The following is a 57,671-nucleotide window of genomic DNA, read 5'->3' as shown; positions in this document are numbered from 1 at the left end:
AACCTTCATGCCGTTTTCCGCCAGGGTCTGGTTGTAGCCTGCAGTCACGTCTGCAACCGCGTCCCAGACGTCCGCTTCGGCCTTGGCGGCGGCGGCTTCGACAACGGCCTGGGTTTCCGGGCTCAGCGCGTCCCAGGCGTCCTTGTTGACGATGGCGGCGGATTTCGGGATCCAGGCGTTCACCAGGTAGAAGTTGTCGACGTAATCCCACAGTTTCTGGAACACCCCGATGGCGCCGGAGCCGATCATCGAATCCGCAACGCCGGTCGAGAAGGCCTGGCTGATCTCAGTGGCTTCGGTGGTGGTCGGCACTGCCCCCATCAGCCCCGCCAGGCGCGAAGTGGTGGCGTCATAGGCGCGGAACTTTGTGCCTGCCATATCCGCCATCGAGTTGATTTCATTGCGGTGGAACAGGCCCTGCGGCGGCCAGGGCGCCATGAACAGCAGTTTCATGCCTCGCTCTTCCAAGGCGGCCTCGATGGCCGGACGGGAAGCGTCGTAGAGCTTTTGCGCGTCGCCGAAATTGGTGGCCAGGAAGGGCACGGTATCAAGGCCGAAGATGCTGTCTTCCTTGGCATGCGCCCCCATGTAGCGGCCGCCGGCCTGCACCTGCCCCGAGCGCACCGCGCGCAGGATTTCGGCACCGGCATAAAGCGAGCCGCCCGGATGCACCACGATCTCCAGATCGCCGCCGGAGTTTTTGGTGACCTCTTCGGCAAAGGCGATGTAGGACTTGGTCACATGGTTGCCGGCGCCATAGGCCGCGGGCATGTCCCATATTTCGGCAGTGGCTGCAGTCCCGGCAAGGGCCAGCGCTGCGGCGGCTGCGAGTGTTTTGGTTTGGTCAAGCATAGTATCCTCCCATTACGTTGCTTTCAGTCCACGACAACCAGGTCGCGGGGATAGCGGGTCAGCACTTCACACCCGGATTCCGTCACGCACACGCTATCGCTGATGGCCATGCCAAAGCCCTCGCGGAACATTGTCGGAATGATGTGAAAGGTCATGTTCGGCTGGATCACCAGCGGGTCGTCCGGCCGGATGCTGTAGATGTGGCCCTCGGCCCAGTTCGGCGGGAAGCCGATGCCGATGCCGTAGGCGGTGCGGCTTTTGAAGTATTTGCCCAGCCCCTTGGCCTCGACGCGGGCGCGGCAAAGGTGGTCGATCTCACCGGCGGTCAGGCCGGGCTTGATGTTGTCCACCGCGGTTTCCAGGATTTCATTCAGCGCCTCGGCGGTTGCCTTGTGTTCGTCGGTTGGTTTCCCCACCACCGCTGAACGCGACATCAGCGCGTGATAACGGTCGACCACGCCGGCACCTTCCAGCAGCACTACGTCGCCTTTCTGGATGGTGTTGCGGCGCCAAAGCGCAAAGCACAGTTCGCTGCGCGGGCCGGCCACCACCATCGGCGGATGGCCAAAATACTCGCTGCCCGCCCGGGTCGAGCCGCCGATCAGCGCCGCGGCGAGGTCGTTGTCGGTCTTGCCCGGCGCGATCTCCTTCAAGGCCGCATCAATGCCCGCCTCCACCGCCCGTGCGGCGGCCCGCATCCGATCCAGCTGCGCCGGGCTCTTGATCATGCGGAACTGCTCGATGGTTCCGTTCCAGTCGGTGAAAGGCACCTCTGCCGCGGCTTCCAGGCGGCGGTGGTCGGAGACATTCAGGTAGCGGCTGACGGTTTCCAACCCGAGCCGGCGCGCACCGGTCTGGTTCAGGAATTCCGCAAGAACGGCGATGTGGTCTTGGGTGTCGAACACCGGCACTGCGGCGGCAATGGTCGGCAGCGCCAGCGCCATGTCGCGGTTCACCACACGGGTGATCACCACCGGCTTGCCTGCCGCGGGCACATACATGGCCTGAAAAGTGAAATAGCCGATGGTTTGATAACCGGTCAGCCAGAACATGTTTTCGGGATCAAACAGCAGCGCGCCGTCCAGATCCTTGCTGTGCAGGTCCTGCTGAACCCGCGCCAGCCGGGCGGCAAAATCCTCTTCGGGAAAGCTCAGCTCCTGCGGCCAGATCTGCCGCTGGGCGTTCATGATCTCCTGCTGGCTTTGCGTCAGTGCATGCATGTGTCTCAATCCATCCCTGCCGCCGGGCAGGCTCTGCTTGTTGTGTTCTGGATCAAGACTGCGGTAAGACGGAGATAGCTTCTAATACATTTTTTGCACTCCAGTTTTAAAAAAAGGAATGCCACGATGAACATCCGCCAGATCGAAATCTTCAAAGCCATCATGGATTACGGCTCTGTTACAGAAGCCGCCGAGCGGCTGAATGTCACCCAGCCATCAGTGTCCAAGCATCTGAAACTGCTGGAATACGATCTGGGCCTGAAGCTGTTTGCCCGTACCGGAAACCGGCTGATCGCAACTCGCGAGGGGCAGGCACTCTATGATCAGATCGGGCGGGTTTACACCGGCCTGGGTCAGTTGCGCAGCTTTGCCGAGGATTTGAAGCACAACCGCCACGGGGAGGTGACAATCGCCGCGATGCCGCTGCTGGCACAGTTCTGGCTGCCGGAGAAACTGGCGCCGTTCATGACCGAGCATGAAGGGGTGTCTTTTTCCCTGCCGGTGCGCAGTTCGCGCTGGATTTCGCAATCTGTTGCCGCAAGGCGGGCGGATTTCGGCTTGGGGCTAACGACAGGAGAAGACATTCCCGGCATCGAAACCCGCCCGCTGATGTCGCTGCCGCTGGTCTGTGTCATGCGCAGCGACCACCGGCTGGCAGAGTTCTGGAGCGTTGAGGCGGCGGATCTGGAAAACGAGGATGTGGTGACGCTGAAGAACTTCGACCGCTGGCGGCTGGCACTGGAAGGGGTGCTGGAAGACCGGAAATTCAAGCCGAAACGCTACATCGACACGTTTTCCACTCATGTGGCCTGCCAGCTGGTGAAGAACGGGGTAGGGGTGGCCCTGGTGGACATGCTGTCCGCGTCATACCACCTGGACTCCGGTCTGGTTGCCCGCGCGTTTGAGCCGGAGTTTTCTTTTGAAACCAGCGTGATGACGCCGGAGCACTGGCAGCAGTCGAAACTGTCCGCCCATTTAATCGCGCATTTGCAGGACCAGGCCCGGGCCACCGAAAAGGACATGCAAAAGCGACTGCAAGCATAGCCTGGCGTTATGCTGAGCCAAAAAAACGCAATTTGACGGAATGGTGGCGCTGCTCCTAGCCTCCCGCCAAACCGGCCGTCTTGCGGCCTTCCTCAATCAGGAGCCGGCTCAATGTCCTACCCGTCCAATGCTGCAACCAATTCCGCCCGCGATGTGGACTATCACCTGCATCCGCAAACCAATCCCACCGCACATGAGGACCAGGGCCCGCTGATCCTGTCGCAGGGAGAGGGCGCCTATGTCACCGATGAGGACGGCAAGCGCTATATCGAGGCGGCGTCCGGCCTGTGGTGCGCGTCGCTGGGTTTCTCCGAAGAGCGGCTGGCCGAAGCTGCTGCCCACCAGATGCGGTCCTTGCCCTACTACCAGGCCTTCCACCACAAGGTTGCCTCACCGGTTCCGGAACTGGCCGAGCGGCTGATCGCGATGGCGCCGGTGCCGATGTCCAAGGTGATGTTCCAATGCTCCGGCTCGGAATCCAACGACACTGCGGTCAAGATCATCTGGTATTACCACAACGCTATCGGCAAGCCGCAGAAGAAGAAGATCATTACCCGGCTCAAGAGCTACCACGGCACCGGGGTGATCGGCGCCAGCCTCACCGGCCTGCCGAACTTTTACAAAGGGTTCGACCTGCCGTTGCCCGGGTTCCTGCATACGGACACCGCGCCGCAGTACACCGGCAACCATCTGGAAGGCGAAAGCGAAGAGGAATTCTCGCAGCGCCAGGCGGATGAACTGGAGCAGATGATCCTGGCCGAAGGGCCGGACACGGTGGCGGCCTTCTTTGCCGAGCCGCTGATCGGCGCGGGCGGGGTGATCCTGCCGCCCAAGGGCTATTTCGCGGCAATCCAGAAAGTGTTGCGCAAATACGATATCCTGCTGGTCGCCGACGAGGTGATCTGCGGCTTCGGGCGCACCGGGGAGATGTGGGGCTCAACCACCTTTGGCATGGAGCCCGATATCATCTCCTGCGCCAAACAGCTGACCTCGGGCTACATTCCGATGTCGGCCACGATGATTAATGAAAAGGTCTATGGCGCGATCAAATCGCAGGCGGCGGGTTTTGGCATGTTTGCCCATGGCTACACCTATGGCGCGCACCCGGTGGCGGCTGCAGTTGCCCTGGAAACGCTGAACATCATGGAAGAGCGCAACGTTCTGGACAACGTCCGCAAGGTTGGCGCGCGGTTCCAGGAGGGGCTGCAGGCGCTGGCGGACCACTCGATGGTGGCCGAGGTGCGCGGTGTCGGCCTGGTTGCCGGCATGGACTTCATCCTGAACAAGGAAACCGGCGCCCGGTTCCAGCCCGAACACGGGCTGCCCGCGATGCTGAACGCCAAGGCGGCCGAGAACGGCATCCTCTTGCGGGCGTTGCGCGAAACCATCTGCCTGTCGCCGCCGCTGATCATAACTGAGGCCGAGTGCGACGAGATCATCGCCAAGGTCCGCGCCACTATTGACGCGGCTTATGCCGAATACCAGGCCCAGGGCCTGACCGGCTGATTGGGAGGGGTGACATGGAACTGTTCAAGAACCTGATCGGCGGCGAGTGGGTTGCTGGGGCTGCAGAAAACATCAACATCAACCCGTCGGATGTCTCGGACACCGTGGGCATTTATGCCAATGGCGGCGAAGCCCAGATGGAAGACGCAATCGAGGCAGCCAGCCAGGCGTTCCCGGCCTGGCGGGTCACCAATGTCGCACGGCGCGCTGAGATCCTCTATGCGGTGTCGGCCGAGCTGTTTGCCCGCAAGGAGGAACTGGGAGAGCTGCTGGCCCGCGAAGAGGGCAAGACGCGCGCTGATGCCACTGGCGAAGTCATCCGCGCGGCGCAGCTGTTCCGGTTTTACGCCGGCGAGTGCCTGCGCGACCGCGGCGACAAGCTGGACTCGATCCGCGATGGCGCCGAGGTCGAGGTGATCCGCGAGCCGCTGGGCGTGGTGGGCATCATCACCCCCTGGAACTTCCCGATCGCCATCCCGGCCTGGAAAATCGCGCCGGCCCTGGCCTACGGCAACACGGTGGTGTTTAAGCCGGCCTCGCTGGTGCCGGCCAGCGCCTGGGCGCTGGTGGATATCCTGCACCGCTGCGGCGTGCCGCACGGGGTGGTCAACCTGGTGATGTCGCCGGGCCGGGTGGCCAATGCCTTGGTGACCGACAAGCGGGTCAAGGGGATCTCCTTCACCGGCTCAACCGGAGTGGGGCGCCGCCTTGCCAGCCAGGCTGTTGAACATTTTGCCAAGATCCAGCTGGAGCTGGGCGGCAAGAGCCCGATGGTGGTGCTGGATGACGCCGATATGGAGGCGGCCATCGCCGGGGCCTTTGCCGGGCTTTACACCGGCACCGGGCAGAAATGCACAGCTTCCAGCCGCTTTATCGTGACCAGGGGCGTTTATGATGAATTCGTGAGCCGCCTGACCGCCAAAGTGCAATCGGCGCGCGTCGGCCATGCCTTGGCGGCGGATACGGTGATCGGGCCGGTGGTGGATGAAAGCCAGCTGCGCACTAATGAGCATTACATCAGCCAGGGCAGGGCGGCCGGTGCCACTTTGACCACCGGCGGCGAACGGCTGCAGCGGGAGCACGACGGTTTCTACTTTTCGCCCGCGGTTTTTGCTGATGCGGACAACAGCATGAGCATCGCGCAGGAGGAGATCTTCGGCCCCATCGGCTGTGTGATCCCGGCGGATGATTACGATCACGCGCTGGCGCTCGCCAATGACACCGAATTCGGCCTCGTCGCCGCGATCTATACCCAGTCCCTGAAACACGCGCAGCATTTCAAACGCCACTCGGACACCGGCATGGTGACCGTCAACCTGCCGACCTCGGGCGGCGACTACCGGGCCGCCTTTGGCGGACGCAAGGCCTCGGGCTATGGTCCCAAGGAACAGGGACCTTATGTCCAGGAGTTTTATACGCAGATCAAATGCGCCCATGTGCTGGGGTAAATCATGACGGATCCTTTCAACCCGCCTTTCACCACCCGCCCCGACGTGCGCGGCCACTTCGGCGCCGCGGGTTCCACCCATTGGCTGGCGGCGCAGACTGCAATGCGGATGCTGGAGCTGGGAGGCAATGCCTTTGACGGCGCGGTGGCAGCCGGGCTGGTGCTGCAGGTGGCGGAACCGCATCTGAACGGTCCCTTGGGTGAAGTGCCGATCATGCTGCATGATGCGGCCAAGGGGCGGACCCGGGTGATCTGCGGCCAGGCCCCGGCACCGGCCGCCGCGACGATACAGAAGTTTGAAGATTTGGGCATCAGCACAATCCCGGGCACCGGGCTTTTGGCGGCCGCCATCCCCGGGGCGTTTGATGCCTGGATGCTGCTGTTGCGCGACTGTGGCTCGCTGCCGCTGGACACCATCATGGAGCCTGCGATCGGTTACGCCTTGCAGGGGGTGCCTTGCGTGCCGCGGCTGGCCAAGGCGATCCGCCTGATGGAAGGCCTGTTCCGCAGTGAATGGCACAGCAATGCCGCGGTTTACCTGCCCGGCGGCGCTTTGCCGGAGGTCGGGTCTTTCCTGAAAAACCCCGCCTTGGGCGCCACCTGGCAGCGGGTTCTGGCCGAGGCCCAGGCTGCCGGGCCGGACCGGCAAGCGCAGATCGAAGCGGCGCGCACCTGCTGGAAAGCGGGGTTTGTGGCGGAGGCCATCAGCGAATTCTGCGCCACGCAGTCCTTCCTCGACATCACCGGCCAACGCAATGGCGGGCTGATCACGGCAGAGGACTTGGCCGGCTGGTCGGCCGCCTATGAGGAACCGGTCTCAGCCGGGCTTGGCGAGTACCAGATCCAGAAGTGCGGACCCTGGAGCCAGGGCCCGGCGATGCTTCAGGCGGTCCAGATCCTCAAGGCAAAGGGCCTGGAGCAGCTGCGGGACGGCGCCGGATTTTATCACTTGCTGACTGAAGCGATGAAGCTAGCCTATGCCGACAGAGAGTGTTTCTACGGCGATCCGGATTTTGTGAAAGTGCCGCTGGAGCAACTCCTGAGTGACGGTTACGCCGCCCAGCGGGCGGAGTTGATCAATGAGACAGCAAACAATGCCTGGAACCCAGGGCAGATCCCTGGTTTTGGCTGCCCTGTCGATTATGACGCTGCCTGCCGCATCAAGATGGATGCCGCAACACTGGCGGCGGCCGGGATCGGCGAGCCGACGGTGGCCAAGGATGACCTGCCGGCGGAAGGCCGCAACGGGGTTGTCCGCGGCGACACTTGCCATATCAACGTGGCCGATCGCTGGGGCAACCTGGTGTCGGCAACACCGTCAGGCGGATGGATGAAATCCTCGCCGGTGATCCCAGAGCTTGGGGTCTGCCTGGGAACACGGCTGCAGATGATGCGCCTGGACCCCAAGGCGCCGGACGCCCTGGCACCGGGAAAACGCCCGCGCACCACGCTGACGCCCACAATCGTCACCCGCGCGGACGGATCCGGCTACATGGCCTGCGGAACCCCTGGGGGCGACAAGCAGGATCAATGGCAGCTTGCCTTTCTGATCCGGCATTTGGTTCTGGGCCAGACGCCGCAGCAGGCCATCGACGCGCCGGGCTTCCACTCTCTGCACTGGCCGAACTCCTTCTTTCCGCGCCAGGCCCATCCCGGCAGGCTGAACATCGAGGACCGGGTTGATCCGGCAATTGCGGAGGCCTTGCGCAGCAAAGGCCATGACCTGGGGTTTTCCGGAGCCTGGAGCGAGGGCTACCTCTCCGCCAGCTATGTCAATTCTGACAGTTCCCTTGGCGGGGCCTCCAGCGCGCGGGGCATGCAGGGCCTTGCTGTGGCCAGGTAAGCGGGACCAAGTGAACATGCGGCCATAAAGGAACCAAAAGCACACATAGTGCCCGGGGCCTTCCACAAAGCGCAGCCCTGCAGAAACGATAACTTCATTGATCCTGGCGATTGCTTTGGAAGCGAACGCTTTTCGAACACCGCAGGGGGACAAGCACTCTCTGCGGATGTTCAGTTTTATTTTCTTTTATCGCCCCCGAAAATCCCATTTTAAGAGTGGCCGCCCGATTGTGCCTGCATGTTGGGACAAAAAGCAAAATACTTGCGGTTGCCGGTCAAACGATTCAAGCACGCCTTCCCTGGGGGCAGGTTTCTAGTGCCAGTGTTTTTTCTCGTCGCTCTGACCGGTGCGCTCCTTTACGGCGTGCATCTGTTTCTCAATGACGCAATCGGGAAGGCTCTTGAAAATCATGCGCGCATGGATGCCATGGCTTGGGCCGAAGGGTTCCAGGCGTCCCTGCCCGCCAATGCAGACAGCCTGTTAACCGGCAATGCCCTGAGCGCGCAGCAAAGCGAAGTCATCAACGCGGCTATTTCTTTCGCCAACGCCTATGCCTTCAATGTCTATGACGCTGAAGGGCGGATCCAGTACACTGCCGATGACGGCGTCTTGGAAAACAGCGAGAATTACCCTGTTAACGAAACTGCGGCACAAGTCGCAGCATCAGACAGCCCCCAGGTCGTGGTGATTGAGCGCAGCAACCGCAGGGGCGGGGTGGATGTCTTTGTTGATGCCTATGTCCCCGCAAAACATGCCAGCGGAGAGACACTGGGAGTCATTCACCTGTATCTGGATAAGTCGGACATTGCCGCACCGTACAAAGAACTGCTGGAGTGGGTTGGGTCCATCCTGCCGATCGTTTTTGCGCTGGTGTACGCGCTGCCTACGCTTGCCTACGTCTGGAAGCGAGAAGAGACCTTTTCCCAGAAGGAGCATCTGCGCAAGGCCAGCAGGCAGGATGCGTTGACCGGCGCCTTGAACCGCCAAACGCTGAATGCTGAAATCCATGCGAGGTTCTCCGACAGAACACAGTACAATGAGATCGGCATCTTCTTCCTGGATGTCGATAAGTTCAAGTATATCAACGATCTGCACGGCCATGAATTTGGCGACGCCTTTCTTTCGCATATCGCATCGTTACTTGTTTCCCAAACCCGAAGCGGCGATCTTGTCGGGCGCATGGGCGGGGACGAGTTCGTGATTGCGATGCCGAATGCCAGCGAGGCGGACCTCGCGCAGATCGGAGACAGGATCCTGGCTGGCGCACGGCAGCCTTTCACCTATAGAGGCACGACAATTCAGGCCAGCGTCAGTATCGGCCAGTACCTGGCCGGCGCCCAATCCGACACACAGCAATCGCTGCATGCAGCCGACCTTGCGCTTTACCACGCGAAAAGCCTTGGCCGGAACAACAGGCAGCCCTACTTCCGGGAGCTGGATGTCGCCATGCTCCGCCGCCGCGAGGTCGAACGCCGCATCCGGGAAGTGGTCAGCAAGTCGGAATTTGACATTCACTATCAGCCCTTGGTCGCACAACACTCCCGCGCCATCGTCGGTTTTGAAGCGCTGCTGCGCATCAACGACAATTGCGGCAAGCGGATTTCACCCAGCGAGTTTATTCCCGTCGCTGAGGAGGCAGGCCTCATTCAGGATTTGGGGCGGCAAATGTTCTCCAAGGCGATAACCGCGGCAAAGCAATGGCCGGAAGACATCGGCCTCTCCATCAACTTGTCACCCGCACAGTTTAAATCCGGCGATATGGACGAGATGGTTGAGCATATGCTGACGGAACATGATTTCCCGGCAAGCCGCCTGGAGCTGGAAATCACCGAAAGCCTTCTGATCTCAGATGAGGAATGCGTGTCAAACCAGCTTGTAGCCCTGAAACGGTTGGGGATTTCCATTGCAATGGATGACTTTGGAACCGGTTATTCCAGTCTTGGCTACCTTTGGAAGTATGATTTTGACAAGCTGAAAATTGACCGGGTTTTCCTGGAAGGGTTTGACTTTGATAACGCCCGCTACAGGGAAATTATCGAAACAATTGTTACACTTGGAGGGAAGCTTGGGCTGAAGGTAACGGTCGAAGGCGTCGAAAGCCAGCGCCATGCCGAGCTGCTTGATCAGCTTGCCTGCGATCAGTACCAGGGCTATTTTTTCGGCCGCCCCGTGCCAGCGGACGGTGCACTGCAAATGCTCCTGCAGGAAAGGAAAGGGCAGCGGGCATAAAACTGACGCTATTGGCGCGGCCGGCCCGAAGCCGTCCTGACCTGAGCTGTTCCGGGGAGGTGGCACCAATCTTGCCGCCAATCCCTTTGATGCAACCGCGGCCTTTGCAAAATTGCGCCCGCGCATGAAGCCTCGATCATCCGGCCATTTCCGGCATCGCTGTCCCAGACGCGGCTCTATATGACGTTTCCACGAAGCGGTAACAGCTGCAATCGGTTTCCAAGGGCTTCTTGTCCGGACCCGGTTCAATGTGTGCCAAGGAAAACTGGCAAGCGCCGGACGTTCAAGGCTGGAAAATCCTCACCGTCTATTGAGCGGACAGGCGGTTTCGCGTCAGATGGCTTCCCATGACACATCTGAAAAAGAAACTGCCTCCGCTGACTTCGCTGGTGGCCTTCGAAGCGGCGGCCCGGCTGGGCTCATTTACTGCCGCAGCAGAAGAACTGAATGTCTCGCGTGAGGCTGTGAGCCGCCAAATCCGGGCTCTAGAGGCGCATCTTGGAGTTACACTTTTCGCACGTGATGCCAACCGGGCTGCGATGGGCCTGCTGGGGGAGCAGTTTTTCAGTACGGTATCCCCCAATCTTTGGGCCATCGCCGCTTTGGCACAGGAACTGGCCGGTGAAGCCGCAAGCCGGCCAGCCGGTGCGGCAGATCTGGTGCCGCCGCCTGACAGCGAAGACCTTCCGTCTCTTCTGGTTGTCGATGACACGCCCCAGAACATCCACCATCTGCATGGCCTGCTGTGCGGCAGCTATCGGGTGATTGCCCAAACCTCGGGGCAGAAGGCGTTGTCCTATCTGTCAGGCAACACCGTGGATCTGATTTTGCTGGATATCCGCATGCCGGGTATGGACGGATATGAAACCTGCCGCCAGATCAAGGCCACCGCCAGTCTCGCCGACATCCCGGTAATTTTCGTGACAAGCCTGGATGACCCCGATGACGAAACCCGCGGCCTTGAGCTGGGAGCCTGCGATTTCATTTCCCGTCCGGTTGTGCCGGCTGTGCTGCGTGCCCGGATCCGTACCCACATCGAGCTGCGCCAATCCACCGCGGCCTTGTCAGATCTGTTGTCACGCCGGGCCGACCGCTTGGAACGGGCTGAGGGAATTCTGGCCCGTCTTGCGGGCGAGATCGATCAGTTCCGGTCGTCCTGAAGCCCATGCGCAAGGATCTCCAGCGCGGCACGGGCTGACGGAAAATCCAATCGTTCTAATGCACTGAGAAGATCGTTGCACTGAGCTTCGGGCACGTTGCCGTTTTGAGCCCGCAGCAACTCCCTAGCTACGCCCAACGCCGCGACATCGTTGTTTTCAATCAATTGGGCCAGTTGGACGGCCGGTACCGCGGCAGGCCCGGCGCTGTCGGGCTTTGCCCCGATGTTTGTCAGCTCCAGCGAAAGGGCGCGCATAACCGGCAGCAAATCCTCTGCCTCTGCCTGCCCGGATTCTGCCTGCGCTGCCAAACGGGCCAAACCGCTGGCTCCAACCGTTCCGGCAGCGCCGCGGATCACATGCAGGAGTTCTGCAATGCCTGCCGCACTGCGTGTTTGTTCCGGCTGGGACAAGTGCAACGTCCAATCCTTGAGCCGTTCACGAAACCTCATCAGGTTCTGCTGGTAAAGCGCCTCATCGCCCCCCGCAAACAAACGGCCCTTGGCTTGGTTGAGACCCGTTGGCCGCCGGTCTTCTGCCAAAAGCTGCACCAGCGCTTCCTCCAGCCGCGCCGGGTCTACCGGTTTGGAAAGGAAGCCGGCAAAACCCGCTTCGGTGCAGCGCCGATGCTCCTCCGAGGTTGCGTTGGCCGAAGCCGCAACAACTGGCGGCAACTGCTCTCCGTGTTCAGTTTTGAGAACCTGAAAGGCCTGGTGCCCGTCCATCAAGGGCATATGCAGATCCATCACGATCAGATCCGGCAGGGCGCAGGCGGCTTGCTCCACAGCCTCAAGCCCGTTGCGGGCGGTACGGACCTTAGCGCCCAGGCCCTCGGTCAGGGAGACGAAGACAGAGAGGTTGATGCGGTCGTCCTCGACCACAAGCAGCTCGCGCCCGGCCAAAGGGGCCGGCCGGCCGGAGGATTGCCAACCGCTGTGGTCGAGTCCTTGCATGGCGGTCAGAAACTCGCTGTGGGTGACCGGCAGCGCGATGCGGCTGGCGGGGGTGTCCTGAGGTGCGGGCGCGAAGGTGAGGGCGTCTTCGGCAATCGTGACCCGGGGCGCGGCGGGATTATCTGCCAGCGCGTAGCCTGCGCGCGCGGCCATGGTGCGGATCTGCTGCAGTGGCCCGGTGGTGCCCAGGAGGCGCAGCTGCCCTGCGCGCGCGCGCGGGGGGGGCGGCATCCGGGCGGGCACTTGCAGATGCAGGGTGAAACAAGAGCCTACGCCCTTGGTGCTGTCAACCTCCAGCCGGCCGCCCATCTGCTGTACCAGACGCTGGGCAATCGACAGGCCAAGGCCGGTACCTCCGTATTGCCGGGTGGTGGAATTGTCAGCCTGGCCGAAAGGTTTGAAAATCTCCTCCAGTTCGGCAGGGGAGATGCCGATGCCGGTGTCGCGGACCCGCAGCGACAGGCGGGTTGTGCCATCCGGCCCCGCGGTGCAACCGGCCTCAAGCCGGATTTCACCCTGGCTGGTGAATTTCACCGCGTTGGACGCGAAGTTCATCATCACCTGCCGCAGCCGCAGAGGGTCGGCGCAGATGCTGCTTGGCAAGGCCGGGTCGTAATCCCAACTGAGGCGGACCGGCTTGTCCTGCATCAGCGCGCGGGTCTGGATCATCACCGTGTCGAGGAACTCGTCCAGCGGGAACCAGACCTGTTCCAGCTTCAGCTCCCCCGCCTCGATCTTGGAGAGGTCCAGCACCGAGTCGATATTCTGCGACAGATGCGCCGCGGCGGCACGCATGTCGGTCAGGTGGCGGTGGGTCTGGTCGGTGTAGCCGTCACGCTGGAGGATTTCCGACAGGCCGATGATGGCGTTCATCGGGGTTCTGAGTTCGTGGCTCATATTTGCCAGGAAGGTGGATTTGGCCTGCGAAGCCTCGACTGCCTCGTTGCGGGCAGTGACCAGCTCGCGAGTGCGCTCATCAACTAGACCTTGCAGGTTGTCGCGGCTTTCCTCCAGTTCGCCCACGGTGCGGTGGAAAGCGCGGGCAAGGCGGGAGATCTCGTCGCGGCGGCTGACGTCGAACAGCTTCCGGTCGCGGCCCTTGAGCTCGAACCGGTGGCCGTCGCGCACCCGCAGTGCGGCGGATTGCAGCCGGGCGATGGGGCGGATCACGGTCTGCTGCATGGCCAGGAAGATGACGGCGGTCACCAGCAGCGTCTGCAGGATGCTGGAGCCCAGCACCACAAAGCCGCGGGCTACCATTTCCACCTGCACGCCGTGGAAGGAGAAGGTGACGTTCAGGCGGCCGATTTCGGAGCCGTCGCGCGGGCTGAGGAGCGGGTAGCTGTGGGTTTCGGCTTCGTTGCCGGGCATGCCAAGGAGGCGGGCGATCAGCGGCGGGCCTGCAGGCGGCGGGTCTGCGGCCGAGAGGTCGCCCAGGCCGGTGCTTTTGCGCAGCGCGTCCGTGAGCAGAGGGTCTTCGATCCAGACCCTTGTGATCACTGGGTCCGCTAGCAGACCGGTAAGGATGGCGCCGACGTCCGGCACGTCGACCTCCCAATAGGCGACCTCGGCCCGGGGCAGGGTGGCGCGCACCACCCGGTCGGCGTTGAGCCGCGCGGTCTCAACCCGCTGGCTGCTTTCCAGAACCAGGGTGAAAACGCCGAGGACCAGCCCCGAGAGCACCCCGAGCGCTGCCGCGGCAAGGGCGATCTTAGGAGTGATGCCCATTTTCTGAAAGGAGAGGCGCCGCATCGGTTAAGGCTCAGCGGTTCAGGGCGGAGCGCATGATCTCCTGAATGCGGCCGCTTGCGTGCATTTGGTCCAGCGCCTGTTGCAGGCGCTGTGCATTGGCGGCGCCCTCGGCGGTGCGCGGGAAGGCGGCGTAGCGGCCAAGTTCGACCAGTGGGGTCGGCAGTACCCGCAGCTTGTCCCAGGCGTTCAGTTGCCGGGCGGTATAGGCGAGGGTGGCGTGGCCGCCAACGATCACGTCCGAGCGGCCCAGAAGCAGCTTGCGGATGTTGTTGAAATCGTCCTGCGACATCTCGCGCCGGATTGCCGGATTGCTGTCAAAGCCTTCCTCGTAGGTGAAGCCTGCAACCAGGCCGACCACCAGCCCGTCCAGTTCCGCGGGCGAGCGGATGTCCTGCAGCGGGCTGTCGTCCCGGGTCACATAGACCGAGCGGGTGGTGCGCAAGGGGCCGGCCAGGTGCCATTTCTCAAACCGGGCTGCGGTCGGGGTCAGCTGAAACACCCCATCGAACTTGCCGCCTTCAAAATCCAGCAGCATCCGTTTCCAGGGCACCGGGCGGTGATCCAGCGTAACACCGATCAGCGCGGCGGCCTCGTCCATGATCTGCACGTCGATGCCGGTGAAGGTGCCGTTGTCCATGTAGTTAAAGGGGGCGAAATCCTCCATCGCGCCCATCACCCAGGTTTCCGCGGCTAGGGCGGGCCGCAGGGCGGCTAGCGCCAGGGCGCATGTCAGCAGGAGGGTGCGAAACAGCCGGGTCATCGTCCTGGGCAGCCTTTCAATCCGTGTTGCGCCGCAACTTTACGCCCGGCCCTTCCGGTGCGGCAAGGCGCAGGGGGCGGCAGAAAAATTACGCTGGCAGCGGAACTTTTTCGTCTCTCACGCTCATCGCCGCGGCGCTGTTACCCCAATGCGGCCTGCAGACCGGGGGCTGCGGCGCCTGTGCGGAGTGCCTCACCCGGCCGGTTGGATCAAGCAAACACGGAGGAAAACATGTCGAAAACCACGAAATTCATTGGCGCCGCCTTTGCCCTGGCGCTGAGCGGCGGCTCGGCTGCGGCGGCGGAGCAGCAGTTTGTCACCATCGGCACCGGCGGTGTGACCGGCGTCTACTACCCCACCGGCGGCGCGATCTGCCGCTTGGTCAACAAGAGCCGCAAGGAACACGGCATCCGCTGCTCGGTCGAGTCGACCGGCGGCTCTGTCTACAACGCACGCACCATCCGCGCGGGCGAGCTGGACTTTGGCGTGATCCAGTCCGACGTGCAGGTGAAATCGATCAACGGCACCGACCAGTTTGCTGAAGACGGCCCTTACGCTGGCCTGCGTTCGCTGTTCTCGGTGCATCCGGAGCCGATGCATGTGATGGCGCGTGCCGATGCCGGGATTGCCTCGACTGCCGATCTGAAGGGCAAGAAAGTCAACATCGCCAACCCCGGCTCGGGCACCCGCGTGCTGGCGGAAACCCTGATGAAATACGAAGGCCTGTCGGTTGACGATTTCACCCTGGCGGCGGAGCTGAAGTCCTCCGAACAGGCGGCGGCGCTGTGCGATGGCAAGATCGACGCGACCATCTGGGCGGCGGGCCTGCCGAACGGTTCGAGCCAGGAAGCAACCTCGACCTGCGATGTGAAGATCATCCCGCTGGCCGGTGCCGGCATCGAGAAGCTCTTGAACGAGAACACCGCCTATGCCGCGGCCACCATTCCCGGCGGCATGTATCCGGGCAACCCGGACGACCTGCCGTCCTGGGGCCCCAAGGCAACCATCGTGACCTCGGCTGAAGCCTCGGACGAGGTGGTCTATGAGGTGGTGAAGGCGATCTTCGAGAACTTCGATGCCTTCAAAAAGCTGCACCCGGCGTTTGCCAATCTGAATGAGTCCGAAATGGTCTCTGACGGGCTGACCGCGGAAATCCACCCGGGCGCCCTGAAATACTACCAGGAGCGCGGTTGGAAATAACACCTGCGCCTTTGACGGCCCCCGCCCTGGATGCGGGGGCCGTTTGTTTCACCCCGGAAGACGAAGAAGAGGGAGAGACCCGCCGTGACCGATGCAGCAACCCCGTCAAAGACATCGCCCCGGACCGGTGACGCCGGGCTGGAGGACATTGTGGCCGAGGCCGACACCGGTGCGCGCGCGCCGAAGGGCCGGTTCTCGGCCAATATGCTGTGGTCGGTGCCGCTGGTGTGGTCGATCTACCAGCTGTGGATCGCCTCGCCGCTGCCGTTTATTCTGGGGATCGGGGTCTGGAACGACACCCAGACCCGCGCCATCCATCTGGGGTTTGCAGTGTTCCTGGCCTTTGTGGCCTTTCCCGCCTTCCGTTCCAGCCCGCGAGACCGGATCCCGGCGCTGACCTGGCTGCTGGCCATTGCCGGTGCCGTAAGTGCCTCGTACCTAGCGTGGGATTACGCCGGGGTATCGTCGCGCACAGGTATTCCCAGCACTGCGGACCTGGTGATGGCGGGTATCGGTATCCTGCTGCTGATGGAAGCCGCGCGCCGGTCGCTGGGCTTTCCGCTGATGGGGGTGGCAATATTCTTTCTGGCCTATGTGTTCTTCGGCTCCTGGGACGGGCTGCCGGAGATGGTGCAGTGGAAGGGTGCCTCGGTCAACAAGGCGATGAGCCACCTGATGCTGACCACCGAAGGGGTGTTTGGTGTTGCTCTTGGGGTGTCCTCTGGTTTCGTGTTCCTGTTTGTGCTGTTTGGCGCGCTGCTGAACCAGGCGGGGGCCGGCAACTACTTTCTGCAGCTGGCGTTCTCTGCTCTTGGCCATCTGCGCGGTGGGCCGGCCAAGGCTGCGGTGATCGCTTCGGCAGCGACGGGGCTGATTTCGGGGTCTGCAATTGCCAATGTGGTGACCACCGGCACCTTCACCATTCCACTGATGAAGCGGGTGGGGTTCAGCCCGGCTAAGGCCGGCGCGGTGGAGGTCTCCTCTTCCATCAACGGTGTGCTGACGCCGCCGGTGATGGGCGCGGTGGCCTTTTTGATGACCGAATATGTCGGCATTTCTTATGTGGAGGTGGTGAAAACCGCCATCGTGCCGGCTGCGATCTCTTACATGGCGCTGGTCTATATCGTGCATCTGGAAGCGCTGAAGATGGGCATGACCGGCACCTCGCGGATGCATCCGGTGAAGTTCATGCTGGGCGCGGTTTTCATCATTGCCTCCTCGATCGTGATCGGCGGCGGCACACTGTGGCTGACGGGGCTGCTGGTGGATCTGACCGAGGGGCTGATCGGGCCGGTATCAACCCCGGTGCTAGTGGCGGTGCTGCTGGCGGCCTATGTCGCCGCGGTGCGCTATGCCGCGGCGCGGCCGGATCTGGAGACCAGCATTGACTCGATGCTGCATCTGCCGCCGGCGCGGGTGATCCTGAAGACCGGACTGCATTACCTGCTGCCGATCTTCCTGCTGATGTATCTGTTGATGATTGAGCGCAAGTCGCCGGGCCTGTCAGCCTTCTGGTCCTCGGTCTTCATGCTGTTGATCCTGCTGACGCAGGACCCGCTGAAGGCGTTCTTCCGCAGCACCGGCAGCCTGCGCGCGGCCTTTGATCATGGGTTTGCCCAGACGCTGGAAGGCATGGTCACCGGTGCCCGCAACATGGTCGGGCTGGCTGCGGCGATGGGGCTGGCGGGCATCATCGTCGGCGCCGTGACGCTGACCGGGATCGGTCAGGTGATGGCTGAGTTTGTCGAATTCCTGTCGGGCGGCAACCTGCTGGCGATGCTGTTCTTCGTGGCGCTGATTTCGATCGTGCTGGGCATGGGGCTGCCGACCACCGCGAATTACATCGTGGTCAGCTCTCTGATGGCCGGGGTGGTGGTTGAGCTGGGGGCACAGAACGGGCTGATCGTGCCGCTGGTGGCGGTGCATATGTTCTGCTTCTACTTCGGGATCATGGCGGATGTGACGCCGCCGGTGGGGCTGGCCTCCTTTGCGGCGGCGGCGATTTCCAAGGGGGATCCGCTGCGCACCGGGTTCCAGGCGTTCTTCTATTCGATCCGCACCGCGCTGTTGCCGTTTCTGTTTATCTTCAACACCGACCTTCTGCTGATCGACGTGGGCCCGGTGCAGGCGGTCGTAGTCTTCATCACCGCACTGATTGCCATGCTGCTGTTTGCGGCCGGCACCATGGGCTACTTCCAGACCCGCTCCAAACTGTGGGAAAGCGCGGTTCTGATCCTCTGTGCCTTCATCCTGTTCCGGCCGGACTTCTTCCTGAACCAGATGGCGGATGAGTTTGTGGTGCGCCCGGCCTCGGAGATCTATGCGCTTGCCGAAAGCGCACCGGACAACACCAGCCTGCGGGTGCGGCTGGCGGGCGAAAGCCTGGAGGGCGATATGATCGATGCGCGCTACCTGCTGCCGCTTGGCGCTGCGGGGGGCGCTGGGGAGGTCCGACTGGCCAATGGTGCCGGGATCGAATTCCGTGCCGAGGAAGGCAGGTATCTTGTTGAGAACCTGACCTTCGGAGGACCGGCGGAGCAGTTGAAAATCGACTTCGACTGGGAGGTTGTGGAAATCGAAGTCAAGGCGGACCGCCCGCCGCAGGAGATCTTCTACCTGCCTGCGCTGCTATTGCTGGGTGCCATTTATGTGCTGCAACGCCGCCGCAAGCTGAAATCCGGCTCGCAAACTGCTGCCGCTTAGACCGCAAGGCGGATGAGCTCAGCTGCTGCCACAATCTTCAGACAGCAGGGCGTTTACCATATGAACTCGCTGCCCTTCGTAGGAAATTGCGGCATGGATGAAGGCTGGTGGAGGATCAGTATCCGTTTCCGGGTGCGTGGATTGGCCGTCACCTGTGCCGGGCATTAGCGCTTTGGCAGCCATCGAATTCCGGCAGACAAGGGTACGGGGCGAATTTTCTGCGATCTCCAGACAGACGGGCGAACGATGACTACTGATCTCGACCGCAATACTGCTTAACGGCACTTTTGCATTCACCACGCCCTTGATTGCGGGTCTGTTACGCAAGTCCAGCACGATAGGGGCCATGTCCGCCTACTGGCTGTTCAGGAGGGTAGAGAATTTTTCGCAACCCCGTTTAGAATGCTCCCCCCTTGAGGTGCGCGATTCTTGTAATTTTGATTATGTAAAAAGAAAAACAGCTTCTTCTCTTTGTTCCATCTTGTTTTGAGCATCATCAGTCTTCGCCGCCTAAACCCCAAAAGACTGATCCGGGATCATCTATCGAACGGGGTCGCGGAGCGGTCTTTTTCATTTCAGAAACACGACGGTCTCTTTGAGCAACTGTCGACTGCATTTTCAATGCGGGCTCTCTCACCGAAAAACGGTAACCGTCTGTCACAGAAAGGAAACTCCCGCTTAAACGAATGCAGTTCCTTTGAAGAACGTATCCAATACTATCATTGGGTTGAAACTGTTGTGGGGGGCTCTGTACCATCCGGCAAGACGGTTTCATTCAGCGCAAACATTTCTGACGCTTGCGGCGTGAGCACAAATGTATGTACCGGCTGCTGTCCGCAACTAGCGGCCGGATCGAGCCCAATTTTCTATGCTGCACGAGCTTCGAATGTCTGAAAACGCGCAGCCGGAGTCAGCTAAGGCTTGGCTCTCCTTGAAACTTTCCCTTGAACTTAACTCTGTCACGAAAAGTTACCGCTCCTTGACACGATTTTGCGCAACATCCGGTGCATCGTGAAAACGGGCCGCGGCAGATGCAGTGGGCGGCACAGCCAAAGCCCCTCCAAGATCCAGTTTTCGCCTTGAAAAGTTTCCATCAGGTGCCAAATGCATTGCGAAGGCGCGTTGTGCAAATGTAAATGTATTGCATGACAAATTGGCTTCCTGACCCTTCCGCCCTTAGCTCCCCTTTGCATACCAGCCTTGCCATTGCCATTGCGAAGGCGATCTCGGAGGGGAAACTGCCAAAAGGCACGCAGCTGCCCACTCACCGGAAGCTGGCCGAGGAACTTGGCCTGAGTGTTCACACGGTCAGCAAGGCCTATGAAAACCTGCGGCGGCAGCGGTTGATCGACGGCCAGGTCGGGCGTGGCAGTTATGTACTGGATCCGGATACTCCGGATGACCAGCCATTTCAGCTCAGTTCCGAGCGCGGCCGCAATTTCGATCTGTCGATTTCAAGGCCCGCCTTCTCCCAGCACCATGCAGATCTGTTTCAACAAACGCTGACGGAGCTGCCTCAGGGGCTGGACCCCAGCTATTTTCTGGCCTGCCGTCCGAATGTCGGGCATGACGCCCATCGGGCTGCCGGGGAGAAGTGGCTGCGGATTTGCGGGCTGGATGCGCCTCCGGAACGGATCATCATGACCAATGGCGTCAGCCATGGCATGTCCGCAGCGCTATCTGCGCTTACCCGGCCAGGCGACACGGTCGTGTCCAGCCGGATCACGCATCACCTTCTGGTTTCCGGCTGTTCCTACCTTGGGCTTAACCTCGCCGGAATTGACTGCGACGAGGATGGGATCCTGCCTGAAGCATTAGACAGGCACTGTTCTGAAAGCAATGCCAAGGTCTTGTTCCTGCTGCCATCTTTAGCCAACACAACAGCAGAGATGATGCCGGAAGACCGCCGTCTGGCATTGGTGAAAATTGCCCGTAAACATGACCTGCACATTATCGAAAACGATGCTTTCGGCCCCGTTGCCGAAGACCGCCCCATACCGGTTGCAGCCTTGGCGCCTGAGCGTACGATCTATCTGACAACCTTTACCAAATGCACCGTTTCAGGCTTGCGTGCAGGCTACATGGCGGCGCCCGAACACCTTCTGCCGGCATTAACGGGGCGGATTGTCGTATTCGGCTGGATGGCGACGCCGCTGATGTGCGAAATCGCCACCCGCTGGGTCCAGGACGGCACCGCGCTGGAGCTGGCCCGCTGGCAACGGCGCGCCTTGGCGGAGAGATATGAAATCGCGTCGCAAGCGCTGCAAGGATGCCAATGGAGGGGGCATCCGTCAGGACTGCACCTTTGGCTGCCCTTGGACTCCGGCTGGACCACGGCCAGTTTTGTGTCTTACGCCCGCGAACTCAAAGTTGCTGTTGCTCCGGATTCACCGTTTCTGACCCCCAAAACCCCGCCTCAGAACGCGGTGCGGATTTCATTAGGGAGCGTCCAGGACATAAGCCGCTTCAAGCAGGCGATGGAACTGCTTGGCGGTATGCTGAACCGCCCGCCGGAGGGAGTGGCGCCGTTTGCCTACTAGTATTGTCATGCGACAATAAAATAATTGACATGCAGTACAATTCCTAACAAGTCTGGCGCAGCGGTGCGCAGGCACCCATGAGACTTGGGAGGAAATCATGGCTCAATCCATCACATTCACCTTTGGGGCCGTTGCGGCCGCGGGGATTGCACTGGCGGCCGGCACGGCGGCTCAGGCAGACACCTGGCGTTATGCTTTTGAGGAGGCGATGACCGACGTTCAGGGCGTCTATGCTCAAAAATTCAAAGAGCAAGTCGAGGCAAACTCGGATCACGAGATCCAGCTGTTCCCCTATGGCACCCTGGGTGAATCCGCCGATATCATGGAGCAGACCCAAGACGGCATCCTGCAGTTCGTGGACCAGTCGCCGGGCTTCACCGGATCGCTGATTCCCGAGGCGCAGGTGTTCTTTGTGCCCTACCTGCTGCCCACCGATCAGGAGCACTTGGCGCGCTTCTACAAGGAGAGCAAAGCCATCAACGGCATGTTCAAGCCGCTGTATGCCGCACAGGGGCTGGAGCTTTTGAACATGTTCCCCGAGGGCGAAGTGGCGATGACCACCAAAACCCCGGTCACCACCTGCGCCGATCTGGATGAGGTGAAGTTCCGGGTCATGACCAACCCGCTGCTGGTTGAAAGCTACAAGGCCTTTGGCGCGACCCCGACGCCGCTGCCCTGGGGCGAGGTGTACGGCGGGCTGCAGACCAATGTGATCCAGGGGCAGGAAAACCCGACGTTCTTCCTTTATTCGACCAAAATTTACGAGGTGACCGACTACATCACCTATGCAGGCCACAACAATTTCACCACCGCAGTGATGGCCAACAAGGACTTCTATGACGGCCTCAGCGCCGAAGATCAGCAAGTTGTCCAGAACGCGGCGCAGGCCGCTTATGACCACACGGTGGTCTATCAGCAGCAGGCGGCGGAAACCGAGCTTGCCAAGATCATGGAAGCCAAACCGGAGATGAAAGTCACCGTTCTGTCCGCTGAACAGCGCAGCTGCTTCAAGGATGCGGCAGCTGAAGTCGAAGCGAAGTTCATCGAGATGACCGGCGACAGCGGCGCCGCGATCCTGGAGCAGATGAAAGCAGATCTAGCGGCAACCGCAAACTGACGCCTGCCCTGCAAACGCCGCTGAGCAGGTTCTGCCTGCCCAGCGGTCCGTGGATTTTCGGAGGAAGCCATGCTCACACATGAGTCAGCGCTGCCCGGTTTTCTGGGCGTGATCGACAGTGCCATCAGCCGCACGGAGTCATTCCTGCTGGCAGCTGGCGTGCTGCTGATGGCCGCCAACACCGTGGCCAATGTGGTGGGCCGTTTTGCGCTGGGACACTCGATCTTTTTCTCCGAGGAACTGAACCGGATTCTGATCATCCTGATTACCTTTGCGGGCATCAGCTATGCGGCACGGAACGCACGCCACATCCGCATGTCCGCCATCTATGACCTGCTGCCGCCGCATCTGCGCAAGGTGATGGTCGTGGTGATCTCGGTGGTCACCGCGGGCTTCATGTTCCTGCTGTGCTTTTACGCAGTGAAATACATCGGCGCGCAGGCTTCTCGCGGACGGGTGCTGCCCGCCTTGCAGATCCCGGTGTGGACCATTCTGGTCTGGGTGCCTGCGGGTTTCTTTATGACCGGCATCCAATACCTGCTGACCGCGGTGCGCAATCTGACCTCGCCCGGCATCTACCTCTCGACCCATGTGCAGGAAGGGTACGAGGACGCAGAAGAAATCGAAATCTGAGGACCGGCCCATGGCTGCTACCATCTTCCTGACCATGATTGTCCTGCTGCTGCTGGGCTTTCCGATGATGATCCCACTGATTGCCGGCGCCTTCATCGGCTTTCTGATGCTGTTCGGCGACCTGGCCCGGACTGAAACTATGGTGCAGCAGATGATGGCAGGCATCCGGCCCGCGTCGCTCATCGCGGTGCCGATGTTCATCTTTGCCGCCGATATCATGACCCGCGGCCAGTCGGCCGGGCGGCTGATAAATGTTGTGATGGCCTATATCGGGCATATCCGTGGCGGGCTTGCAATCTCCACTGCTGCGGCCTGCACCATGTTCGGTGCGGTCTCGGGCTCGACCCAGGCGACAGTCGTTGCGATCGGCTCCCCGCTGCGGCCGCGGATGCTGCAGGCGGGCTACAAAGACAGCTTTGTACTGGCGCTGATCGTGAATGCCAGCGACATCGCCTTTCTGATCCCGCCCTCGATTGGCATGATCATCTACGGCGTGGTGTCCAGTACATCAATTGCAGAGCTTTTCATTGCCGGAATCGGGCCGGGTCTGCTGATCCTGGTGCTGTTTTCCCTCTATGCCTACATCTATGCGGTGCGCAACAACGTGCCGACAGAGCCGAAAGCCACCTGGGCCGAGCGTCTGCAGACGATGCGGCAGGCGCTGTGGCCAATGGGGTTCCCGGTGATCATCATCGGCGGCATCTATGGCGGCGTGTTCAGCCCGACCGAGGCCGCGGCCGCCTGCGTGCTCTATGCCTTGATCCTTGAAGTTGGCGTGTTCCGGTCGATGACCCTGGCCAATGTCTATGACACCGCCAAGTCCACCGGGCTGATCACGGCCATCGTGTTCATTCTGGTGGGTGCAGGTGCGGCGTTTTCCTGGGTGATATCCTTTGCGCAGGTGCCGCAGCAGATCTTGGGTGCCATTGGCATTGCCGAGATGGGGGCCATCGGCGTGCTGTTCGTGATCTCCATCGCCTTCTTCATCGGCTGCATGTTTGTCGACCCCATCGTGGTGATCCTGGTGCTGGTGCCTGTTTTTGCTCCGGTTGTGAAGTCAGTTGGCCTTGATCCGGTGCTGGTCGGCACCATCATCACGCTGCAGGTCGCCATCGGCTCCGCCACGCCCCCCTTCGGCTGCGATATTTTCACGGCCATCGCGGTCTTCAAACGCCCCTATGCCGAGATCGTGCGCGGCACGCCGCCGTTCATCCTTATGCTGCTGGGCGTGTCGGTGGCGCTGATCTTCTTCCCGCAGATTGCGCTGTTCCTGCGCGACCTGGCTTTTGCCAAGTAAGGATGTCCGGATGTTCACATCCATTCTGGTTCCGTTTGACAGCTCGCAGGGGGCTGAGGCTGCATTGGCCAAAGCGTCAGAGCTGGCGCAGCTGTGCGATGCCGGTCTGACATTGCTTACGGTCTACCGCCACCATTCGCTGCTGGAGGCCTCCATGCATATGGTGCGTTCCGATCAACCGGATGATCTGGATGACATCATGCGCAGCCATGCCACCGAAGTAGCCGAGCGGGGCAAGGCACTGGCGGCGGCCAGCGGCATTGCCGCCCCCCGTGCCTTTGTCAAAGCCGGCCCGGTTGCCCGCACCATCACCTGCTTTGCCAAGGAACATGGCAATGATCTGATCGTGATCGGCAGCCGGGGTCTCGGATCGCTTGAAGGCGTGCTGTTGGGCAGTGTCTCGCACAAGGTGACCAGCCTGGCAGAAACTCCGGTTCTTATAGTTTAGGAATGAACATGGCTCTTGATATCCACTCCACACCGCCGCGCCTTCCCGTCCGGCTGGACACCCGCCCGGTAAAAAAGCGGATTGCTCTGGTGGCACTGGCAACCGATCATACGTCTGAGCGCGACTTCGCCCGGATCTGTGATCCGGATCAGATTGGCGTCTATGTGAACCGCATCGAATTCGAAAACCCGACCACCAAGGAAACGCTTCTGAAGACCGGGCCGCGTCTGACCGAGGCCGCAGCGCAGATCCTGCCGGATGAAGAGGTGGATGTGGTCGCCTATGGTTGTACCGCAGCCTCGATCGTGCTGGGCAATGATACCGTGACGCGGCATTTGAACGCCGCCAAGCCGGACACGCCCTGTGTCACGCCAAGCTCTGCTGCCTTTGACGCTTTTGCAGCGCTTGGCGCAAAACGGGTGTCTTTGCTGACCCCCTACAGCCCGGATGTAACCGATGAAATGGCTCAATATTTTGCGGCGCACGGTCCCGAAGTTGTCAATGCCACATGCTTTGGACTGACCGACGACCGGCAAATGGCGCGGATTTCCGAGGACAGCATCATCGAGGGCGCGATTGCGGCCTGCGACCCACAGGCCGACGCGCTGTTTCTCTCCTGCACCGCCCTGCGGGCAGCCACTTGCGTGCAGCGGATTGAAGACCGTCTCGGCAAGCCCGTGGTCTCCTCGAACCAAGCGATGATCTGGCGCTGCCTGCGTCTGGCCGGAGTTACCGGCCCTGTGCAGGGGTACGGCAGGCTATTTGAACTTTAATCAGGCGGAACAGGCCCTATGACAACGAACATCACTCTTCAGGACAGTGTCCGGGCCCGGGCCCGGATTGCTGGCCGTATACGACAAACGGCGTTGCTTGACTCGCCCTCCCTCAGCAGACTGAGCAGCAGGAAGGTGTCGCTGAAGCTGGAAAGCACTCAGATCACCGGCAGTTTCAAGCTTCGCGGCGCCACCAATGCCGTGCTGTCGCTGACGGATGAACAGCGCGCGGCAGGTGTGGTTGGCGTCTCGACCGGCAACCACGGGCGCGGGCTGGCCTATGCCGCGGCGCAGGCCGGAGTGCGCTGTATCATCTGCATGTCCGAACTGGTGCCGCAGAACAAGGTCGAAGGCATCAAATCCCATGGCGCCGAGGTACGCATCCTGGGCCGCTCGCAGGATGATGCGCAGGTTGAGGTCGACCGGCTGGTGGCAGAGGGCATGACCATGCTGCCGCCCTTTGACCACCCTGACATCATTGCTGGCCAGGGCACCGTTGCGCTGGAGATGCTCGAACAGGCGCCGGATCTGGATACGGTTCTGGTGCCCTTGTCCGGCGGCGGGCTGATTTCCGGCGTGGGCATGGTGCTGAAGGCGGCCAATCCCGGTATCCGGGTGATCGGCATCAGCATGGAGCGCGGCGCGGCGATGCATGAATGCCTGAAGGCGGGCAAGCCCATACTGGTTGAGGAAAAGGCCACCCTGGCCGACTCTCTAGGCGGCGGCATCGGGCTGGACAATGCCTATACCTTTGAAATGACCAAAGCCTTCGTTGATGAGGTGGTGCTGGTCACCGAGGCTGAAATCGCCGCCGCCATCCGCCATGCCTATTTTGAAGAACGCCAGGTGATCGAGGGCTCCGGCAGTGTCGGCATCGCAGCGCTGCTGGCGGGCAAGATCGAAAATCCGGGGCGCTGTGTGGCGCTGGTGAGCGGCCAGAACATCGCCATGGACCTGCACAAACGGATCATCGACGGTGAAGACGTGGATGTGGAAGCGGAGACAAAGGGAGGCGCAGATGCCTGACATCAGGATCCTGACCGAAGCAGAGTTGCGCGATCTGGTGCCGCTGGACCTGGACGCGGTGGATTGTGTCGAGCAGGGCTTTACAACGCTCGCCGGGGGCAAAGTGGTGATGCCGCCGATCATGACCCTGCCGGTACCGGACCACAACGGGGAGGTCTGTGTGAAGACGGCCTATGTGCCGGGCATTGACAGCTTTGCTATGAAGATGAGCCCCGGGTTCTTCGACAACCCCAAGATCGGCCTGCCCAGCACCACCGGGCTGATGGTGGTGTTTTCCAGCAAGACCGGCCTCTTGGAGGCGCTGCTTCTGGACAATGGCTACCTCACCGATGTGCGCACGGCAGCGGCCGGGGCTGTTGCAGCGCGCCATCTTGCGCGTGCGGATGCATCGCATGTTTGCATCATCGGTGCGGGGGTTCAGTCGAAAATGCAACTGAAGGCGATGACCCTGGTCCGCGAGATCAAAAGCGCGGTGATCTGGGCGCGGGATGGAGCCAAGGCTGAGGCCGCCGCCGCCAGCCTGCGCGGGGAGCTGGGGATCGCAATCACCGTCAGCACGGATATCGCCCAGTCAGTTGCATCGGCGGATATCGTGATCACCACAACGCCCGCCGCGGATCCTGTGATCCGGGCTGACTGGCTGCAGCCGGGACAGCTGGTTGTCGCCATGGGCTCGGACCAGGAACACAAATGCGAGCTGGAGCCGGCCTGTTTGGCCAAGGCAGACCTTTATGTGCCGGACAGCCAGTCCCAATGCGCCGTCAAGGGCGAGCTGCGCAGTGCCATCGGGGCCGGGCTGATTGCCCCCGAGCAAAGCTTTGTCGAGCTCGGCAGCATCACGTCGGGGCAGGCCGCCGGGCGCAGGTCAGACAGTGACCTGATCATTGCCGACCTTACCGGCACCGGCGTTCAGGACACCGCCATCGCAACTCTTGCCGGCCACCGCGCTGATACAGCGGGGGCCGGTGCCTCTTTCACCAGCTGATCAATCAGGAGCCACGCATATGGCAGACCCCAAGCTGTATTTCTCCCGCGCGGAATATCAGGCGCGCCTCGACAAGACCCGGGCCGAAATGTCCCGCCGCGGGCTTGATCTTCTGATCGTCACGGACCCCTCGAACATGAACTGGCTGACCGGCTATGACGGCTGGTCCTTCTATGTGCATCAATGCGTTGTGCTGGGCCTGGAGGGTGAGCCGCTCTGGTACGGGCGCGGCCAGGACGCCAACGGCGCGCTGCGCACCTGCTTCATGGATCCCGCCAATATCATCGGCTACCCGGACCTTTACGTGCAGTCGACCGAACGCCACCCGATGGATTACCTGTCGGCACAGCTGAAGGACCGCGGTCTGGACGATGGCAATATCGGCGTCGAGATGGACAATTACTATTTCACCGCGGCGGCCTATGCCTCGCTGCAGGCGCATCTTCCGAACGCACGCTTTGCCAATACCAATTCCCTGGTCAATTGGCAGCGGGCGGTGAAATCCGAGGCCGAGCTGACTTATATGCGCCAGGCCGGCAAGATCGTCGAGCGCATGCACCAGCGCATCTTCGAACGTGTTGAGCCGGGAATGCGCAAATGCGATCTGGTGGCGGATATCTATGATGCCGCCCTGCGCTATGACGCGGATCTGGGCTTTGGCGGCGACTACCCGGCCATTGTGCCGCTGCTGCCGTCCGGGCCGGATGCCGCCGCGCCGCATCTGACCTGGGACGATCTGCCGATGAAATCCGGCGAAGGCACCTTCTTTGAAATTGCCGGTGTCGTTCACCGCTACCATTGCCCGCTGTCCCGCACCGTGTTCCTGGGCAAGCCAACGCAGACCTTCCTGGACGCGGAAAAGGCGGTGCTGGAGGGCATGGAGGCAGGGCTGGAAATGGCCAAGGCCGGCAACACCTGCGAGGATATCGCCAAGGCGTTTTTCAAGGTGCTGAAAAAATACGGCATCGAAAAGGACAACCGCACCGGATACCCGATCGGTGTCAGCTACCCGCCGGACTGGGGCGAGCGCACCATGTCGCTGCGCCCGGGCGACACCACCGTTTTGGAAGAAAACATGACGTTCCATTTCATGACCGGCCTCTGGATGGAGGATTGGGGTTTTGAAATCACCGAAAGCATCCGTATTGGCGCAAACGGGCCGGAGTGCCTCTCAGACGTGCCGCGCAAAATGTTCGTAAAGGACTGACCGATGAAGGCAAATCCGATCTCCCCCACCATCCCGCTGGACCAGGACGGCGTCCATCACGGCTTCCTGAGGCTGCCCTACAGCCGCGATGACAGTGCCTGGGGCAATCTGATGATCCCGCTGACGGTGATCAAAAACGGCGAGGGCAAGACCGCCCTGCTGACCGGCGCCAATCACGGCGATGAATACGAAGGCCCGATTGCTCTGCAGGAGCTGGCCGTGACGACCAAGGCCGAGGATGTGACCGGCCGCCTGATCATCGTGCCCGCCTTCAATTACCCGGCCTACCGCGCCGGAACCCGCACCTCGCCGATTGACAAGGGCAACATGAACCGCTCCTTCCCCGGGCGGCCGGATGGCACCGTGACCGAGAAGATCGCCGACTATTTCCAGCGCACCCTGCTGCCGATGGCGGATGTGGCGGTGGATTTCCACTCAGGCGGCAGGACACTCGATTTCGTGCCCTTTGCCGCCGCCCATATCCTCGACGACAAGGACACCGAAGAGGCCTGCTTTTCGGCCATGAAGGCCTTCAACGCGCCGTACTCGGTTCAGCTCTTGGAGATTGACAGCGCCGGTCTCTACGACTCGGCGGTGGAGGACATGGGCAAGGTGCTGGTCACCACCGAGCTTGGCGGCGGCGGCTCCTCTTCTGCCCGCAGCAATGCGATTGCCAAGAAGGGCCTGCGCAACGTTCTGATTCACTTCGGCATTCTGCAGGGGCAAAAGCAGATCGACCCCACCGTTTCCCTCAGCATGCCGGATGATGACTGCTTCATCTTCAGCCAGGGCGACGGGCTGTTCGAGATCATGAAGGACCTTGGCGACCCCGTGGCCAAAGGCGACCTGGTCGCCCGCGTCTGGCCGGTCGACCGCACCGGGCAGCCCCCGGTGGACTACCGCGCCCGCCGCGGCGGCCTGCTGATCAGCCGCCACTTTCCTGGGTTGATCCAGGCCGGCGATTGTGCTGCCGTCATTGGTGTAACCAAAGATTGACCTGCCCCATGCATCTGGACCAGCGCGACCTCGACATCCTGCGCGTGCTCTCGACCGAGGGCCGTATCACCAAGGCCGCGCTGGCCGGCCGGATCGGCCTGTCCCCGACCCCCTGCTGGGACCGGCTGAAGAAGCTGGAGCAGGCCGGGCTTATCGAGGGTTACGGCGCCCGCATCAATCTCAAGAAACTGGCACCGCATGTGACGGTGTTCGTGGCGGCGGAGATCGCCGACCACACCGCCGCCAGCTTCCACGCGTTTGAGGCGGCGATGCAGCGCTATGAGGAGGTCACTGCCTGCTGGGCGCTTGGGGGCGGGTTCGACTACCTGTTGCAGATCGTCACCCGAGATATCGACGCCTATCAGCGGCTGATCGACGAAATGCTGGACGCCCGCATCGGCCTCTCACGCTATTTTACTTATGTGGTGACCAAGCCAGTGAAGGGCGCAGGCGCGCCTCCCTTGGATATTCTTCTGGGGACTGCGTGATCTCGCGCAAAAGCATTCGCCTGGCAGCTGTTTCTTCTGCAAGCCCGGTAAACTTCAGTCACTTCCTCTGTACCTAACAGGCAGAATCCTCTGCAAGACATGAGGAGGACATCATGACAGAGACCGCTCTCTCTGCCCGCGCGGACATTGCTGATAAGGCCCTGGTGCGCTCATTTTCCTATATCGGCGGCAAATGGTGCGCCTCTGCCAATGGCGAGACCTTCCCGGTCACCGACCCAGCGGACGGGGTGGAGCTAGGCCATGTGGCTAGCCTGTCGGCAGAAGAATCCTCTGCCGCGGTGGATGCGGCACAGGCGGCCTTCCCGGCTTGGGCCGGACTGCTGCCGCAACAGCGCGCCGCGATCCTGCGCCGCTGGTTTGAACTGCAGCTGGCTCACAAGGAAGACCTCGCCCGCATCATGGTGCTGGAGCAGGGCAAGCCGCTGTCCGAAGCGCGCGGCGAGATCGACTATGGCGCAGCCTTTGTGGAGTTCTATGCCGAAGAAGCCAAGCGCCCCAATATCGAGGGTGTGACCAGCCATCTCCCGGATGCCGAGGTAGAGCTATGGCGCGAGCCAGTGGGCGTGGCGGCGCTGATCACCCCCTGGAACTTCCCCTCTGCCATGCTGACCCGAAAGGCAGCTGCTGCATTGGCGGCGGGCTGCACCGTGGTGGCGCATCCCTCGGCCGAGACCCCCTTCAGCGCGCTTGCGCTGGCGGAACTGGCAGAGCGCGCAGGCTTTCCCCCCGGCGTGTTCAACGTGCTCACAGGCAACGCGGCAACGGTGGTGAAACCCTGGACAAGCGACACCAGAGTGCGGGCGCTGTCCTTCACCGGCTCCACTAATATTGGCAAGCTCTTGTACCGGCAGTCTGCGGACACTGTGAAGCATTTGGTGATGGAACTGGGTGGACACGCGCCGGTGATCGTCTTCAAGGGCTGCGATCTGGACAAGGCGGTGGCAGAGGCCATCAAGGCGAAATTCGCCACTTCCGGCCAGGACTGCCTAGGCGCCAACCGGATCTTTGTGGAGCGGCCGGTTTATGCAGAGTTCTGCACCCGCTTCACCGCTGCCGCCCTGGAGCTGACCATTGGCCCTGGCATGGAGGACTGCGACCTCGGCCCCTTGATGAATGAAAAAGCGGTGCAGAAGCAGGAGGAACACGTCGCCGACGCGCTGGCCAAGGGCGCAACGCTGGCCTGCGGCGGCAAACGGCATCCTTTGGGCCCGCTGTTTTTTGAACCAACCGTGCTGACCGATGTGCCCGCAGACGCGCAGATCATGCACGAAGAAACCTTCGGCCCGGTCGCGCCGATCACCCCCTTTGACTCCGAGGATGAGGTGGTCGCCCGTGCCAATGACAGCGAATACGGGCTGGTCGCCTACGTCCACAGTCAGGACCCGCGCCGTATCTACCGCCTCAGCCGGGCGCTGCAATACGGCATGGTGGCGGTGAACCGCACCAAGGTGACAGGTGCGCCGATTCCCTTTGGCGGCACCAAGCAGTCCGGTCTGGGCCGCGAAGGCGCACGGCTTGGCATGGAAGCCTTTACCGAGGTCAAGTACGTCTGCCGCGACTGGGCGTGACGGACAAAAATCTTCGAAGATTTTTGCCAGGAACTCTCAAACATTCCTGGCCGCAGAACGCAAATGGAAGGAAAATCCGATGCTGAAAAACGACCAGCTTGACCAGTGGGACCGCGAGAACTTTTTTCACCCTTCAACCCACCTTGCCCAGCACGCCCGCGGCGAAAGCCCGAACCGGGTGATCAAGACCGCCTCCGGCGTGTTCATCGAAGACCGCGACGGCAACAAGCTGCTGGATGCCTTTGCCGGGCTTTACTGCGTGAACGTGGGCTATGGCCGTCAGGAGATTGCAGAGGCCATAGCTGATCAGGCGCGGGAGCTGGCCTATTACCATTCCTACGTTGGCCACGGCACCGAGGCCTCGATCACGCTTGCCAAGATGATCCTGGACCGGGCGCCTGCGAATATGTCCAAGGTCTATTTCGGCCTTGGCGGCTCTGACGCCAATGAAACCAACGTCAAGCTGATCTGGTACTACAACAACATCCAGGGCCGCCCGGAGAAGAAAAAGATCATCTCCCGCTGGCGCGGTTATCATGGCTCGGGTCTGGTGACCGGTTCGCTGACCGGGCTGGAGCTGTTCCACAAGAAATTCGATCTGCCGGTGGAGCAGGTGATCCACACCGAGGCGCCGTACTACTACCGCCGCGCCAATCTGGATCAGAGCGAAGAGCAGTTTGTGGCCCATTGCGCGGCTGAGCTGGAAGCGCTGATCGAGCGCGAGGGTGCCGACACCATCGCCGCCTTCATCGGCGAGCCGGTGCTTGGCACCGGCGGCATCGTGCCGCCACCCGCGGGCTACTGGCAGGCCATTCAGGCGGTGCTGAAGAAGCACGACATTCTGCTGGTGGCGGATGAGGTGGTGACCGGCTTTGGCCGCCTTGGGTCGATGTTTGGGTCTGATCACTACGGGATCGAAGCTGACATCATCACCATCGCCAAGGGCCTCACCTCGGCCTATGCACCGCTTTCCGGCTCCATTGTTTCGGACAAGGTTTGGAAGGTGCTGGAGCAGGGCACAGACGAAAACGGCCCGATCGGCCACGGCTGGACGTATTCCGCACACCCGATTGGCGCGGCGGCGGGGGTTGCGAACCTCAAGCTGATCGATGAGCTGAATCTTGTCGGCAACGCCGGCGAGGTTGGCGCTTATCTGAACGCCACGATGGCAGAAGCGCTTTCCGGCCATGCACATGTTGGCGAAGTCCGCGGCGAGGGGATGCTCTGCGCGGTGGAATTTGTGAAAGACAAGGACAGCCGCACCTTCTTTGACGCCGCAGACAAGATCGGTCCGCAGATCTCTGCCAAGCTCTTGGAGCAGGACAAGGTGATTGCCCGGGCCATGCCGCAGGGTGATATCCTGGGTTTCGCGCCACCTTTCTGCCTCAGCCGTGCAGAGGCAGACCAGGTGGTTGCCGCCACACTGCGCGCCGTCAATGCAGTGCTTGGGTGATTGAGGCACATATCAGGGAAAGGGCCGGTGAAAGCCGGCCCGATTCTCGTTTTTCTGCAGGCTGCCGGATGCAAAAATATGCGCCTGGCAGCAAAGTCCGCATTTAAGCCAACAAATACTCGCCACTCTCGCAAAGCGTTGACATCTGCCGTTGAAACAAATCCGAGGAACGGCAGCTTCGTCCCGCGCAGCAGACCTTGGCTTGTCACGCAACGAAAGACAGCTATCCGTTCTATTTCGGCCCGAAGCCTGCCCCACTAGGCGAGGTCCTCGTCAGCCGCGCATCATCTTCCGGCTCCCATTTCTAACGCAGGCCACGAAAATAATCCGCGTCACATTTCAGCTTTTGCCGCGCCCTGGCGAGGGCACGCTTTGCGGTCCGGGCCACCAGTTGCGCAATACGAGTGACCATTCGCATTGCTGGGCGGCTTCTCTTCAGCGCTTCAGCCTCCGCGTCTTTGGTCTTGGGAGCGGCCGCGCCCCAAACCAACCCTGCCTGCTGATCCACAGACGCCTCCCGCCAGCAGATCGCCCCATCAGCCACCAGAACCAATCCGCTTTCCCTGGCATCTGTGATGACCTCTGCTCCCGCTGCTTTCAGCCGGGCCTTGTAACTGGCTTCCTGCCGCCTCTTTCCTCGAGCATCTCCACCACATCAGCAATCATCTCTCGCCGCTGGATTTCCTGCTGGTTTATGACAACCTCGGCAAATTCTTCGAAGGCGTGCTGGTCACCCTGCAACTGACTTTCCTGGCTCTGTTTCTTAGCGGCCTCCTGGCAATCCCCATGGACATTGCGCGCCTACCGCAAGCCGGGGTGGAGGCAGGCGATCTGGGGCTATACCCACGCTTTCAGCGGCACACCGTTGCTGGTACGGACCTATCTCTGCTGTTTCGGCTTCGGTCAGTTCGAGGGGATGCGCAACTCCTTCCTCTGGGGTCCCGTCCTGATTGACCCATGGTGGTGCGTGCTTATTGCCTGCACGCTGAACACCGCCGCCTTTACGACTGAGTTCCTGAAAGGCGCGATAGAAACTGCCCCTAGGGGCGAGATCCAGAAATTGGAGGAAGGGTACCCCACCAACGAGCTATGGCAGGTGATCACTGGACAGCAGGAGGGCCGCAAGGACACCCGCCAGATCACCCTGTTTGACAGCGTAGGCTTTGCAATCGAGGATTTCAGCGCACTTCGCTGCATCCATCGCGCCATTCAAGGCACCGGGTTCTATGCTGATCTGGACCTTTTGGCCGACCCGGATGATCCCCCGCGATCTGCACGGCATGCTGACCCGTGCGAAAGGCTGAAGCGATGAACCTTAGTCTGCGCCAAATCCTCGACCGTCTTGCGCCGTTTCCCACTGCCAGCAGCGAAAGCAACCTCGCGCTGGTGGATTTCGCCGAGAGCTACTTGCGGTCGCATGGGGTGGTTCCTGCCCGCGTGCCGTCCCCCTACGGCACCAAGAAGTCCATCTTTGCCTATATAGGACCTAAGGTTGAGGGCGGCGTGGTACCATCGGGCCATACCGATGTGGTGCCGTTAAAAGGCCGGGACTGGCCCCCGAAACAAACGGTGCCGCTGAGACGCTTGCCCGCCGCCTAGATGGTGACAACTCTGAGCGACACCACCGAGGGAGGCCTGTTCCAGGCGCGAGGCTATTCCACGGTCATCTGCGATCCCGGCGATATTGCCCAGGCGCTTCAGCCGGATGAATTTTTTCTAACGGACCAGTTCCAAGAGGGATGGCGGTTTATGGAAAATCTGATCCTCGATTGCTGTAGGTGACGGTCCAAAGTGCTTCCGGCTTAGCAGGAAGGTCTTGCTCATAGGGCAGACTTACCTCAATCATCAACTGGGGGAGCACAGTGCGCCGCAGTTTGTGAATTTGCCGATCCGAAGCCACGTTAGAACCCTTTCGAACAGTTCCAAAATCTAATGACTTAACACTTGATCCAGGAAAGTGCGTGTTCGATCGCTGCCCGGGTTGGTAAAGAAGCTTTCGGGGTCGTTTTCTTCAATGATCTCTCCAGCGTCCATGAAAATCACCCGGTCAGCAACCTTGCGGGCAAATCCCATTTCGTGCGTTACACAAATCATTGTCATGCCTTCTGCCGCCAGCGTTTCCATGACATCCAGCACTTCCCCGATCATTTCCGGATCCAAGGCAGACGTGGGCTCATCAAAGAGCAGGATTTCTGGCTTCATGCATAGCGCGCGCGCAATCGCCACGCGCTGCTGCTGGCCGCCCGACAATTGTCCTGGATATTTCAATGCCTGGTTGGCGATTTGCACCTTTTCCAGGTACTTCATTGCATCCTTCTCCGCATCCGCCTGAGAGGTTTTCCGTGCCAGCATCGGGGCTAGAGTGCAGTTCTCCAGGATCGTCATATGAGGAAACAAGTTGAAGTGCTGGAACACCATTCCCACCTCGCGGCGCATCTCGTCGATGTTGGGCGCATCGGCATCGATGGCCTGCCCCATCACTTCGATTGTCCCGGCCTGCTGCTGCTCAAGCTGGTTAATACACCGGATCATCGTTGATTTGCCTGACCCGGAGGGGCCGCACACCACGATCTTTTCACCTCGTTCAACCGTGAGGTTGATATCTCTAAGCGCATGATAGTTGCCATAGAACTTGTTCACGCCGGCCAAACGGACTGCGGGGATGTTGGGTTCGTTTCTCATGCGGCCTCCGTCGCGTAGCCCCCCGCGCGCAATGCGGCGGTGATTTCGTTCAGAATTTCCGGGTCGTCAATTGCGGCGGGCATCTTCCAGGCCTCGCCATCCGCGATCTTCTGCATGGTGCCGCGCAGCACCTTGCCGGACCGCGTTTTGGGCAGGCGGTCGACGGGCAGCGCCGTCTTGAAGGCGGCCACCGGCCCGATCTCCTGCCTGACCAGCTGCACCAGTTCCTTCTCCAGCTCAGCAGGATCACGGCCGGCGCCCGCATTGGTGACATACAGGCCCAGCGGCATTTGCCCCTTCATCGCATCGGCTACCCCGATCACCGCGCATTCCGCGATATCCGGATGCGAGGCAATGACTTCTTCCATCGCGCCTGTCGACAGCCGGTGGCCCGCAACGTTGATGATGTCGTCGGTGCGCGCCATGATGAAGACATAGCCGTCCTCGTCGATGATGCCGGCATCCGAGGTCGCGTAATAGCCCGGAAACTCGGTGAAATAGGCGCTCATGAACCGGTCCGGCGCATTCCACAGCGTCGGGAAGCAGCTTGGCGGCAGCGGCAGTTTGACCACGATGTTTCCCAGCGTGCCCGGCGGCACCGGCTGGCCGGCATCGTCCAGCACCTGCACATCATAGCCGGGCATCGGCTTGCCCGGGCTGCCCAGGCGGACCGGAAAGGCGCCCAGCCCCACCGGGTTGCCCGAAATCGCCCAGCCGGTTTCGGTTTGCCACCAGTGGTCGATCACAGCCCGGTTCAGCTTTTCCTGTGCCCATTTGATCGTATCCGGGTCCGACCTCTCGCCGGCCAGGAACAGGGTACGGAACGCCGACAAATCGTAATCCGCAAGCAGCGCGCCTGCAGGGTCCTCTTTCTTGATCGCGCGAAAGGCGGTGGGCGCGGTGAACATCGCGTTGACCTTATGGTCCTGGATTACCCGCCAGAACGCGCCGGCATCGGGCGTTCCCACCGGCTTGCCCTCATATACAACTGTGGCACAGCCCTGCAGAAGCGGCCCATAGCAGATGTAGGAATGCCCCACGACCCAGCCCACATCCGATGCCGCCCAGAATGTGTCGCCGGGCTGCAGGCCGTAGTGATGCTCCATCGTCCATCGCAATGCCACCATGTGGCCGCCGTTGTCGCGCACCACGCCCTTGGGCTGGCCGGTCGTGCCGGACGTATAGAGAATATACAGCGGATCGGTTGCAGCGACCTCGGTGCAGTCTGCCCGGCGTCCGGAGGCCTTTGCCTCTGCCACCGCCGCGGCGTAATCAATGTCGCGCCCGGAGATCATTTCGCAGCGATGGGCGTCGCGCTGAAGAATGAGACAGGCTTCCGGTTTGACAGTTGCTGTGGCGATCGCCTCGTCAAGCAGCGGTTTGTACTCGACAATCCGTTTGGTTTCGATCCCGCAGGACGCCGTGATAATCATGCGCGGCGCGGCATCGTCGATCCGCACGGCCAGCTCATGGGCGGCGAAACCGCCGAATACAACCGAATGCACAGCCCCCAGCCGGGCACAGGCCAGCATGGCAAAGACCGCTTCGGGCACCATCGGCATGTAGATCACAACCCGGTCGCCCTTGGCGACGCCATTGGCCTGCATCACACCGGCAAGGGCGCTGACCTCGTCCAGCAGCTCCGCAAAACTGAATCGTTTGACGCTGCCGGTGACAGGGCTGTCCCAGATCAGCGCGGTCTGCTCACCCTGGCCGTTCTCCACATGGCGGTCCACTGCATTCCAGCAGGTATTGCAGGTCGCGCCCGCAAACCAGCGCCCCAAGGCGTCCATGTCCGGATCAAAGACTTTCTCCGCAGGTTTGATCCAGTCAATTCCCCGCGCTGCCTCTTCCCAGAAGGCGTCCGGATCAGCTTGCCAGCGTGCATACGCGTCTTCATATCCTGACATCGTGCGCGCCTCAGCAGACATAGTTCAGCCCCAAGCGGCCGCCATCGACATAGATGGTTTCACCGGTCACATAGCTGGCCTTTTCAGACGCCAGAAAGGCAACGACATCGCCAATTTCACGCGCGCTGCCCATACGCTGCAGCGGGGTGCGCGACATCGCCATCTTCATGGCTTCCGGATTGGCATTTACGCCGGCCATCATCTCGGTGTCGATCGAACCCGGCCCCACGGCATTGACGCGGATGTTATGGGGGGCCAGCGCCAGCGACATGGCCTTGGTCAGCTGCATGACGCCGCCCTTTGACGCGCAATAGGCCGGAATTGCCGGGATGGCGACAACTGCGTTGATCGACGACATGTTGACGATCGCGCCTTCAATGCTGTTTTCCACCATTGTTCTGGCAGCCCGTTGCGATGCCGCGAAGACACCGGTGACGTTGACGTCCATCACCTTTTGAAAGTTCTCCAAAGAGTAGTCGAGGAAATTGCCGGGCAAAGCGATGCCCGCGTTGTTCACCAATGCAGTGACCGGCCCCAGCTCCTGTTCGACCCGGTCGAACATTGCTGTGATCTGGCCGGTGTCCCCCATGTCGCAGACCATGCCGAGGTGTCCGTCACCCAGTGTTTCCGCGGCAGCCATCACCGCGTCTTGCTGGATGTCCGAAAGCACCACGCGGTAGCCGTCCTCAGCCAATGCCTCGGCACAGGCGTAGCCGATCCCCTGGGCAGCGCCCGTTACAAGAGCAATTTTCTGTGTCATCGTCGCGTTTCCTTAAAGTTCCAGCCCGTAATCGGCTTTGGCTTGATCTTCGGTGATGTATCCGGCTTCGAGATCGGCACGGACCTGATCCCGGTCCCGGTCCCGCGGGTCGCCATAGCCGCCGCCGCCAGGCAGGCTGAGTTTCAGGCGTTTGCCGTTTTCGATCTTCTGGCGGCCTTTGCCGCGCAGCTTGGAGCCATCCGACAGCTCAACCGCGCCAGGGCCGCCTGCGCCGCCGCCGTCCCGCCCACGCGCCGGATTGGCGATGCGGTCAAACATGGCGTTGAAGTAGAAGTCGTAGCCGTCTCGGGCTTCAATCTCGATGGTCTGGCCAAGGCCGCCACGAAACTTGCCGGCACCACCGGAGCCCTCCCGCAAGTCTTTGCGCCAGACAGTGATCGGGCCGACGTGTTCAGTTGCTTCCACTGACATCGTCGACACGCCCGAGGGGAAGGCGGTCGCCGACATGCCGTCAAGCGCGGGACGCGCACCTGTGCCGCCGGAATTGAACATCAGAACCTCGCGGTTCGGCAAACCGCTGCCGGGATCGGAGGGGCGTGCGGAAATCTGTATGTTCCACAGTGCCGAGGCGCCTTCGGCAGGAACCGTGTCCGGCATCGCCTGATGCAAGGCGCCAAGAACCACGTCCGGCACCAGATGCCCCATGACGTGCCGGGTTGAGACCGGCGCCGGGCGCTTGGCCGCTAGGATGCAGCCCTCCGGCGCGGAGATTTCGAACGGCAGCAGCGATCCGGTGTTGTTTGGCACTTCCGGCGCGATGGCACACTTCAGCGCATAGCAGGCGTAGGCCCGGGTATAGACTTCCGGACAGTTCACGCCGAACTTCGACATGCCCGAGGTGCCGGTGAAATCGGCTTTGAGCTGCGCACCTTCAACGGTGAGCGTGACTACCATATGCACCGGCGCGTCATAACCGTCCACGGTCATCGACGCGTGATACGTCCCGGACGGAACCTTCGAAATTGCCTCCAGCGTCGCCTTACGGCTGCCCTCCATGATGAAACCGGACAGCCCGTCCAAATCATCTATGGCAAATTCGTCCATCATGTCCTGCAAACGTCTGTTGCCCGCCTCGTTGCAGGCCGCCAGCGAATACATGTCCCCCACCGTCTGGTCAGGCGTGCGTACATTGGCTCGCACCAACTGGATCAACAAGCTATTCACCGTGCCGCAGTCCGCGAATTTGGTGATCGGGATCAGCAATCCCTCCTCGAAAACCTCTCCGGCATCCGGGCCGAAGCCGCGGCCACCGATATCCACGACATGCGCGGTGCAGGCAAAATAGCCGATGTGCGTTCCCTTGCGGAACACCGGCGTGACCACCGTGATGTCGTGCAGGTGGCCGGTTCCCATCCAAGGATCGTTAGTGATGAAAACATCGCCTTCGAAGGTGTTTTGCACACCGATTTCCCGGGCGAAATGGGTGACGCTTTCAGCCATCGCATTCACATGGCCCGGCGTGCCGGTCACGGCCTGGGCCATCATCCGCCCTTGGCGGTCAAACAGCCCTGCGGACAAGTCGCCGGCTTCACGCACGGAGGTCGAAAACGCAGTTCGGATCAGCGTCGTTGCCTGCTCTTCCACCACCGCGATCAAGCGGTTCCACATGATTTGGTAGTCGATCGGGGATACGCTCATTTTACCGCTCCTTTCCTCAGCAGCAGAAGGCTGCCGTCGCCCTGTCCGATCACCGAATAGGCACTGGTCACGATGGTCGAGGTTTCGTTCTCAACAACAACCGCGGGGCCTTCAACGATGACACCCGGCGCCATTGCGGACCGCTCAATTTCCTGCGCGGTCACGGTCCGCCGCTGCGCGGCATCGAAGAAATCGCGGGTTTTCCCCGGCGCCAGCGGCAAGCCGGTCAGATGGCGTCCCGCTTTGGCAACGTCCGGCAGGACCGAGGCCACCGTCAGGGACCAGTTGGTGACTTCGACGGCCAGGTCGTCGATGATCCGTCCGAACAGCGTGCGGTAGGCTTGCTCAAAGGCTTCCAGCAGCATGCCGCGATCCCCCGCCTGGAATTCGCGGTACGGCAGAACAACCGGAATTTCCCAGCCCTGCCCCGAGTAGCGCATGTAAGCGGTCAGCTTGGTGCTGATTTCCGCATCCGCTGCCCCTTCGGCCACAAAAGCCCGGGCCTCGGCCTCCAGCTCCTTCAGGGCCGCATTCACGCTGCTGGCTTCGAATTCATCGAGACGCTGGAACAGCCCGCGCGACGCTTCATAGCTGAAGGGTGCCTTGAGGAAGCCAATCGCCGAGCCCACCCCGGCGCCGGGCGGGATAATCAACGCTTCAATCCCAAGCTTTTCGCACAGGCGGCAGGCATGAAGCGGCGCGCCGCCGCCAAAGGCGACCATGGTGAAATGCTCAATATCGCGGCCGTTCTCCACGGTGTGGACCCGTGCAGCATTGGCCATGTTTTCATCGACCATTTCGGTTACGCCAAAGGCAGCATCCGAGGATTCAATAGCCAGTTTCGCGCCAAGCCGCGAATGCAGAGCCTGATGCGCATTTTCGGCAGACAGCGGAATGGCACCGCCGGCAAAGTTATCCGGATCCAGCCGGCCCAGTGCCAGGTTGGCATCAGTGACGGTGGGTTCTTCGCCGCCCCGCTGGTAACACGCCGGCCCCGGCTCGGACGCTGCCGACTTCGGACCCACCTGAATGCGGCCCATAGCATCGACAGAGGCGATGGAGCCGCCGCCCGCGCCGATCTCGACCATTTCAACAACCGGCGTCGAAACCGGCATGCCCGAGCCTTTCTTGAACCGGTAAGTCCGCGCCACCTCAAAGGTATTTGCGGTCTTCGGCGTGCCGTTCTCAATCAGGCAGATCTTGGCGGTGGTGCCGCCCATGTCAAACGACAGCACCTTGTCCAGCCCATGCGCCAAGGCAAAATCAGCTGCAAAGATGGCACCACCGGCAGGACCAGATTCAAGAAGGCGCACGGGTTCGGCGCTTGCAGTCTCAACCGAAATCAGGCCGCCGCCTGAGTGCATCATGAAAACCGGCGCCTGGATCCCGGTGTCCCGAAGGCGCGCCACTAGCCGCCCAAGGTAGTCCGCCACCTGCGGCTGCACATAGGCATTGGCGATCACCGTGTTGAACCGCTCGAATTCGCGCATCTGCGGCGAGATCACCGAAGAGATCGAAACCGACAGATCAGGCGCCGCCTTACGCAGCGCCTCGGCCATCATTTGCTCGTGGGCCGGGTTCGCATAAGCGTGCATAAAGCCGATGGCCACGGCCTCATAACCGCCATCCAAGACGGTTTGCACCATGGCATCCACCTCAGCCTGCTGAAGCGCAAGCAGAACTGAACCATCCGCAGCAACCCGCTCGTTTACGGTGAAGCGGTCCTTACGCGCCACCAGCGGGGCCGGCAGAGTCAGGTTCAGATCGTATTGCTCAAAGCGGTTTTCCGACCGCATTTCAACCACATCCCGGAAACCTTCCGTGGTAATGAACGCCAGTTTGGCGCCCCGCCGTTCGATCAGCGCATTTGTCACCAGGGTAGTGCCGTGGATAACCTGGCCGATCTCTCCAAGTTCGATAGCAGCCGCCCCTGCGGCCCTTTCAATACCATCAAGAATGGCTTGTTCAGGCTGGCTGTAATTGGTGAGCACTTTACCGGTGCTCAAGCCGCCCGGATGCTGCAGCGCAACGTCGGTGAACGTGCCGCCGATATCAACACCAACACGGATATTCGGATTGGACATATCTGGTCCTCGTCTCAGAAACTCTTGATCAGCTGGTTTGCCGCAAAGGCCGTGTGGTAGAACCTGGTCTTCAGCGTCCGGTTGCTGACTGGTTCAAGCGGCGTTACAGGCACCGGAAGCGTATCTTCGCCCGCACCGGTTATCAGTCCCGCCAGGGCCTTTCCGAACATCGTCCCGGTGGTAATGCCCCGCCCGTTGTAGCCGACCGGCGTGTACAGGCCGTCGGCCAGCCGGTGGATGTGGAACAGATGATCGGGCGTCATGGCGATTTGCCCGTGCCAGGCATTGTCGAACTCCACCTTGCCCAGCTCCGGGAACAGGCGTGCCAGGTTCTTCTCCGCCCAACGCCGCGACAGACCATGCTTGCCGCCATGCACAGCCCCCATCGAGCCGATTATCAGCCGTCCAAAGGCGTCCCGGCGCAGCGAAAACATGATTGGATTGGTGTCCCACAGTCCCTGCCGCTCAGGCAGAATGTGGTTTGCGCGGTCCCCCAGCGGCTCGGTCGAGAGCTGGAAGAAGTGAATCATCGTGTAAGTCTGGCGCAGCCCTGGCCACAAATCGTCCGAATAAGCGTTGGTGCCAAGAACCACGTATTTGGCCGTTACGGTCCCCCTGCCGGTTTTTACCTTCCACAGGCCACCCTGGCGGCTCAGTTTTGTCACCCGCACTCCAGTGGAGATTTTTGCACCTGCGGAAGTTGCCGCGCGGGCGAGGCCACGGGCGTATCCCATCGGGTTGATCGTCCCGGCCCGGTGATCCAGAAGGCCCCCGAAAAACTTGCTGGTGCCAGTCTTCCTTGCCACCTCTTCCGCGCCAAGAAGATCAACCGGTGCGCCCAGCCGCTGCCATTCCTGGGCTCGGCGGGCAAGATCATCGAATCCCTTAGCTGAATGCGCTGCGTGAATGGTGCCAGTACGGGTGGCCTCGCATTGGATTTGATGTTTCTCGATCAAATCGAAAACATACTCCGGCATCTTGCCGAGACGATCGATAAGCTCGCTTCCCTTGGCCTTGCCAAGCCGGTCATGCACATCCTGCGGCGGCAGCCAAAGGCCTGCATTCACCAGGCCGACATTGCGGCCCGACCCGCCGTAACCCACATGCTGCGCCTCCAGAACCTGGCAATTCATACCTGCCTCCGCGCCATGCAGCGCGGTGGAAAGCCCCGTGAAACCTCCGCCGACAATTGCCACGTCGCAGGTCAGATCGCCGTCCAGTCCGCCGTCATGCACCGGCTCGGCCGCAGACATGTCCCAAAGTGAAATGGCCTCATTCTCAGGCACAGGTAGCCTCCTTGCAAATTTCTATCCAGCCCTGACGCCAGGCGTGGTCTCCGGATGCCTTGCAGCTTGATGGAGATCTCTTTGTGTGTCAATATTCAAAAAGTCTGTTCTATATTGCAGTACAAAAGGAGGGACACTCATGCCTGAACTGAAAACTTCGGTCAAAGAAATGGTAGCGGCCGCACGGGCGCGCATCGAAGAGATCGAAACTGCCGATCTCATTGCGATGGCAGATGACCCGAACGTGGTAATCGTGGATATCCGGGATGTGCGCGAGCGGCAGAAACTCGGCTATATTCCCGGCAGCTTCCACTGCCCCAGAGGCATGGTGGAATTCTGGGTCGACCCGCAAAGCCCTTATTTCAAAGAGATCTTCAACGAGGACAAAAAGTTTGTTTTCCACTGCGCCAGCGGGTGGCGCTCAGCGCTGACGGTGGCGCTGCTGCAGGACATGGGTTTTGACGCCGCCCACCTCAAGGAAGGTTTCTCGACGTGGGAAAAACAGGGCGGACCATTGGAAATACCGTCAAGCCGGCCCTGACCCGGACACCGCGCGCGCGGGCTCAGATCTGCTGCAGCCTGTGCGTCACGCTTTCAGCCGCCATCTTAACCAGATCGCAGATTCGCTCCTGGTCGCCCGGCTCCAGATTGATTTCGGGAACCGACACACCCAGCGCCCCGACAACCTCACCATCCGGCAGCGAAATAGCCGCCCCAAAGCTGCGGATACGATCCCGGAATTCACCGGTGTCGATCGCATAGCCCCTGCCCTGCGTTGCCGCCATCTCCTCGTCCAGGAACTTGATCGAAGTAATTGTCCTGTCCGTGAACTTGGTCAGGTTGCCAATCATGCGCTCTCGCATACGCCCATAGGATGCCGCCAGGATCGCCTTGCCCGTGCCAACACAATGAATGGGTGCGGTGCCCGCCACAGGGTTCCAGGATCGGATCGGCTGTGTGCTGTCAATTTTGTCGATGTAGACCACATTCAACCCGTCCTGCACGGCAAGGTAAATCGCCTCTCCTGTCTTGGTAGAGAGCATCTGCATTGCTGACCCGGCAACATCGCGAAGATTGAAATTCTCGACCACGGCCCGGCCCACCTGCCAAGTCTTCAGCGTCGCACGGTAAAGCTTGTCTTCAGTTGCCTGAACGTAGCCCAGAGCGGCAAGTGTCTGCAGAAGGCGAAATACGTTGGACTTTGTCAGCTCCAGCTCGCGGGACAATTCCGAAACGCCTTTTGCCCCCTTTGCAGCTGTCAGCGCTTCAAGGACCATAAGCCCCTTCGACAAGGTGCTGTCCAAACGCGGCTCCTTTTTCGGCGCCGCTGCTTCTGCCTGCTCGTTCACCTGCGTCTCCCCTGGAAATCACTCCCCGCAACTGTCCCTCATTTTTTGCGCGAAGTACACTCATCCAATTCGCAAAACCCGGGCGGCTCATGTACCGTGACGGCCTCCGGATCTCCAACATATTTCCGCACCTCGACAAAGGCCGAATGCGAGGCCGGCCCCTGAGCCAGGCGCGATGTACGCAGGTCGTGAGTCAGCACATTCGGGTTCCCATGCCGGTCGCGGCGGCGCGGATCAGCATAATCCGGGTCGTGCCAGGCGCCCGTCCACAAGAACACCATTCCCTGTGATATGTCCCGGGTTACCCTGGCACCAGCCAGGCAAGCCCCCCTGCCATTGAACATTTCGACGATGTCACCATCCGCGATACCGCGGGCACGGGCATCTTCGGGATGGATTAGTACAGGCTCCCTGCCCTGGATCTTCCGCGACAGGCTGTACGCGCCGTTGTCCAGCTGCGAATGCAGCCGGGTAGCGGGCTGCCCCGAAAGCATGGCAAGCGGCCACTTCCTGCTGCTGCCATCCGACATCCCCCTCGGCTGCGCCCACACCGGGTGGCCGGGACAATCGTCATAACCGAAACCATCAATAACCGCAGAGAACAGCTCGATCCTGCCGCTTGGCGTCGGCAAAGACGACGCAACCGGGTCAGCCCGGAATTCCGCAAGGAAGACCTGTTGCGGTGAGGCATCAGGCATTTCGATCATATCGCCCGCCATGAAGGCCGCCCAATCCGGCAAGCCGATCCCCTCCCCTGCGGCAGATTGAACGGTCCGGCTCCACATGGACTGCAGCCAGTCCTCTTCGCTGCGCCCCTCACTGAACGCTTCCAGAACTCCCATCCGCTCAGCCAGCGCACAAAAGATGTCATACTCCGTGCGCGCCTCGCCAGCCGGCGGCACCAGCGCGGGGCTTGGGATCAGGCAGTTGTCCTGCTTTCCCGCGATGAAATCGCGCCGTTCTTCAGGTGCTGCCACCGGCAGCACGATGTCTGCATGGCGTGCAGTCGCGGTCCAATTCATTTCGTTCACCACAACCGTTTCCGGCCGCTGGAACGCCTCATGAAGGCGGTTCAGATCCTGATGATGGTGAAACGGATTTCCCCCCGCCCACCAGACCATGCGGGTATCCGGGAAGGTCCGGGACTGCCCGTTGTAGTCATAAGGAGCTCCGGGGTTAAGAAGCATATCCGCGGACATCGCAACCGGAATGAAATCCGTTACCGGGTTTTCTCCCTGCGGCAAGGCACCGGGCCGCAGCAGCCGGTCCATCACGCCCACCGACCCGTTCACGCCGTATCCGATTGTATAGCCGCCGCCGGGAAGCCCGATCTGTCCCAGCATCGCGGCCAGCGTCACGGTCATCCACAGCGGCTGCTCGCCCCAGTCCGCACGCTGCAGCCCGGCCGCACAGCTGATCATCGTGCGCTTTGCCGCCATTTCACGGGCCAGGCCGCGAATCCAGCCCGCCGGGACGCCGCATTGTGTCTCCGCCCACTCAGCGTCTTTGGCGACCCCATCCGTTTCGCCGCCCAGATAGGCCTCTACCCGTTCAAATCCCACGGTGTATTGTTCAAGAAAGGTAAGATCATGCAGGCCTTCTTCAATCAGCGTCCGGGCCAGCCCCATCATCAGCGCAACATCAGTGCCAGGCCGCGGCGCCACCCATTCCGCGCCCAACACCTCATCCGCATCACTGCGCAACGGGCTGATATTGACCATCCGCACGCCGTTCTTGGCACACTGCTTTAACGAGGCGGCAATCCTGTGCTTGCCCAAGCCGCCGTCTGAAATTTGCGTGTTGCGCAGCGGAATCCCCCCGAACATCACCAGCAGATCACCGTGCTCAGCTATGACATCGAACCGCGTGGCTTCTTTGACGTGATCCCGGAAGTTTCCAACGATGTGCGGCAGCAGAACCAGCGCCGCGTTATAGCTGTAGTTCCCCTCCGACCGGACAAACCCGCCCAACGTATTCAGGAACCGCTTGAGCTGGCTCTGAGGATGATGGAACCGCCCGGCACTGCCCCATCCGTAAGAGCCCCCGAAAATAGCCGCATTTCCATGCTCTCGCCGCACACGGTCTGTTTCCGCCGCCAGAAGGTCCAGCGCAGTAGGCCAGTCCACCTCAACAAAGACATCCTGCCCGCGCTCGCCCGCTGTTGCGCTGGGGCCATTTTCCAGCCAGCCCTTGCGTACCGCAGGGCGAAGCACCCGGGCCCGGCCGTTCAAGCTTGACGCAATATTGCCGTTGATCTCCGAGGGGGCCGGATCCTGCGGATGCGGCGAAACACCCGTCAGTTTGCCATCTTGGATCTGAGCTAGCCCAGGCCCCCAGTGGTTGCACACCAAAGCCATTTTAGAAGCGCGGCTATCAGGCATCATTTGTTCCATTATTCAGCACATATTTTTTATATATTGACACGTATACTTCCGGGCGTCATCCTCTTTTCGTCTTTTTCGGGATGGACCTCATGACCAAAACAACGCCGGATCTATCAGATTCCCTTGTACATCTGGGCCGGGGGCCCAAAACCGCCGGGCGCCCGGTGAATCTTCCCATCACGCAAGGCTCGACCATGCTGTTTGACACGCTGGCCGAGTTTGAGGCCGCGCGCGAAGCACGCTATCAGCCGGAAACCCTGTACTATGGCCGCTACGGCAACCCAGCCAGTTTCGAGCTGGAACGCGCAGTCGCCGCGCTCGAAGGAGCTGCAGGCTGCATCACGGTTTCCGCAGGGCTGACGGCCGTGACACTTGCGCTCATGGGCGCGGCCAAGGCCGGGGACCACATCCTGGTGGCCGACAATGTCTATGCACCGACGCGCAGCTTCTGCGACACGGTCCTGGCCCGCTACGGCGTGGAAATTTCCTATTTCGATCCGATGCAGGATGCCGCGCCGCATTTCCGGCCCAACACGTCAGCGGTCATGTTCGAGGCCCCCGGCTCAGGCACGTTCGAAGTTCCCGACATATCTGCCATCGCCGCAACGGCCAAGGACAACGGTGCCGTTTCCATCATCGACGGCACCTGGGCGACACCTGTCTTTTGCCAGCCGCTCAAACTGGGCGCGGACGTGGTGGTGCATTCCGGCTCCAAGTACATCGGCGGCCATGCCGACAGCATGATCGGCTTCATCGTCTGCAACGCGGCCACCTATGGCCAGATGCGCAAATCGGCGCTGGCCTTTGGCGACAAGGCAGGTGCGCAGGATGTGTTCCTGTCCCTGCGCGGGCTCCGCACGTTGGAAATGCGCATGAAAGCCGCAGAAGCCGCCGGGCTGGAGATCGCCCGCTTTCTGCAGGACCAGCCGCAGATCAGCCAAATCCTGCACCCGGCCTTTCCCGATTGCCCCGGGCACAGGAATTGGAAACGCGAATTTTCCGGGGCCGCCGGCCTGTTCAGCGTCGTGACCAAACCCTGCCCGGACGAAAAACTGCATGCTTTTGTGGATGCGCTTGACCTGTTTGGCATCGGGGTAAGCTGGGGCGGCTTCGAAAGCCTGGTGCTGCCGGTTGCACCGCTTCGCACGGCAAACCCCTGGACTGATGAGGGCCGGGTCATCCGCTTCAATATCGGATTTGAAAACACCGACAGCCTTAAGGCCGACCTGGCCCGGGCACTGCCGCTTCTGGACTGAGGACACCGCAATGCACAATAAGATCGACCACTTCGCCATCGGCGCCGATACCCTTGAGCAGGGGCAGCAGGCGCTAGCGGCCATTCTCGGCGTGACGGTGCCCAGGGGCGGCAAGCATGACGCCATGAGCACGCACAACTGTGTCATGCAGTCGGGCAACGAAAGCTTCCTGGAAATTCTCTCCATTGACCCTGAGGCGCCCGAACCGGGACGCGCCCGCTGGTTTTCCCTGGACGAGGACGTCACCCGGTCCCGCATTGCCGAGCGCCCGCGCGCTTTGTGCTGGGTTGTCGGCACCGACGACCTGGACACCGTGATTGCCAACAGCCCGGTTGAACTGGGCGAGGTGGTTCTGTTCACCCGCGAGGAACGCTCCTGGCGGCTGACGGTTCCCTTGGACGGCCATCTGCCCGAAGGCGGACTGCTGCCTGCGTTCATCGAATGGTCCCCCGGCCCGCATCCCTCAACCGGCCAGCAGGATCTGGGTGTCAGCCTTACCTCCGTCGTGCTCAGCCATCCTGAACCCGAAAGGCTGACTGCAATGCTCAAAGCCCTGCAGGTGGATCACCTCGCACAGGTTGAAGAAGGGCCCGCCGCCCTGGCCTTTGAACTGAAAGGCCCGAACGGCCCGGCCCGCATCGACTAAACCCTGCCAAGCGGCGCCCCGGCAACATCCGCGGCGCCGCTTTCCTGTTGGAGGACCCCAATGACAACCCGACCCGAAGTCACCCCGTTTTTTGACGCGGGCAGCAATACAATCTCCTATGTGGTACGCGACCCCGCCAGCTTGTCCTGCGCGGTCATAGATTGCGTGATGGATATCGACTATGCCGCAGGCCGGCTGAGTTTCGAAAGCGCTGACAAGATCATCGCCTTTATCAAGGACAGCGGCTATGCGCTGGAGTGGCTGATCGAAACCCATGTCCACGCTGATCACCTGTCAGCAGCTCCGTATATCCAAGGCGAACTCGGCGGCAGGATTGCCATTGGCCAAGGCATCCTGACCGTGCAGGAGACGTTCGGCAAAGTCTTCAATGAAGGCACCGAATTTGCCCGCGATGGTTCGCAGTTCGACGTGCTGCTGCAGGACGGGGACACCTACAGAATCGGCACCATGACCTGCACCGCGCTGCACACGCCCGGGCACACGCCCGCCTGCATGACCCATGTCGCCGGAGACGCCGCGTTTGTCGGCGACACCCTCTTCATGCCCGATGCCGGTTCGGCCCGCGCTGACTTTCCCGGCGGCGACGCGGGCCAGCTTTTCGACTCCATTCAGCGGGTTCTGGCGCTGCCGGACAGCACCCGCCTGTTCATGTGCCATGACTACGGCGGCAATGGCCGCAGCATTGAATGGGAAACCACCGTGGCCGAGGAAAAAGCGCAGAATATCCACGTGGGTTCCGGCAAGTCCCGCGACGACTTCATTGCCATGCGCGAAGCCCGCGATGCACAGCTGGCAATGCCGCGGCTGATCCTGCCATCGCTTCAGGTCAACATGCGTGCCGGCGAAGTCCCGGCAGACCCCGACGGCAATCCGGTGCTTAAAGTGCCGGTCAACGCGCTCTGACCCCCGGATAGCAGCAAGAAAAATGGCCGCCGGAGAGTTCTCCGGCGGCCTTAGTTTACGGGAAAGAAGATTGGAGCCCCGTTGGTATTATCAGTGCTTTGCGACTGCCATCCGGCGCTTCAGGTATTCACCGTACTGGCCAAGGGAGAAAATGAAGCTCCAGTAGATCAGCCCGACAAAGGCATAAACTTCCATATAGTAAGGCGCCCACTCACCGGTGCCGAACGCAGCATTTGCAGAAGCCAGGATGTCGAAGAACCCAATGATGATGACAATCGCGGTTTCCTTGAAGGTCACAACCACCATGTTGATGGTCCCCGGCAACGAGTGCCGGAACACCTGCGGCAGCACAATCCGGCCAAGCACCTGAAGGCGCGAGAGGCCTAATGCCTTGCCGGCTTCGAACTGCCCCTTCGGAATGGCTTGGAAACCGCCCCGGAAGACTTCAGCCTGATAGCAGGCGAAGAACAGTGCAAAGGCGATAATGACGCGCCAGATCTTATCCCCCTGCAGCCAGCTTGGCAGCAGGATCGGCACCACCACAGCAGCGGTAAACAGCGTGGTCAGCAGCGGCAGAGACCGGATGAAGTCAACCAGCAGCGACGCCGCGCCCCGCACAACAGGCAAATCCGAACGCCGAGCCAATGCCAGCCCCAGCCCCATCGGCATCCCCAGCAGGACCACGGACGCGAACAGGAACAATGTGAGCGACAAGCCGCCCCATTGGTCCGTCGTGACCTGTGTCAGGCCAAGCAGGCTGCCTTCCATCAGCAGGAAATAGGCTGCAAACCCGCTCACCCAAAGGGCCGCCAGCCGTTTGCCCGACCACATCGCCGGCAGGCAGGACAAAGCCACCGTCGCAATGATCGCACCGCAGGCCAAAGTGGAACGCCAGTGTTCCTCATAAGGGTACAGCCCAAACAGGATCAGCCTGTGGCGGGCCGCGATCACCGACCAGCACGCACCCGTTGCGTTCTTGCACTCCGCAGCCTGATCCGCGCCCCAGACTGCGCCTACAAAGGCCCAGTCGATCATCTTCCAGACAATCCACAACAGAACCAGCAGCAGCGCAATGTTGAGGCCCGCCATGTCCGGCGAGGCAAACACCCGCTTGCGCAAAGTGATGCCAACCCGGCTGATCCAGGTCTTTCTGGTCAGCGCAGCACCTGAACCGGTGCCGTTTGCAAACTCGCTCACAGCCATATCAATGCGCCTTCAGTTGCAGCCGCGCATTCAGCCAGTTAACCAGCTGCGCGATGGAATAGTTGATACCCAGAAAGACCGCCATCAGGATGCCAATCAGCTCCAGCGTCTGCCCGGATTGCGTGATCGAGGTTGAAATCAGCATGAAAAGGTCGCTGAACCCGATCGCGACACCAATGGTTGTGGCCTTCATGATAAAGATCCACTGGTTGCCAAGCGGCGGGATAATGGTGCGCAAGGCCATCGGCAGCTTGATCCGGAACCAGATGTCCTTGCTGTTCAGGCCAACAGCTTTGCCCGCCTCCACCAGCCCCTTGGGAACCTCTTGCAGCCCGCCCCGGACAACCTCGGCAATATAGGCCGATCCATACAGAACAATCCCGAGGATCATCGCCACCAGCTCGATTGACACGATGGTGCCGCCCACAAAACGCAACCCCTGAAGCTGCGGAGCAGTCACCAGCGGCGCACCCTCCGGCCGGGTGGCAACGGTGGCCAGCAGCAAAAGCACCGGCACGGTGACGAACCACGCCTTCAGCCTCTGGCTCGCGCTCCAGGCGGTGAGCCACCGCATCAGGAACGGCATTGCCACGGCTACGGCAAGCACCAAGGCCCCCGCCATCAGCGACAGGTTCAAGGCAGGGATCATCAGGCCGCGGTTCGACAGGAACGCCACATCGAACATCGTGATTGCCTGCCGCGGCCCTGGCAGGTGGATCAGTACCGCATACCAGAACACCAGTTGCAGGATGAGAGGTATGTTGCGGAACACCTGAACAAAAACCGTTGCCGCGGCGTTCACGCCAAGCCCGCGCGCATCCCGCGCCGTCCCGATGGCAAATCCCAGAACAGTGGAGAGGATGATCGAGATCAGCCCCAGGAACACCGTGTTCATGATCCCGATTGTCAGGGTGCGGGCATAGGTGTCGTCAATGGAGCGCTCAATCAGCGAGAAGGAATAGCTCCACCCGGTGGATCGCTCCAGAAAACCAAAACCGCTAGACAGCCCAAGCTCTTCCAGGTTCGCGCGGGCACTGCTGACCGCCCCAAAAATAACCATTATAGCAAGGACCAGGAGAACGGCTTGCACAACAATCCGTTTCTGGCGGTTGCGCTGCCGCTGCTGTGTCATATCCATGTTTGCCCCCTTCGGCACGTCCGAGGGGGAGATCAGGCCGCATGACATAGGCATTTGCCTGACCTCCGGTTACGTTGCAGATCAGTCGAGGATCGGCGAATACAGCACGCCGCCGTGGCTCCACAGATTGTTCAGCCCGCGATCCAGCTTGTACGGCGAGTTGGCGCCAAGGTTGCGGTCGTAAATCTCGGCAAAGTTGCCAACAGCACCGATCATTTCGCGTGCCCATGTGTCGCGCAGGCTCAGACGCTCGCCAATACCCGGGGTGTTGCCCAAAAGGCGTGCAACGGTCGGATTGGGCGGGTTCGCAGCCATCTCTTCGACATTGGCCTGCGTCACGCCATGTTCCTCGGCAAGCAGCAGCGCCGCCAGCATCCAGTTCACGGTATCCACAAAGCTCTCATCGCCCTGGCGCATGGCCGCCGCAATCGGCTCGCTCGACAGCTGATCATTCAGAATGGTATGCGCATCCGGGTTTTCGATTTCGGTCGCACGCAGGACCGCCAGGTTCGGACCCCAGCCGGCAAATGCGTCGCAACGGTTTGCCAGATACGCCGAGCGCAGCTCAGCGGCCTTTTCGTAGGACACCATTGTGTGTTCAACACTGATGGTCTTGAGATAATCAGCCACGATCCGTTCGATGGTGGTGCCTGCTTCCACACAAACAGTACCGCCAGCCAGGCCGGTGGCATCGCTGATGCCAAGGTCGCCATGCGCCATCAGCTGGGTGCCGCCAAAGAAATAGGGCAGCGAGAATTGCAGGCCCAGCTCCGTATCGCGCCCCATCGTCCAGCCGGTGGCCTTGATCACGATGTCGACATCGCCGGACTGCAGCGAAGGAAAGCGCTGCGCCCAGCTGAGCGGGACGATTTGCGCCTTGGAAGGGTCGCCCAGAATTGCCGTGGTCAGTGCCCGGCACAGGTCAATGTCCAGCCCCTTCCACTCGTTTTTGTCGTTCACTTCAACGAAGCCGAAGTAGCTGCCGTTGTGGCCCGAACACATGAGCGTGCCGCGCTCCTTAATCGTTTTGACTGTTGCGCTTTCCGCCAGCGCCGTTGTTCCAGCCGCTCCGGCAACTGTCATCACACCCGAAGCAAAAATCGCCTTCATTGCTTTGCCAAACATTGTGGCCCTCCCATATTGTTTCATTATTCAGCACATTTGTTCTATTTATTAGCATGGTTACAATCCCAATCCTGTGTCAAGAGTTTTCTTCAAGCCAAAGCCGCCGCGCTTGAGACCATTGTGTGTTTTTGCTAGAAAATGAGCTTTTGCACGCCGCGCGAATGAATGCCTTGCCGCATGTGAGCCCCGAAACCGGAAGCAAGGCAGCAGTATGCAAACGCCGACACTCGCGGACATCGGCCGTTCTCCACCCGCGGACAAGCCTGCAAGAAATCTGGTTTCCGAGCGGCGTAGTTGGCGGAGCTGGGAGTTCAGGCGGAGCTATTAGTCCCGCCCCTATTCGATACATAGATTGAACTCTGAACCGTCATTGAATGCATCACAGCTTTCACCTGGCCGTGAGCATTCTTACCGTCCAGGACGGCCCGATGCTGACATTCGGAATCTTCGGTGTGGAAACCCGCTATGGCGTTTCTTGTAATTCCTTACAGCAAACTTTTCAGGTCAGATCCGATGTCTGCAACTCGGGCGGGATTCGGTGACTTTCCAGCTTCGATCAACCGTTTGGCCACCATGCAGGCACGAGGATCGTTGATGGCGTCGACAGCCGGCAAAGCTTTCTGCTTAAAACACCAGAACGACAGACCAGCGCCGTTCGCTTTGCGGTCAACGATGGTGTCGTCCCCTGTCGAAAGCCCAACGATCTGCAATTTGATTTCGTATTGGTCAGACCAGAACCAGGGCTATCGCCAGATAGGGCAATGGATTACCCGCAATACTGGCCGCTGCAGTTTCAGCCTGATCAATGGCATTGCCAACGCTCTCCAGCCGAATTCTGCTGCTGCCATGTGGAAACGAAGCGCAATCACCCGCCGCGAATATGTCGGGTTCAGAAGTCCTGCAGAATGCGTCCACGGCAAGTTCCTGGTTAGGGCGGATGCCGATCCCGGCGATGACAATGTCCACGTCTATGCTGGATCCGTCAGACAACACCGCTCCGGAAACCGTGCCGTCGATTTCTTTTAGCTGGTCCAGCATGACACCTTCCCGAATCTCGACGCCATGGTCTTGATGCAACAGGCGAAAATAGTCGGAGGTTTCGGCTGAGGCGACGCGTTGCAGGATGCGATCGGCGGCCTCGACAAGCACAACCTGCATCCCAAGGCCGACTGCCACTGCATCGGCCAGATCGCGCATGCAGAATACGCCATTCAGGGCGCTACCGATTTCATCAGGCAACCGGATGGGGCTTGCTCCTGTCGCTAGCAGTAGCTTGGAGTATGGCAATGATGATCCATCCTCCAAATACACCGATTTGACTGAAGGATTGATCTTTTCAACCCGGCAAGACGTCTGAACGCGATGTTCTCATCATTGTAAAGGCTCTCGGGCCGGAAGAAGAGGCGTTCACGATCCATCTTTCCCAGAAGATACGCATTGGACAAAGGTCGTCTCTGATAGGGGGGCCGGTCCTCCTCTCCGACCAGGGTGATGGAGCTATTTTCCCGGGCGCGCAGTTTTGCACAAAAGGCAAATCCTGCCTGGCCTGCCCCGATCACGACAATATCGGCGCCGTTGTGCGCTGAGATATCCACCATGTTTCTATCCTTCCTTTGCAAACGTTTCCGCCAAGCCGCTTGCTTCAGGGCTAAGCCAGACCGGCGATACTTCTCGGAGCTGCGCTCACCTGGCAAGCACCTTCTACTTTCAGTGGCGGCGCGAGCGTTCGGAGCAAGAAAGGCTGCTCACCGTCTTGTTTGGGGAACTACTAAATCTGAAGCAGCACTATTTTTTGCGTCCTCAGAATTGCCGGGTAGCCTGTCATCAAGGGCTGATGTCCTTGCTTTAAAGATATCACGTTACGGTTCACTAGCGTTTTCGGGCAGCGATCCTTCGCATCTGGGTTTCCTAAACGACAACGACATTCGCGATCTAATGCAACTCGCTTTGGTCATCCGGAACACCGACTACTCCATTGACCTCGCCCTTGAGCTGCATGCGGAACGAAAACGGTGCAAAGACCCCATGTTTCAATAAAATAAGGGGTTTGAGAAACTGGCGCCACCTGAAGAAAGGAGGTGGTGATGCTGGACGGAATGATGCCGGAAGAGGTGAAGGTGTGGGGGTTCACGGTCCCAGTTTCCTCATCCGGGCGGCGCAAGTGGCCTGATGCGCTCCGCGCTAAGGCTGTTCAAAAGATCCTGGCTGGTGCCGGAATCCGCGAGACTGCCGAGGAGATCGGGGCCAATAAATCTCTGGTCGCTCTCTGGGTTAAGAAGGCTGGTACTTCCGGGAAGAGCCCGACTTTTGTCGAGGTAATAGCTCCGGCGGCCCAGCGGCCAATCGAGGCCCCTCACGAGAATGGACCCGTGGCTGCAAGCAGCACCTCCTGCCGGATCAGTATCGGAACGGCAGCAATCGAGATACCTCCTGGCTATCCTACCGATCATTTGGCGGAAGTTTTGCGCGCCGTGAGGGCGGCACAATGATTTCTCCTGCCAGCAACTTTCGGATTTACCTCGCCTCGGAGCCGGTCGATTTCCGCAAGGGTATGGACGGGCTTGCGGCCTGTGTGGCTAACAATTTCGAGCTTGATCCCTATTCAGGGGCGATTTACGTATTCCGCTCCCGGCGCGCCGACCGGCTGAAGATTCTGGTCTGGGATGGCTCCGGCCTTGTGCTGATCATGAAACGGCTGACCGGCAAACGCTTCACCTGGCCGAAACCCCAAGCCGGGCCTATCATCTTGAGCAAAGTTCAGTTCGACACCCTTTTCGAAGGGATCGATTGGACCCAGGTGGCAGCATCAAACAGCCGCAAGCCCGTCTTCCTGTAAACCCAAACAACAGCTCCTTGTTGAGCGGCTGGAGCGTTCCCGGCCGGCAGTCCAACCTTGCCAGAGGTCTTACTCCGATGCCCCGCATCCCCTTCATCGAAGCCCGGTTTTTCAGCCCGGAGGACACCACCTACTCCCTGGAGAAACGGTTCGTACAGCACCTGCGCGACCTGCGAAGCCGGAAGCTGCCAGATATCAGCGCTGGTGCGGAGGACGAAGACAGCAGTGAAAGAGCCGCAGGGCGCCGCCACTCCACCAGCCCCAGCGAACAGGAAAGAGTGCGGATCAAACACCGTGCAGACCTTCTTATCGAGCGCCGGAAGGCAGCTTCTGGCATGGGACATCTCACCCGGGAGCACCGGGAGCGACTTGCGGTGCTGCGGGATGGCGTCAGGCTGGCAGCGATCGCTACTGAACACCGGGCTGATGAACTGGCAGCCGAACTGCATGGGGAGATGCCCTGGATGGCTCCGGCGACGGAAGCCGTGTGGCATGCGATGCGCCGGTCCGTGCGCGAAGGATGGCCGGGCCTGCGTATGCCGCCCTTTCTGCTGGATGGGCCGCCCGGTATGGCTGCGCTGGTGCCCGCAACAAGGGCGCTGCGGTCTGCACCAACCGCGCCACCATTGGCCGGGCAGAAGTGGAAGAGCGGGTGCTTTCCGGGCTGAAGCAGCGGCTTCTGGCACCGGACCTGCTGGCGCAGTTCGCGGAGGAATACCGCAAGGCCTTCAACGACGCCGCCGTGGGGGCCTGCCAGGACCGGCAGAAGGCCGAACGCTCCCTCAAGAAGGCGGAGAGCCGGATCGCCAACATCCTGACAGCCATCGAGGACGGCATGTACACCGCCTCGATGAAGGACAAGATGTCTGAGCTGTAGAGGGAGAAGGCCCGCCTGGAGGCGGTCATCGCGGACAACCCGGAACCCCTTGCCCTGCGGCTTCACCCGAGCCTGTCGGCGCGGTACCGGGAGCTGATCGAAGATCTGGCTGGGTCCCTGAATGCGCCAGAGGTGCGGCGGGAGGCGACCGCGTCGCTTCGCGCGTTGATTTCGGAGGTGCGGATGGTTCCGGAGGCTGATGCCCCGGGCGGGCATCAGCTTGAACTTGTTGGGGAATTGGCTGGCCTGATGGCTTTGGGTCGGCCGGAATCGAAAAAGCCCCCGCTGTTTGCGGAGGCTTGGTCGGAAACGATGGTTGCGGGAGCAGGATTTG

General features: G+C 60.9%; 48 protein-coding genes and 1 pseudogene (1 of these 49 running past the window's edge). 31 read left to right on the top strand and 18 right to left on the bottom strand.

Features of this window, described 5'->3' with window-relative positions:
* Both RA19_RS24465 and RA19_RS24460 read right to left on the bottom strand, forming a co-directional pair.
* On the bottom strand, positions 1-852 hold the 5' portion of the coding sequence (locus RA19_RS24465; RefSeq protein WP_052262048.1) for a TRAP transporter substrate-binding protein. 123 nt of this gene lie to the left of the window's left edge; the window shows 852 of its 975 coding nt (coding positions 1-852); its start codon is at positions 850-852; its stop codon lies off the left edge, out of view.
* A gap of 23 nt (positions 853-875) precedes the next feature.
* Entirely contained in the window at positions 876-2,072 is a 1,197-nt protein-coding gene (locus tag RA19_RS24460) for a M24 family metallopeptidase (protein ID WP_039168134.1), read from the bottom strand.
* Positions 2,073-2,198: 126 nt separating this feature from the next.
* Here RA19_RS24460 and RA19_RS24455 point away from each other — a divergent pair, with 126 nt between their 5' ends.
* The 6 genes from RA19_RS24455 to RA19_RS25995 all read left to right on the top strand — a co-directional run bounded on the left by RA19_RS24455 (position 2,199) and on the right by RA19_RS25995 (position 11,301).
* On the top strand, positions 2,199-3,116 hold the full coding sequence (locus RA19_RS24455; RefSeq protein WP_039168131.1) for a LysR substrate-binding domain-containing protein: 918 nt from the start codon (positions 2,199-2,201) through the stop codon (positions 3,114-3,116).
* A 111-nt stretch (positions 3,117-3,227) separates the two neighbouring features.
* A complete protein-coding gene (locus RA19_RS24450) occupies positions 3,228-4,622 on the top strand; it encodes an aminotransferase (RefSeq protein WP_039168130.1) in 1,395 nt (464 codons plus the stop codon).
* Positions 4,623-4,636: 14 nt separating this feature from the next.
* Entirely contained in the window at positions 4,637-6,070 is a 1,434-nt protein-coding gene (locus RA19_RS24445) for an aldehyde dehydrogenase family protein (protein WP_039168127.1), read from the top strand.
* Positions 6,071-6,073: 3 nt separating this feature from the next.
* Positions 6,074-7,912, top strand: a complete 1,839-nt coding sequence (locus tag RA19_RS24440; RefSeq protein WP_039168123.1) for a gamma-glutamyltransferase family protein — start codon at positions 6,074-6,076, stop codon at positions 7,910-7,912.
* Between the two features lie 237 nt (positions 7,913-8,149).
* Positions 8,150-10,141 carry a putative bifunctional diguanylate cyclase/phosphodiesterase gene (locus RA19_RS26000; RefSeq protein WP_082020677.1) on the top strand — a complete coding sequence of 664 codons (1,992 nt, stop codon included), beginning with the start codon at positions 8,150-8,152 and terminating at the stop codon, positions 10,139-10,141.
* Between the two features lie 347 nt (positions 10,142-10,488).
* Complete coding sequence (locus RA19_RS25995) at positions 10,489-11,301, top strand: response regulator (protein WP_052262046.1); 813 nt, start codon at positions 10,489-10,491, stop codon at positions 11,299-11,301.
* On the opposite strand, the gene RA19_RS24425 is transcribed toward RA19_RS25995, so the two are convergent.
* Entirely contained in the window at positions 11,283-13,979 is a 2,697-nt protein-coding gene (locus RA19_RS24425) for an ATP-binding protein (RefSeq protein WP_193748332.1), read from the bottom strand. The genes RA19_RS25995 and RA19_RS24425 overlap by 19 nt on opposite strands.
* A 34-nt stretch (positions 13,980-14,013) precedes the next feature.
* Complete coding sequence (locus RA19_RS24420; protein WP_039168116.1) at positions 14,014-14,763, bottom strand: substrate-binding periplasmic protein; 750 nt, start codon at positions 14,761-14,763, stop codon at positions 14,014-14,016.
* A gap of 231 nt (positions 14,764-14,994) precedes the next feature.
* Between RA19_RS24420 and RA19_RS24415 the strand changes: the two genes are divergently transcribed.
* The gene (locus tag RA19_RS24415) at positions 14,995-15,963 is read left to right on the top strand and encodes a TAXI family TRAP transporter solute-binding subunit (RefSeq protein ID WP_039168113.1); all 969 of its coding nucleotides are present in this window, start codon (positions 14,995-14,997) and stop codon (positions 15,961-15,963) included.
* 30 nt (positions 15,964-15,993) lie between these two features.
* The gene (locus RA19_RS24410) at positions 15,994-18,666 is read left to right on the top strand and encodes a TRAP transporter permease (protein ID WP_082020676.1); all 2,673 of its coding nucleotides are present in this window, start codon (positions 15,994-15,996) and stop codon (positions 18,664-18,666) included.
* Between the two features lie 18 nt (positions 18,667-18,684).
* On the opposite strand, the gene RA19_RS26755 is transcribed toward RA19_RS24410, so the two are convergent.
* Positions 18,685-19,014, bottom strand: coding sequence for a hypothetical protein (locus RA19_RS26755; protein WP_152615868.1), 330 nt, complete (start codon positions 19,012-19,014; stop codon positions 18,685-18,687).
* Between the two features lie 788 nt (positions 19,015-19,802).
* Here RA19_RS26755 and ehuR point away from each other — a divergent pair.
* From ehuR to RA19_RS24345, 13 genes are all read left to right on the top strand, one after another.
* On the top strand, positions 19,803-21,206 hold the full coding sequence (ehuR, locus tag RA19_RS24405; RefSeq protein ID WP_052262045.1) for a MocR-like ectoine utilization transcription factor EhuR: 1,404 nt from the start codon (positions 19,803-19,805) through the stop codon (positions 21,204-21,206).
* Positions 21,207-21,303: 97 nt separating this feature from the next.
* Positions 21,304-22,323, top strand: a complete 1,020-nt coding sequence (locus RA19_RS24400; protein WP_039168108.1) for a TRAP transporter substrate-binding protein — start codon at positions 21,304-21,306, stop codon at positions 22,321-22,323.
* A 69-nt stretch (positions 22,324-22,392) separates the two neighbouring features.
* Entirely contained in the window at positions 22,393-22,956 is a 564-nt protein-coding gene (locus RA19_RS24395) for a TRAP transporter small permease (RefSeq protein ID WP_039168107.1), read from the top strand.
* Positions 22,957-22,966: 10 nt separating this feature from the next.
* Positions 22,967-24,253, top strand: coding sequence for a TRAP transporter large permease (locus tag RA19_RS24390; RefSeq protein ID WP_039168104.1), 1,287 nt, complete (start codon positions 22,967-22,969; stop codon positions 24,251-24,253).
* Between the two features lie 10 nt (positions 24,254-24,263).
* Entirely contained in the window at positions 24,264-24,701 is a 438-nt protein-coding gene (locus RA19_RS24385; RefSeq protein WP_039168101.1) for a universal stress protein, read from the top strand.
* Between the two features lie 8 nt (positions 24,702-24,709).
* Positions 24,710-25,474 (top strand): ectoine utilization protein EutA, encoded by a 765-nt coding sequence (eutA, locus tag RA19_RS24380; protein WP_039168169.1) that lies wholly within the window; start codon positions 24,710-24,712, stop codon positions 25,472-25,474.
* Between the two features lie 18 nt (positions 25,475-25,492).
* On the top strand, positions 25,493-26,500 hold the full coding sequence (gene eutB, locus RA19_RS24375; protein WP_039168097.1) for a hydroxyectoine utilization dehydratase EutB: 1,008 nt from the start codon (positions 25,493-25,495) through the stop codon (positions 26,498-26,500).
* On the top strand, positions 26,493-27,485 hold the full coding sequence (eutC, locus tag RA19_RS24370) for an ectoine utilization protein EutC (RefSeq protein ID WP_039168094.1): 993 nt from the start codon (positions 26,493-26,495) through the stop codon (positions 27,483-27,485). Before eutB ends, eutC begins: the two co-directional genes overlap by 8 nt.
* A gap of 19 nt (positions 27,486-27,504) precedes the next feature.
* Complete coding sequence (doeA, locus tag RA19_RS24365; RefSeq protein WP_039168091.1) at positions 27,505-28,692, top strand: ectoine hydrolase DoeA; 1,188 nt, start codon at positions 27,505-27,507, stop codon at positions 28,690-28,692.
* A 3-nt stretch (positions 28,693-28,695) separates the two neighbouring features.
* Positions 28,696-29,688 carry a N(2)-acetyl-L-2,4-diaminobutanoate deacetylase DoeB gene (gene doeB, locus RA19_RS24360; protein WP_039168088.1) on the top strand — a complete coding sequence of 331 codons (993 nt, stop codon included), beginning with the start codon at positions 28,696-28,698 and terminating at the stop codon, positions 29,686-29,688.
* A gap of 8 nt (positions 29,689-29,696) precedes the next feature.
* A complete protein-coding gene (locus RA19_RS24355) occupies positions 29,697-30,176 on the top strand; it encodes an Lrp/AsnC family transcriptional regulator (RefSeq protein WP_039168086.1) in 480 nt (159 codons plus the stop codon).
* Between the two features lie 113 nt (positions 30,177-30,289).
* Entirely contained in the window at positions 30,290-31,765 is a 1,476-nt protein-coding gene (locus tag RA19_RS24350; RefSeq protein ID WP_039168084.1) for an NAD-dependent succinate-semialdehyde dehydrogenase, read from the top strand.
* 79 nt (positions 31,766-31,844) lie between these two features.
* On the top strand, positions 31,845-33,218 hold the full coding sequence (locus tag RA19_RS24345; protein ID WP_039168083.1) for an aspartate aminotransferase family protein: 1,374 nt from the start codon (positions 31,845-31,847) through the stop codon (positions 33,216-33,218).
* 597 nt (positions 33,219-33,815) lie between these two features.
* On the opposite strand, the gene RA19_RS27095 is transcribed toward RA19_RS24345, so the two are convergent.
* Positions 33,816-33,959 (bottom strand): hypothetical protein, encoded by a 144-nt coding sequence (locus RA19_RS27095; RefSeq protein ID WP_193748331.1) that lies wholly within the window; start codon positions 33,957-33,959, stop codon positions 33,816-33,818.
* Between the two features lie 52 nt (positions 33,960-34,011).
* On the opposite strand from RA19_RS27095, the gene RA19_RS27810 reads away from it, so the two are divergent.
* Genes RA19_RS27810 through RA19_RS27555 form a run of 3 tightly spaced genes read left to right on the top strand, consistent with a single transcriptional unit; the run spans position 34,012 to position 35,000 of the window.
* Positions 34,012-34,530: a hypothetical protein gene (locus RA19_RS27810; RefSeq protein WP_039168078.1), complete on the top strand. Its 519-nt coding sequence runs from the start codon at positions 34,012-34,014 to the stop codon at positions 34,528-34,530.
* Positions 34,527-34,817, top strand: a complete 291-nt coding sequence (locus RA19_RS27560; RefSeq protein ID WP_039168072.1) for a hypothetical protein — start codon at positions 34,527-34,529, stop codon at positions 34,815-34,817. Before RA19_RS27810 ends, RA19_RS27560 begins: the two co-directional genes overlap by 4 nt.
* A complete protein-coding gene (locus RA19_RS27555) occupies positions 34,818-35,000 on the top strand; it encodes a hypothetical protein (RefSeq protein WP_039168070.1) in 183 nt (60 codons plus the stop codon).
* A 147-nt stretch (positions 35,001-35,147) separates the two neighbouring features.
* Here RA19_RS27555 and RA19_RS24320 read toward each other — a convergent pair whose 3' ends face one another.
* Genes RA19_RS24320 through RA19_RS24295 form a run of 6 tightly spaced genes read right to left on the bottom strand, consistent with a single transcriptional unit; the run spans position 35,148 to position 43,599 of the window.
* Entirely contained in the window at positions 35,148-35,900 is a 753-nt protein-coding gene (locus RA19_RS24320) for an amino acid ABC transporter ATP-binding protein (RefSeq protein ID WP_052262044.1), read from the bottom strand.
* On the bottom strand, positions 35,897-37,810 hold the full coding sequence (locus RA19_RS24315) for a propionyl-CoA synthetase (RefSeq protein ID WP_152615867.1): 1,914 nt from the start codon (positions 37,808-37,810) through the stop codon (positions 35,897-35,899). The genes RA19_RS24320 and RA19_RS24315 overlap by 4 nt, the downstream gene beginning before the upstream one ends.
* Positions 37,811-37,820: 10 nt before the next feature.
* Entirely contained in the window at positions 37,821-38,570 is a 750-nt protein-coding gene (locus RA19_RS24310) for an SDR family NAD(P)-dependent oxidoreductase (RefSeq protein ID WP_039168066.1), read from the bottom strand.
* Positions 38,571-38,582: 12 nt separating this feature from the next.
* The gene (locus RA19_RS24305; RefSeq protein ID WP_039168065.1) at positions 38,583-40,229 is read right to left on the bottom strand and encodes a hydantoinase B/oxoprolinase family protein; all 1,647 of its coding nucleotides are present in this window, start codon (positions 40,227-40,229) and stop codon (positions 38,583-38,585) included.
* Positions 40,226-42,313, bottom strand: coding sequence for a hydantoinase/oxoprolinase family protein (locus tag RA19_RS24300; protein ID WP_039168062.1), 2,088 nt, complete (start codon positions 42,311-42,313; stop codon positions 40,226-40,228). Before RA19_RS24300 ends, RA19_RS24305 begins: the two co-directional genes overlap by 4 nt.
* 14 nt (positions 42,314-42,327) lie before the next feature.
* The gene (locus tag RA19_RS24295; RefSeq protein ID WP_241479145.1) at positions 42,328-43,599 is read right to left on the bottom strand and encodes an NAD(P)/FAD-dependent oxidoreductase; all 1,272 of its coding nucleotides are present in this window, start codon (positions 43,597-43,599) and stop codon (positions 42,328-42,330) included.
* Positions 43,600-43,738: 139 nt separating this feature from the next.
* Between RA19_RS24295 and RA19_RS24290 the strand changes: the two genes are divergently transcribed.
* Positions 43,739-44,140: a rhodanese-like domain-containing protein gene (locus RA19_RS24290; RefSeq protein WP_039168052.1), complete on the top strand. Its 402-nt coding sequence runs from the start codon at positions 43,739-43,741 to the stop codon at positions 44,138-44,140.
* A gap of 22 nt (positions 44,141-44,162) precedes the next feature.
* Here RA19_RS24290 and RA19_RS24285 read toward each other — a convergent pair whose 3' ends face one another.
* Both RA19_RS24285 and RA19_RS24280 read right to left on the bottom strand, forming a co-directional pair.
* A complete protein-coding gene (locus RA19_RS24285; protein ID WP_052262043.1) occupies positions 44,163-44,948 on the bottom strand; it encodes an IclR family transcriptional regulator in 786 nt (261 codons plus the stop codon).
* Between the two features lie 38 nt (positions 44,949-44,986).
* Complete coding sequence (locus tag RA19_RS24280; RefSeq protein WP_241479144.1) at positions 44,987-47,329, bottom strand: molybdopterin-dependent oxidoreductase; 2,343 nt, start codon at positions 47,327-47,329, stop codon at positions 44,987-44,989.
* 92 nt (positions 47,330-47,421) lie between these two features.
* Here RA19_RS24280 and metC point away from each other — a divergent pair, with 92 nt between their 5' ends.
* From metC to RA19_RS24265, 3 genes are read left to right on the top strand one after another with little or no spacing between them, the layout of a single operon-like run.
* The gene (gene metC, locus RA19_RS24275) at positions 47,422-48,588 is read left to right on the top strand and encodes a cystathionine beta-lyase (protein WP_193748330.1); all 1,167 of its coding nucleotides are present in this window, start codon (positions 47,422-47,424) and stop codon (positions 48,586-48,588) included.
* Between the two features lie 10 nt (positions 48,589-48,598).
* Positions 48,599-49,234 carry a VOC family protein gene (locus tag RA19_RS24270; RefSeq protein ID WP_052262040.1) on the top strand — a complete coding sequence of 212 codons (636 nt, stop codon included), beginning with the start codon at positions 48,599-48,601 and terminating at the stop codon, positions 49,232-49,234.
* 60 nt (positions 49,235-49,294) lie between these two features.
* A complete protein-coding gene (locus tag RA19_RS24265) occupies positions 49,295-50,158 on the top strand; it encodes an MBL fold metallo-hydrolase (protein ID WP_039168050.1) in 864 nt (287 codons plus the stop codon).
* Between the two features lie 90 nt (positions 50,159-50,248).
* Here RA19_RS24265 and RA19_RS24260 read toward each other — a convergent pair whose 3' ends face one another.
* From RA19_RS24260 to RA19_RS24245, 4 genes and pseudogenes are all read right to left on the bottom strand, one after another.
* Positions 50,249-51,361, bottom strand: a complete 1,113-nt coding sequence (locus RA19_RS24260) for an amino acid ABC transporter permease (protein WP_082020673.1) — start codon at positions 51,359-51,361, stop codon at positions 50,249-50,251.
* Between the two features lies 1 nt (position 51,362).
* Complete coding sequence (locus RA19_RS24255) at positions 51,363-52,499, bottom strand: ABC transporter permease subunit (RefSeq protein WP_193748329.1); 1,137 nt, start codon at positions 52,497-52,499, stop codon at positions 51,363-51,365.
* Positions 52,500-52,580: 81 nt separating this feature from the next.
* Positions 52,581-53,624: a transporter substrate-binding domain-containing protein gene (locus tag RA19_RS24250; RefSeq protein ID WP_082020671.1), complete on the bottom strand. Its 1,044-nt coding sequence runs from the start codon at positions 53,622-53,624 to the stop codon at positions 52,581-52,583.
* Between the two features lie 485 nt (positions 53,625-54,109).
* Positions 54,110-55,222 (bottom strand): annotated as a pseudogene (locus tag RA19_RS24245) (NAD(P)/FAD-dependent oxidoreductase).
* A 486-nt stretch (positions 55,223-55,708) separates the two neighbouring features.
* Between RA19_RS24245 and RA19_RS24240 the strand changes: the two are divergent.
* The 3 genes from RA19_RS24240 (at position 55,709) to RA19_RS27550 (ending at position 57,337) form a co-directional block, all read left to right on the top strand.
* Positions 55,709-56,113: a transposase gene (locus RA19_RS24240; protein WP_039168047.1), complete on the top strand. Its 405-nt coding sequence runs from the start codon at positions 55,709-55,711 to the stop codon at positions 56,111-56,113.
* On the top strand, positions 56,110-56,460 hold the full coding sequence (gene tnpB, locus RA19_RS24235; protein ID WP_039168046.1) for an IS66 family insertion sequence element accessory protein TnpB: 351 nt from the start codon (positions 56,110-56,112) through the stop codon (positions 56,458-56,460). The genes RA19_RS24240 and tnpB overlap by 4 nt, the downstream gene beginning before the upstream one ends.
* A 520-nt stretch (positions 56,461-56,980) precedes the next feature.
* On the top strand, positions 56,981-57,337 hold the full coding sequence (locus tag RA19_RS27550; protein WP_241479143.1) for a hypothetical protein: 357 nt from the start codon (positions 56,981-56,983) through the stop codon (positions 57,335-57,337).
* Positions 57,338-57,671: the final 334 nt, after the last annotated feature.

Origin of the sequence: Leisingera sp. ANG-M1, from assembly GCF_000813745.1 — a bacterium.
In the GTDB taxonomy this organism is placed as follows: domain Bacteria; phylum Pseudomonadota; class Alphaproteobacteria; order Rhodobacterales; family Rhodobacteraceae; genus Leisingera.
The sequence above is the reverse complement of the archived record's forward strand: the minus strand, read 5'-3'. Positions and strand labels throughout refer to the sequence as shown.

Excerpts from the sequence above, each read along its gene's own strand:
- RA19_RS24460 (WP_039168134.1), bottom strand. The coding sequence starts at position 2,072 with ATGCATGCACTGACGCAAAGCCAGCAGGAGATCATGAACGCCCAGCGG.
- RA19_RS24455 (WP_039168131.1), top strand. The coding sequence starts at position 2,199 with ATGAACATCCGCCAGATCGAAATCTTCAAAGCCATCATGGATTACGGC.
- RA19_RS24450 (WP_039168130.1), top strand. The coding sequence starts at position 3,228 with ATGTCCTACCCGTCCAATGCTGCAACCAATTCCGCCCGCGATGTGGAC.
- RA19_RS24445 (WP_039168127.1), top strand. The coding sequence starts at position 4,637 with ATGGAACTGTTCAAGAACCTGATCGGCGGCGAGTGGGTTGCTGGGGCT.
- RA19_RS24440 (WP_039168123.1), top strand. The coding sequence starts at position 6,074 with ATGACGGATCCTTTCAACCCGCCTTTCACCACCCGCCCCGACGTGCGC.
- RA19_RS26000 (WP_082020677.1), top strand. The coding sequence starts at position 8,150 with ATGTTGGGACAAAAAGCAAAATACTTGCGGTTGCCGGTCAAACGATTC.
- RA19_RS25995 (WP_052262046.1), top strand. The coding sequence starts at position 10,489 with ATGACACATCTGAAAAAGAAACTGCCTCCGCTGACTTCGCTGGTGGCC.
- RA19_RS24425 (WP_193748332.1), bottom strand. The coding sequence starts at position 13,979 with ATGGGCATCACTCCTAAGATCGCCCTTGCCGCGGCAGCGCTCGGGGTG.
- RA19_RS24420 (WP_039168116.1), bottom strand. The coding sequence starts at position 14,763 with ATGACCCGGCTGTTTCGCACCCTCCTGCTGACATGCGCCCTGGCGCTA.
- RA19_RS24415 (WP_039168113.1), top strand. The coding sequence starts at position 14,995 with ATGTCGAAAACCACGAAATTCATTGGCGCCGCCTTTGCCCTGGCGCTG.
- RA19_RS24410 (WP_082020676.1), top strand. The coding sequence starts at position 15,994 with ATGCGGGGGCCGTTTGTTTCACCCCGGAAGACGAAGAAGAGGGAGAGA.
- RA19_RS26755 (WP_152615868.1), bottom strand. The coding sequence starts at position 19,014 with ATGGCCCCTATCGTGCTGGACTTGCGTAACAGACCCGCAATCAAGGGC.
- ehuR (WP_052262045.1), top strand. The coding sequence starts at position 19,803 with ATGTATTGCATGACAAATTGGCTTCCTGACCCTTCCGCCCTTAGCTCC.
- RA19_RS24400 (WP_039168108.1), top strand. The coding sequence starts at position 21,304 with ATGGCTCAATCCATCACATTCACCTTTGGGGCCGTTGCGGCCGCGGGG.
- RA19_RS24395 (WP_039168107.1), top strand. The coding sequence starts at position 22,393 with ATGCTCACACATGAGTCAGCGCTGCCCGGTTTTCTGGGCGTGATCGAC.
- RA19_RS24390 (WP_039168104.1), top strand. The coding sequence starts at position 22,967 with ATGGCTGCTACCATCTTCCTGACCATGATTGTCCTGCTGCTGCTGGGC.
- RA19_RS24385 (WP_039168101.1), top strand. The coding sequence starts at position 24,264 with ATGTTCACATCCATTCTGGTTCCGTTTGACAGCTCGCAGGGGGCTGAG.
- eutA (WP_039168169.1), top strand. The coding sequence starts at position 24,710 with ATGGCTCTTGATATCCACTCCACACCGCCGCGCCTTCCCGTCCGGCTG.
- eutB (WP_039168097.1), top strand. The coding sequence starts at position 25,493 with ATGACAACGAACATCACTCTTCAGGACAGTGTCCGGGCCCGGGCCCGG.
- eutC (WP_039168094.1), top strand. The coding sequence starts at position 26,493 with ATGCCTGACATCAGGATCCTGACCGAAGCAGAGTTGCGCGATCTGGTG.
- doeA (WP_039168091.1), top strand. The coding sequence starts at position 27,505 with ATGGCAGACCCCAAGCTGTATTTCTCCCGCGCGGAATATCAGGCGCGC.
- doeB (WP_039168088.1), top strand. The coding sequence starts at position 28,696 with ATGAAGGCAAATCCGATCTCCCCCACCATCCCGCTGGACCAGGACGGC.
- RA19_RS24355 (WP_039168086.1), top strand. The coding sequence starts at position 29,697 with ATGCATCTGGACCAGCGCGACCTCGACATCCTGCGCGTGCTCTCGACC.
- RA19_RS24350 (WP_039168084.1), top strand. The coding sequence starts at position 30,290 with ATGACAGAGACCGCTCTCTCTGCCCGCGCGGACATTGCTGATAAGGCC.
- RA19_RS24345 (WP_039168083.1), top strand. The coding sequence starts at position 31,845 with ATGCTGAAAAACGACCAGCTTGACCAGTGGGACCGCGAGAACTTTTTT.
- RA19_RS27560 (WP_039168072.1), top strand. The coding sequence starts at position 34,527 with ATGAACCTTAGTCTGCGCCAAATCCTCGACCGTCTTGCGCCGTTTCCC.
- RA19_RS27555 (WP_039168070.1), top strand. The coding sequence starts at position 34,818 with ATGGTGACAACTCTGAGCGACACCACCGAGGGAGGCCTGTTCCAGGCG.
- RA19_RS24320 (WP_052262044.1), bottom strand. The coding sequence starts at position 35,900 with ATGAGAAACGAACCCAACATCCCCGCAGTCCGTTTGGCCGGCGTGAAC.
- RA19_RS24315 (WP_152615867.1), bottom strand. The coding sequence starts at position 37,810 with ATGTCAGGATATGAAGACGCGTATGCACGCTGGCAAGCTGATCCGGAC.
- RA19_RS24310 (WP_039168066.1), bottom strand. The coding sequence starts at position 38,570 with ATGACACAGAAAATTGCTCTTGTAACGGGCGCTGCCCAGGGGATCGGC.
- RA19_RS24305 (WP_039168065.1), bottom strand. The coding sequence starts at position 40,229 with ATGAGCGTATCCCCGATCGACTACCAAATCATGTGGAACCGCTTGATC.
- RA19_RS24300 (WP_039168062.1), bottom strand. The coding sequence starts at position 42,313 with ATGTCCAATCCGAATATCCGTGTTGGTGTTGATATCGGCGGCACGTTC.
- RA19_RS24290 (WP_039168052.1), top strand. The coding sequence starts at position 43,739 with ATGCCTGAACTGAAAACTTCGGTCAAAGAAATGGTAGCGGCCGCACGG.
- RA19_RS24280 (WP_241479144.1), bottom strand. The coding sequence starts at position 47,329 with ATGCCTGATAGCCGCGCTTCTAAAATGGCTTTGGTGTGCAACCACTGG.
- metC (WP_193748330.1), top strand. The coding sequence starts at position 47,422 with ATGACCAAAACAACGCCGGATCTATCAGATTCCCTTGTACATCTGGGC.
- RA19_RS24270 (WP_052262040.1), top strand. The coding sequence starts at position 48,599 with ATGCACAATAAGATCGACCACTTCGCCATCGGCGCCGATACCCTTGAG.
- RA19_RS24265 (WP_039168050.1), top strand. The coding sequence starts at position 49,295 with ATGACAACCCGACCCGAAGTCACCCCGTTTTTTGACGCGGGCAGCAAT.
- RA19_RS24260 (WP_082020673.1), bottom strand. The coding sequence starts at position 51,361 with ATGGCTGTGAGCGAGTTTGCAAACGGCACCGGTTCAGGTGCTGCGCTG.
- RA19_RS24255 (WP_193748329.1), bottom strand. The coding sequence starts at position 52,499 with ATGGATATGACACAGCAGCGGCAGCGCAACCGCCAGAAACGGATTGTT.
- RA19_RS24250 (WP_082020671.1), bottom strand. The coding sequence starts at position 53,624 with ATGTTTGGCAAAGCAATGAAGGCGATTTTTGCTTCGGGTGTGATGACA.
- RA19_RS24240 (WP_039168047.1), top strand. The coding sequence starts at position 55,709 with ATGCTGGACGGAATGATGCCGGAAGAGGTGAAGGTGTGGGGGTTCACG.
- tnpB (WP_039168046.1), top strand. The coding sequence starts at position 56,110 with ATGATTTCTCCTGCCAGCAACTTTCGGATTTACCTCGCCTCGGAGCCG.
- RA19_RS27550 (WP_241479143.1), top strand. The coding sequence starts at position 56,981 with ATGGCCGGGCCTGCGTATGCCGCCCTTTCTGCTGGATGGGCCGCCCGG.